General features: G+C 67.3%; 57 protein-coding genes (2 of these 57 running past the window's edge). 39 read left to right on the top strand and 18 right to left on the bottom strand.

The annotated features are described in order from the left end of the window. The 9 genes from dnaA to KK131_RS08765 all read left to right on the top strand — a co-directional run. Window positions 1-343: the end of a chromosomal replication initiator protein DnaA gene (gene dnaA / locus KK131_RS08805; protein WP_214556279.1), read on the top strand. The gene continues 992 nt to the left of window position 1, outside the view; only the last 343 of its 1,335 coding nucleotides appear in the window; the start codon falls outside the window, past its left edge; its stop codon occupies window positions 341-343. A gap of 243 nt (window positions 344-586) precedes the next feature. After that, window positions 587-1,687 (top strand): DNA polymerase III subunit beta, encoded by a 1,101-nt coding sequence (gene dnaN, locus KK131_RS08800; protein ID WP_214556278.1) that lies wholly within the window; start codon window positions 587-589, stop codon window positions 1,685-1,687. 96 nt (window positions 1,688-1,783) lie between these two features. Then, a complete protein-coding gene (gene recF / locus KK131_RS08795; RefSeq protein ID WP_214556277.1) occupies window positions 1,784-2,863 on the top strand; it encodes a DNA replication/repair protein RecF in 1,080 nt (359 codons plus the stop codon). A gap of 95 nt (window positions 2,864-2,958) precedes the next feature. Continuing rightward, the gene (gene gyrB, locus KK131_RS08790) at window positions 2,959-5,394 is read left to right on the top strand and encodes a DNA topoisomerase (ATP-hydrolyzing) subunit B (protein WP_214556276.1); all 2,436 of its coding nucleotides are present in this window, start codon (window positions 2,959-2,961) and stop codon (window positions 5,392-5,394) included. Between the two features lie 279 nt (window positions 5,395-5,673). After that, window positions 5,674-6,963: a tetratricopeptide repeat protein gene (locus tag KK131_RS08785; protein ID WP_214556275.1), complete on the top strand. Its 1,290-nt coding sequence runs from the start codon at window positions 5,674-5,676 to the stop codon at window positions 6,961-6,963. A gap of 219 nt (window positions 6,964-7,182) precedes the next feature. Next, a complete protein-coding gene (locus KK131_RS08780; protein ID WP_214556274.1) occupies window positions 7,183-7,842 on the top strand; it encodes an energy transducer TonB in 660 nt (219 codons plus the stop codon). Window positions 7,843-7,898: 56 nt separating this feature from the next. Beyond that, a complete protein-coding gene (locus KK131_RS08775) occupies window positions 7,899-8,672 on the top strand; it encodes a MotA/TolQ/ExbB proton channel family protein (RefSeq protein ID WP_214556273.1) in 774 nt (257 codons plus the stop codon). An 11-nt stretch (window positions 8,673-8,683) separates the two neighbouring features. Further along, window positions 8,684-9,106: a biopolymer transporter ExbD gene (locus tag KK131_RS08770; RefSeq protein ID WP_214556272.1), complete on the top strand. Its 423-nt coding sequence runs from the start codon at window positions 8,684-8,686 to the stop codon at window positions 9,104-9,106. Between the two features lie 6 nt (window positions 9,107-9,112). Further along, complete coding sequence (locus KK131_RS08765; protein ID WP_214556271.1) at window positions 9,113-9,517, top strand: biopolymer transporter ExbD; 405 nt, start codon at window positions 9,113-9,115, stop codon at window positions 9,515-9,517. A gap of 90 nt (window positions 9,518-9,607) precedes the next feature. On the opposite strand, the gene KK131_RS08760 is transcribed toward KK131_RS08765, so the two are convergent. Both KK131_RS08760 and KK131_RS08755 read right to left on the bottom strand, forming a co-directional pair. Further along, window positions 9,608-10,351, bottom strand: a complete 744-nt coding sequence (locus KK131_RS08760) for a pyridoxine 5'-phosphate synthase (protein WP_214556270.1) — start codon at window positions 10,349-10,351, stop codon at window positions 9,608-9,610. 91 nt (window positions 10,352-10,442) lie between these two features. Then, window positions 10,443-11,087 carry a 4'-phosphopantetheinyl transferase superfamily protein gene (locus tag KK131_RS08755; RefSeq protein WP_214556269.1) on the bottom strand — a complete coding sequence of 215 codons (645 nt, stop codon included), beginning with the start codon at window positions 11,085-11,087 and terminating at the stop codon, window positions 10,443-10,445. Window positions 11,088-11,180: 93 nt separating this feature from the next. Between KK131_RS08755 and KK131_RS08750 the strand changes: the two genes are divergently transcribed. Continuing rightward, the gene (locus KK131_RS08750; protein ID WP_214556268.1) at window positions 11,181-14,642 is read left to right on the top strand and encodes a PAS domain-containing hybrid sensor histidine kinase/response regulator; all 3,462 of its coding nucleotides are present in this window, start codon (window positions 11,181-11,183) and stop codon (window positions 14,640-14,642) included. An 8-nt stretch (window positions 14,643-14,650) separates the two neighbouring features. Here KK131_RS08750 and KK131_RS08745 read toward each other — a convergent pair whose 3' ends face one another. Both KK131_RS08745 and acs read right to left on the bottom strand, forming a co-directional pair. After that, entirely contained in the window at window positions 14,651-15,322 is a 672-nt protein-coding gene (locus KK131_RS08745) for a response regulator transcription factor (RefSeq protein WP_214556267.1), read from the bottom strand. A gap of 86 nt (window positions 15,323-15,408) precedes the next feature. Beyond that, entirely contained in the window at window positions 15,409-17,349 is a 1,941-nt protein-coding gene (gene acs, locus KK131_RS08740; RefSeq protein ID WP_214556266.1) for an acetate--CoA ligase, read from the bottom strand. A 220-nt stretch (window positions 17,350-17,569) separates the two neighbouring features. Here acs and KK131_RS08735 point away from each other — a divergent pair, with 220 nt between their 5' ends. Together KK131_RS08735 and KK131_RS08730 are read left to right on the top strand one after the other, a co-directional pair. Beyond that, on the top strand, window positions 17,570-18,949 hold the full coding sequence (locus KK131_RS08735; protein WP_214556265.1) for a hypothetical protein: 1,380 nt from the start codon (window positions 17,570-17,572) through the stop codon (window positions 18,947-18,949). Between the two features lie 159 nt (window positions 18,950-19,108). Next, entirely contained in the window at window positions 19,109-20,779 is a 1,671-nt protein-coding gene (locus KK131_RS08730) for an MFS transporter (RefSeq protein WP_214556264.1), read from the top strand. A 79-nt stretch (window positions 20,780-20,858) separates the two neighbouring features. Here KK131_RS08730 and KK131_RS08725 read toward each other — a convergent pair whose 3' ends face one another. Both KK131_RS08725 and KK131_RS08720 read right to left on the bottom strand, forming a co-directional pair. After that, a complete protein-coding gene (locus tag KK131_RS08725; protein WP_250889374.1) occupies window positions 20,859-21,122 on the bottom strand; it encodes a GlsB/YeaQ/YmgE family stress response membrane protein in 264 nt (87 codons plus the stop codon). A 147-nt stretch (window positions 21,123-21,269) separates the two neighbouring features. Beyond that, window positions 21,270-21,509 carry a hypothetical protein gene (locus tag KK131_RS08720; protein WP_214556263.1) on the bottom strand — a complete coding sequence of 80 codons (240 nt, stop codon included), beginning with the start codon at window positions 21,507-21,509 and terminating at the stop codon, window positions 21,270-21,272. 145 nt (window positions 21,510-21,654) lie between these two features. Between KK131_RS08720 and KK131_RS08715 the strand changes: the two genes are divergently transcribed. Next, on the top strand, window positions 21,655-22,773 hold the full coding sequence (locus KK131_RS08715) for a PA0069 family radical SAM protein (protein ID WP_214556262.1): 1,119 nt from the start codon (window positions 21,655-21,657) through the stop codon (window positions 22,771-22,773). 22 nt (window positions 22,774-22,795) lie between these two features. On the opposite strand, the gene KK131_RS08710 is transcribed toward KK131_RS08715, so the two are convergent. From KK131_RS08710 to KK131_RS08700, 3 genes are all read right to left on the bottom strand, one after another. Then, window positions 22,796-24,853 (bottom strand): S9 family peptidase, encoded by a 2,058-nt coding sequence (locus KK131_RS08710; protein WP_214556261.1) that lies wholly within the window; start codon window positions 24,851-24,853, stop codon window positions 22,796-22,798. 75 nt (window positions 24,854-24,928) lie between these two features. After that, window positions 24,929-25,840 (bottom strand): patatin-like phospholipase family protein, encoded by a 912-nt coding sequence (locus KK131_RS08705; RefSeq protein WP_214556260.1) that lies wholly within the window; start codon window positions 25,838-25,840, stop codon window positions 24,929-24,931. 280 nt (window positions 25,841-26,120) lie between these two features. Beyond that, complete coding sequence (locus tag KK131_RS08700; RefSeq protein WP_214556259.1) at window positions 26,121-27,152, bottom strand: class 1 fructose-bisphosphatase; 1,032 nt, start codon at window positions 27,150-27,152, stop codon at window positions 26,121-26,123. Window positions 27,153-27,306: 154 nt separating this feature from the next. Between KK131_RS08700 and KK131_RS08695 the strand changes: the two genes are divergently transcribed. The 9 genes from KK131_RS08695 (at window position 27,307) to KK131_RS08655 (ending at window position 33,907) form a co-directional block, all read left to right on the top strand. Continuing rightward, a complete protein-coding gene (locus KK131_RS08695) occupies window positions 27,307-27,915 on the top strand; it encodes a DJ-1/PfpI family protein (RefSeq protein ID WP_214556258.1) in 609 nt (202 codons plus the stop codon). 10 nt (window positions 27,916-27,925) lie between these two features. Continuing rightward, entirely contained in the window at window positions 27,926-28,111 is a 186-nt protein-coding gene (locus KK131_RS08690; protein WP_214556257.1) for a hypothetical protein, read from the top strand. A gap of 91 nt (window positions 28,112-28,202) precedes the next feature. Continuing rightward, entirely contained in the window at window positions 28,203-28,568 is a 366-nt protein-coding gene (locus KK131_RS08685; RefSeq protein ID WP_214556695.1) for a VOC family protein, read from the top strand. A gap of 28 nt (window positions 28,569-28,596) precedes the next feature. Beyond that, a complete protein-coding gene (locus KK131_RS08680; protein ID WP_214556256.1) occupies window positions 28,597-29,229 on the top strand; it encodes a glutathione S-transferase family protein in 633 nt (210 codons plus the stop codon). Window positions 29,230-29,289: 60 nt separating this feature from the next. Further along, window positions 29,290-29,994, top strand: a complete 705-nt coding sequence (locus KK131_RS08675; protein ID WP_214556255.1) for a YafY family protein — start codon at window positions 29,290-29,292, stop codon at window positions 29,992-29,994. A gap of 124 nt (window positions 29,995-30,118) precedes the next feature. Further along, window positions 30,119-31,921: a DUF885 family protein gene (locus KK131_RS08670; RefSeq protein WP_250887444.1), complete on the top strand. Its 1,803-nt coding sequence runs from the start codon at window positions 30,119-30,121 to the stop codon at window positions 31,919-31,921. A gap of 79 nt (window positions 31,922-32,000) precedes the next feature. Further along, entirely contained in the window at window positions 32,001-32,411 is a 411-nt protein-coding gene (locus KK131_RS08665) for an MbcA/ParS/Xre antitoxin family protein (protein ID WP_214556253.1), read from the top strand. Window positions 32,412-32,506: 95 nt separating this feature from the next. Next, a complete protein-coding gene (locus KK131_RS08660) occupies window positions 32,507-33,196 on the top strand; it encodes an RES family NAD+ phosphorylase (RefSeq protein ID WP_214556252.1) in 690 nt (229 codons plus the stop codon). A gap of 30 nt (window positions 33,197-33,226) precedes the next feature. Next, window positions 33,227-33,907: an SGNH/GDSL hydrolase family protein gene (locus tag KK131_RS08655; protein ID WP_214556251.1), complete on the top strand. Its 681-nt coding sequence runs from the start codon at window positions 33,227-33,229 to the stop codon at window positions 33,905-33,907. 9 nt (window positions 33,908-33,916) lie between these two features. Here the strand turns inward: KK131_RS08655 and phhA are convergent, their stop codons facing one another. After that, the gene (phhA, locus tag KK131_RS08650; RefSeq protein ID WP_214556250.1) at window positions 33,917-34,804 is read right to left on the bottom strand and encodes a phenylalanine 4-monooxygenase; all 888 of its coding nucleotides are present in this window, start codon (window positions 34,802-34,804) and stop codon (window positions 33,917-33,919) included. A 139-nt stretch (window positions 34,805-34,943) separates the two neighbouring features. On the opposite strand from phhA, the gene KK131_RS08645 reads away from it, so the two are divergent. The 4 genes from KK131_RS08645 (at window position 34,944) to KK131_RS08630 (ending at window position 40,828) form a co-directional block, all read left to right on the top strand. Then, the gene (locus KK131_RS08645; RefSeq protein WP_214556249.1) at window positions 34,944-35,420 is read left to right on the top strand and encodes an Lrp/AsnC family transcriptional regulator; all 477 of its coding nucleotides are present in this window, start codon (window positions 34,944-34,946) and stop codon (window positions 35,418-35,420) included. A 40-nt stretch (window positions 35,421-35,460) separates the two neighbouring features. Beyond that, window positions 35,461-36,261, top strand: coding sequence for a lysophospholipid acyltransferase family protein (locus KK131_RS08640; protein ID WP_214556248.1), 801 nt, complete (start codon window positions 35,461-35,463; stop codon window positions 36,259-36,261). Next, entirely contained in the window at window positions 36,258-37,277 is a 1,020-nt protein-coding gene (locus tag KK131_RS08635; protein ID WP_214556247.1) for an alpha/beta fold hydrolase, read from the top strand. Before KK131_RS08640 ends, KK131_RS08635 begins: the two co-directional genes overlap by 4 nt. 248 nt (window positions 37,278-37,525) lie before the next feature. Then, window positions 37,526-40,828: a GH92 family glycosyl hydrolase gene (locus KK131_RS08630; protein WP_214556694.1), complete on the top strand. Its 3,303-nt coding sequence runs from the start codon at window positions 37,526-37,528 to the stop codon at window positions 40,826-40,828. A gap of 20 nt (window positions 40,829-40,848) precedes the next feature. Here the strand turns inward: KK131_RS08630 and KK131_RS08625 are convergent, their stop codons facing one another. Continuing rightward, entirely contained in the window at window positions 40,849-41,460 is a 612-nt protein-coding gene (locus KK131_RS08625) for a 2OG-Fe(II) oxygenase (RefSeq protein ID WP_214556246.1), read from the bottom strand. Between the two features lie 23 nt (window positions 41,461-41,483). Beyond that, on the bottom strand, window positions 41,484-41,702 hold the full coding sequence (locus KK131_RS08620; RefSeq protein WP_214556245.1) for a DUF3820 family protein: 219 nt from the start codon (window positions 41,700-41,702) through the stop codon (window positions 41,484-41,486). 129 nt (window positions 41,703-41,831) lie between these two features. Here KK131_RS08620 and KK131_RS08615 point away from each other — a divergent pair, with 129 nt between their 5' ends. Next, window positions 41,832-42,503, top strand: a complete 672-nt coding sequence (locus tag KK131_RS08615) for a hypothetical protein (protein WP_214556244.1) — start codon at window positions 41,832-41,834, stop codon at window positions 42,501-42,503. 50 nt (window positions 42,504-42,553) lie between these two features. Here the strand turns inward: KK131_RS08615 and KK131_RS08610 are convergent, their stop codons facing one another. Together KK131_RS08610 and KK131_RS08605 are read right to left on the bottom strand one after the other, a co-directional pair. Beyond that, window positions 42,554-43,651 carry a hypothetical protein gene (locus KK131_RS08610; RefSeq protein ID WP_214556243.1) on the bottom strand — a complete coding sequence of 366 codons (1,098 nt, stop codon included), beginning with the start codon at window positions 43,649-43,651 and terminating at the stop codon, window positions 42,554-42,556. A gap of 80 nt (window positions 43,652-43,731) precedes the next feature. Continuing rightward, entirely contained in the window at window positions 43,732-45,207 is a 1,476-nt protein-coding gene (locus KK131_RS08605) for an AAA family ATPase (RefSeq protein ID WP_214556242.1), read from the bottom strand. Between the two features lie 99 nt (window positions 45,208-45,306). On the opposite strand from KK131_RS08605, the gene KK131_RS08600 reads away from it, so the two are divergent. The 10 genes from KK131_RS08600 (at window position 45,307) to KK131_RS08555 (ending at window position 51,135) form a co-directional block, all read left to right on the top strand. After that, window positions 45,307-46,395: a PQQ-dependent sugar dehydrogenase gene (locus KK131_RS08600; RefSeq protein ID WP_214556241.1), complete on the top strand. Its 1,089-nt coding sequence runs from the start codon at window positions 45,307-45,309 to the stop codon at window positions 46,393-46,395. Window positions 46,396-46,535: 140 nt separating this feature from the next. Further along, window positions 46,536-46,829 (top strand): GIY-YIG nuclease family protein, encoded by a 294-nt coding sequence (locus KK131_RS08595; protein ID WP_214556240.1) that lies wholly within the window; start codon window positions 46,536-46,538, stop codon window positions 46,827-46,829. 118 nt (window positions 46,830-46,947) lie between these two features. Then, complete coding sequence (locus KK131_RS08590) at window positions 46,948-47,571, top strand: YbhB/YbcL family Raf kinase inhibitor-like protein (protein ID WP_214556239.1); 624 nt, start codon at window positions 46,948-46,950, stop codon at window positions 47,569-47,571. Window positions 47,572-47,707: 136 nt separating this feature from the next. Then, on the top strand, window positions 47,708-47,863 hold the full coding sequence (locus KK131_RS08585) for a DUF1328 domain-containing protein (protein ID WP_007809737.1): 156 nt from the start codon (window positions 47,708-47,710) through the stop codon (window positions 47,861-47,863). 54 nt (window positions 47,864-47,917) lie between these two features. Next, window positions 47,918-48,280 carry a DUF883 family protein gene (locus KK131_RS08580; RefSeq protein WP_214556238.1) on the top strand — a complete coding sequence of 121 codons (363 nt, stop codon included), beginning with the start codon at window positions 47,918-47,920 and terminating at the stop codon, window positions 48,278-48,280. Window positions 48,281-48,303: 23 nt separating this feature from the next. Further along, entirely contained in the window at window positions 48,304-48,777 is a 474-nt protein-coding gene (locus KK131_RS08575) for an ABC transporter ATP-binding protein (RefSeq protein ID WP_214556237.1), read from the top strand. After that, complete coding sequence (locus tag KK131_RS08570) at window positions 48,774-49,094, top strand: hypothetical protein (RefSeq protein WP_214556236.1); 321 nt, start codon at window positions 48,774-48,776, stop codon at window positions 49,092-49,094. Before KK131_RS08575 ends, KK131_RS08570 begins: the two co-directional genes overlap by 4 nt. Continuing rightward, the gene (locus KK131_RS08565; RefSeq protein WP_214556235.1) at window positions 49,091-50,278 is read left to right on the top strand and encodes an AI-2E family transporter; all 1,188 of its coding nucleotides are present in this window, start codon (window positions 49,091-49,093) and stop codon (window positions 50,276-50,278) included. The genes KK131_RS08570 and KK131_RS08565 overlap by 4 nt, the downstream gene beginning before the upstream one ends. A gap of 177 nt (window positions 50,279-50,455) precedes the next feature. Next, complete coding sequence (locus KK131_RS08560) at window positions 50,456-50,773, top strand: hypothetical protein (protein ID WP_214556234.1); 318 nt, start codon at window positions 50,456-50,458, stop codon at window positions 50,771-50,773. Beyond that, window positions 50,770-51,135 (top strand): cupin domain-containing protein, encoded by a 366-nt coding sequence (locus KK131_RS08555; protein ID WP_214556233.1) that lies wholly within the window; start codon window positions 50,770-50,772, stop codon window positions 51,133-51,135. Before KK131_RS08560 ends, KK131_RS08555 begins: the two co-directional genes overlap by 4 nt. 21 nt (window positions 51,136-51,156) lie before the next feature. Here the strand turns inward: KK131_RS08555 and KK131_RS08550 are convergent, their stop codons facing one another. Together KK131_RS08550 and KK131_RS08545 are read right to left on the bottom strand one after the other, a co-directional pair. Further along, window positions 51,157-52,188 carry a PD40 domain-containing protein gene (locus tag KK131_RS08550; RefSeq protein ID WP_214556232.1) on the bottom strand — a complete coding sequence of 344 codons (1,032 nt, stop codon included), beginning with the start codon at window positions 52,186-52,188 and terminating at the stop codon, window positions 51,157-51,159. A 50-nt stretch (window positions 52,189-52,238) separates the two neighbouring features. Further along, window positions 52,239-53,198 carry a PD40 domain-containing protein gene (locus KK131_RS08545; RefSeq protein ID WP_214556231.1) on the bottom strand — a complete coding sequence of 320 codons (960 nt, stop codon included), beginning with the start codon at window positions 53,196-53,198 and terminating at the stop codon, window positions 52,239-52,241. Window positions 53,199-53,475: 277 nt separating this feature from the next. Here KK131_RS08545 and KK131_RS08540 point away from each other — a divergent pair, with 277 nt between their 5' ends. Beyond that, window positions 53,476-54,144, top strand: a complete 669-nt coding sequence (locus KK131_RS08540) for a nucleotidyltransferase domain-containing protein (RefSeq protein WP_250887015.1) — start codon at window positions 53,476-53,478, stop codon at window positions 54,142-54,144. After that, window positions 54,128-54,568, top strand: a complete 441-nt coding sequence (locus tag KK131_RS08535; protein WP_214556230.1) for a hypothetical protein — start codon at window positions 54,128-54,130, stop codon at window positions 54,566-54,568. Before KK131_RS08540 ends, KK131_RS08535 begins: the two co-directional genes overlap by 17 nt. 58 nt (window positions 54,569-54,626) lie before the next feature. Here KK131_RS08535 and KK131_RS08530 read toward each other — a convergent pair whose 3' ends face one another. Continuing rightward, window positions 54,627-55,229 (bottom strand): hypothetical protein, encoded by a 603-nt coding sequence (locus KK131_RS08530; protein WP_214556229.1) that lies wholly within the window; start codon window positions 55,227-55,229, stop codon window positions 54,627-54,629. Further along, window positions 55,210-55,655, bottom strand: the 3' portion of a protein-coding gene (locus tag KK131_RS08525) for an AHH domain-containing protein (protein WP_214556228.1). 148 nt of this gene lie beyond the right edge of the window; only the last 446 of its 594 coding nucleotides appear in the window; its start codon lies off the right edge, out of view — the gene reads right to left on this strand; it ends in the stop codon at window positions 55,210-55,212. The genes KK131_RS08530 and KK131_RS08525 overlap by 20 nt, the downstream gene beginning before the upstream one ends.

The following is a 55,655-nucleotide window of genomic DNA, read 5'->3' as shown; positions in this document are numbered from 1 at the left end:
CACCACCGACTTCGCCGAGGAGACCCTACGCGACCTGCTGGCTACGCATGCGCAGGCGATCACCATCCCGAACATCCAGAAGATCACGGCCGAGTACTTCAACGTGCGGCTGCAGGACCTGCTGTCCAAGCGGCGTGTGCGTTCACTGGCGCGTCCGCGGCAGATCGCGATGACCTTGTCCAAGGAACTGACCGAGCACAGCCTGCCGGAGATCGGCGAGGCCTTTGGCGGGCGCGACCACACCACGGTCATGCACGCCTGCAAGACGATCCGGAAATTCATCGAGACCGACACGCGCATGCGCCAGGATTGGGAGCAATTGATTCGTACGCTGACCGGTTGAGCGGCAACGCGCAAAGATTATGGATAAGCGGGGGCCCAAGCTGTGGATAATGGGTGGATGGATTCGCCCCTGAAGTTATCCACAAACCGTCCACCGCCAGGCAGCCAGTTCAAGCACAGCCATAAAATCTCTCAAAATATTGATTTTGAAGAAAAAATCAGGGTATAAAAGTTACCCACCGGCTCAACAACAACCACTAACTTCTTTTAAAGACAGAACAGCAGGTATAGGGGAAGCACAGCCATGCAATTCAGCATCCAACGAGAAGCTCTGCTCAAACCGCTGCAGCAGGTGGTTGGTGTGGTTGAACGCCGCCAGACGCTGCCCGTGCTGGCCAACCTGCTGGTCAAGGTCGGCAACGGCAGGCTGTCACTGACTGGCACCGACCTCGAAGTGGAAATGGTCGCCACCACCGAGGCGGAAAAACTGGTCGACGGCGAAGTCACCATTCCCGCCCGCAAGCTGTTCGACATCGTGCGGGCCCTGCCCGACGGCGCGCGGATCGACCTCAAGCTCAACGGCGACCGCGTGGCGCTGAACGCCGGGCGCAGCCGCTTCACGCTGACGACCCTGCCGGCCAGCGAATTTCCCACCGTCGACGAGATCGAACTGGTGGAAAAGGTAAGCCTGCCGGAAGAGGCGCTGCGCGACCTGATGGAACGCACCGCGTTCGCGATGGCGAACCAGGACGTGCGCTACTACCTCAACGGCATGCTGCTGGACCTGCAGGAGCACACGCTGCGCTGCGTGGCCACCGACGGTCACCGCCTGGCGATGAAGGAGACCGAACTGCAGAGCTCGGTCAGCACGCGCCGGCAGATCATCATCCCGCGCAAGGGCGTCAACGAGCTGATCGGCCTGCTGGAAACCGGCGACGGGCAGGTCGAGCTGGAATTCGGTCGCAACCATCTGCGCGTGCACCGTGGCGACGTGGTGTTCACCTCCAAGCTGATCGACGGCCGTTTCCCGGACTACGAGGCGGTGATCCCGCTGGGTGCCGACAAGACCGCCACGCTGGACCGCGAAGTGCTGCGTGGCGCCCTGCAGCGCGCGGCGATCCTGTCGAACGAGAAATACCGCGGCGTGCGGCTGGAACTGTCGCCGGGCAAGCTGCGCATCGTGGCGCATAACCCGGAGCAGGAGGAGGCGGTCGAGGAAGTCGAGGCCGATACCCACGTGTCCGACCTGGCGGTTGGTTTCAACGTGGGTTACCTGCTCGATGCGCTGGCCGCGCTACGCGGTGACCAGGCCCGGCTTAGCCTGCGCGATGCCCAGTCCAGCTGCCTGGTGCAGGAACACGACAACGAGCACGCCCGCCACGTGATCATGCCGTTGCGGCTCTGACGGCCAGCGCATGGTCTTCGCCATGTGCGGCAAGAACAGGCGACGCCGGGGTTCCCACCAGGGATCCCGGCGTTCCTGTTTGTGGGCGCATCGCACATGAGGCTGGAACAGCTGCGCATGCGCGGACTGCGCTGCCTTACCGATGTCGGTATCGCGCTGGATCCGGCGATCAACGTTTTCGTGGGTGCCAACGGGGCCGGCAAGACCAGCGTGCTGGAAGCGGTGTTCCTGCTGTCTCATGCCCGCTCGTTCCGCAGCGGCGCGAAAGAGGCGCTGTTGCAGCGGGGTTCCTCCCAGCTGTCGATCTTTGCCGAACTGCGCCACACCGACCAGCGCGTCTGCCGACTTGGTCTGGGCCGGGACGGCGTGCGCTGGGAAGCGAGAGTCGACGGCGAGAACGTGGCGATCGGGCAGCTGGTGCGCGAATGCGCGGTGGTCTGCTTCGAGCCCGGTTCGCACGCGTTGATCGCCGGAGCGGCCGAAGAGCGACGCCGCTACCTGGACTGGGGTGTGTTCCACGTGGAACACGAATTCCTGCAGGCCTGGCGCCGCTATCAGCGCGCGCTGAAGCAGCGCAACAGCTTGCTGCGCAGCGCATCGCCCTCGACCGACGAGCTGTTTGCGCCGTGGGAAGCGGAGCTGGCGCAGTCCGCCCACCAGATCGACCTGCAGCGTCGCGCCTATCTGGACCTGCTTCGCCCGAAACTGCTGAGCAGCATCGCCGGCTTGCTGCCGGAGCTGGGCGCGCTCGACCTGCGCTACCGTCGCGGCTGGTCGGACGAGCTGGATCTGGCGCAACAGCTGCGCGAGCACCGGGGCAGGGATCTGGCCCGCGGGCATACCACGCTGGGTGCGCATCGCGCCGACTGGTCGGTCGGGTTCGAACATGCCCCGTTGCGCGAGCATCTTTCGCGCGGTCAGGAAAAGCTCACCGCGCTGGCCTGCATGCTGGCCCAGGCCGAGCTGTATGCCGAGCATCGCGGCGAATGGCCCATCGTGTGCCTGGATGATCTCGCCTCGGAACTAGACCAAGCCCATCAGGCCGCCGTGGTGGCCCAGCTGACCGCGGCCCATGCCCAGGTCCTGCTGACCGGCACCGAACTGCCGGCCGCGCTGCAGGCTCTTCCCGCGCGCGTGTTCCACGTGGAACAAGGCGAGCTGGCGCGCCTGCTATAATTGAAAGGTTGCATCTCCCAAGGATTGCATAACCCTGTCCGGCCTTTCACGGCGCCGTGTCGGGCGGGTCGCTGGCGCCAGGAAACGGTCAACGCATGAACGAATCCATGAACGAATCGCACTACGACTCAAGCAACATCAAGGTCCTGAAAGGCCTGGAGGCGGTGCGCAAGCGCCCGGGCATGTACATCGGCGATACCGATGACGGCACCGGCCTGCACCACATGGTGTTCGAGGTCGTCGACAACGCGATCGACGAGGCGCTGGCCGGTTATTGCGACAAGGTAGTGGTCACCATCCATGAGGATGGCTCGGCCAGCGTCGGCGACAACGGCCGCGGCATCCCGGTCGACATGCACCCGGAAGAGGGCCGTTCCACCGCCGAGGTGGTGATGACGGTGCTGCATGCGGGCGGCAAGTTCGACGCAAATTCGTACAAGGTGTCCGGCGGTCTGCACGGCGTGGGCGTATCGGTGGTCAACGCCTTGAGCGACCACCTGTGGCTGACGATCCATCGCGACGGATTCGAGCATCTGCAGGAATACGCGCTGGGCGAACCGCTGTTCCCGTTGAAGGTGGTCGGCCCGTCGAACAAGCGCGGTACGCTGGTACGCTTCCTGCCCAGCCCCGCGACGTTCACCAGCAACATCGACTTCCACTACGAGATCCTGGCCAAGCGCCTGCGCGAGCTGGCCTTCCTCAATTCCGGCGTCACCATCGAGCTGAAGGACGAGCGCGGCGAAGGGCGCCAGGACACGTTTGCCTATGAGGGCGGCATACGCTCGTTCGTGCAGCACCTGGCCCAGCTGAAGACCGCGTTGCACCCGAACGTGATCAGCCTGACCGCGGAGCAGGACGGCATCGTGGTGGAGGTGGCGATGCAGTGGACAGACTCCTACCAGGAGACGATGTTCTGCTTCACCAACAACATCCCGCAGCGCGACGGCGGTACCCACCTCACCGGCTTCCGCGCCGCGCTGACCCGTTCGCTGCAGAACTACATCGAGAAGTCCGGCCTGGCCAAGAACGCCAAGGTGGGAGCCTTGTCCGGCGACGACATGCGCGAAGGCATGATCGCGGTGCTGTCGGTGAAGGTGCCTGACCCGAAATTCTCCTCGCAGACCAAGGACAAGCTGGTCTCGTCCGAGGTCAAGACCGTGGTCGAACAGGTCGTCAACGAGAAGCTCGGCGAGTTCCTGCTGGAGCACCCGAACGAGGCCAAGGCGATCGCCTCCAAGGTGGTCGACGCCGCCCGCGCTCGTGAAGCCGCGCGCAAGGCGCGCGAGATGACCCGGCGCAAGGGCGCGCTGGACATCGCCGGCCTGCCCGGCAAGCTGGCCGACTGCCAGGAAAAGGACCCGGCGCTGTGCGAACTGTTCCTGGTCGAGGGCGATTCCGCCGGCGGCTCGGCCAAGCAGGGTCGCAACCGCAAGACCCAGGCCGTGCTGCCGCTGAAGGGCAAGATCCTCAACGTCGAGAAGGCGCGATTCGACCGCATGCTGGCCTCGGCCGAGGTCGGCACGCTGATCACCGCGCTCGGCACCGGCATCGGCAAGGACGAGTACAACCCGGACAAGCTGCGCTACCACCGCATCATCCTGATGACCGATGCGGACGTCGACGGCTCGCATATCCGCACCCTGCTGCTGACCTTCTTCTACCGGCAGATGCCCGAGCTGATCGAGCGCGGCCACATCTACATCGGCCTGCCGCCGCTGTACAAGGTGAAGCAGGGCAAGCAGGAGCTGTACATCAAGGACGACACCGCGCTGAACGACTACCTGATCTCCAGCGCGGTCGACAACGCCGCGCTGACCTACAACCCGGACGCGCCGCCGATCACCGGCGAGGCGCTGGAAAAGCTGCTGCGCGGCTACCAGCACGCGCTGGACCAGATCGCCAAGCTGGCCCACCGTTTCGATGCCGCCGTATTGAACGCCTTGCTCGAACATTCGCCTATGGCGCCAGCACTGTGGTCCGATCCGGTCGCGATGCAGGCCTGGCTGGACGGCGCCACGCAGCGCCTGGCCGCCAGCGGCCTGGGCAAGCCGCACTACCGCATGTCGCTGCGCCCGGCCTACGACGAGCAGCCGGCCGCGATCGAGGTGGTGAAGGAACAGCATGGGCTCAGCCACACCTGGTTGCTGCCGCAGCCGTTCTTCGGCAGCAACGAGTTCCGCCCGCTGCTGGCGATCAGCCAGCAGATCGCCGGCATGATCCAGCCCGACGCGGTGGTGCGCCGGGGCAATGCCTCGCGCGGCGTGCTCAGCTTCCTGGAGGCGCGCAACTGGCTGCTGGACGAGGCCAAGAAGGGCCGCAGCATCCAGCGCTTCAAGGGCCTGGGCGAAATGAATCCGGAGCAGTTATGGGACACCACGGTGAACCCGGAGACCCGGCGCATGCTGCAGGTCGGCATCGAGGATGCGATCGCGGCCGACCAGATGTTCTCGATGCTGATGGGCGAGGCGGTCGAACCGCGCCGCGACTTCATCGAGGCGAACGCGCTGAAGGTCGCCAACCTGGATATCTGACCGTCCCCGCCGGCACCATCGCATCCAACGATGGCGCCGGCGCTGCGCTTTAGGCACACCCGCCATCAGGCGGGCGAGTTCACCGGAGCAGGGGCGAGCGCACGGGAGAGCGGCCGATGGAATGCAAATAATCGCCCCACGGGCCAGGGATGGTCGCCAAGTAATTGATTTTTAACAGGCTTTGATGCGGCGCTGCAACTTGTTATCCCTTGCCGGGTCGAGTTACGCTTCGCAATCCCCCGCGTCATTACGACACGCCCAGAACAGATGAGGATCACCATGAAGCATGTCCGAGGGTTAACCGTGCTGGCGAGCATCGCCCTGCTGCTCGGCGTGGCCAGCAGCCCGGCGATGGCGCGCAAGAGCGACGACGCCAAACCCAAGAAGGAAGTGCTGTATCCGAACGCGACCCGCGCCGAGCCGAAGCTCGACCTGACCAGCGAGAAGGATCAGAAGAACCTCAACGAAGGCCTGGATGCGGTCAACGCAGGCGACAAGGCCAAGGCCCAGCAGATGCTGCAGCCGATCATCGACGGCAGCAAGAGCAAGTACGCGCAGGCGCTGGCGCTGCAGGGCATGGCCAGCCTCCACTACAACGACGGCGACTACAAGGGCGCGATCAGCTCGCTGCAGCGCTCGCTGGCGCTCGGCGTGATGCCGAACGACACCTATTTCCAGTTGATGTACATGCTGGCGCAGTTCCAGATGGCCGACGAGCAGTACCAGCCCGCGCTGGACACGATCGCCAAGTGGCGCGCCGAGGGCAAGAAGGAAACCGCCGATTCGTACGCGCTCGAGGGCAACGCCGAGTACCGGCTGGGTAAGTACCCGGAGGCGATCGCTTCGATCAACAAGGCCAAGTCGCTGACCGACAAGCCGCAGCCGACCTGGGACCAGATCCTGATGGCCAGCTACTCCGAATCCGGCCAGGACGAGAAGGCCGCCGAGCTGGCCAAGAGCCAGCTCAGTTCCAATCCGAGCGATCCGAACGCGCTCAACAACGCGGTCGCGGTGCTGATGCAGGCGCACAAGTACCCGGAAGCGATCCAGATGATGGAAAAGGCGCGTGCCGAGGGCAAGCTCAGCAAGGACACGCAGTACGTGAACCTCGCCAAGCTGTACCTGGTCACCGGCCAGGAAAGCGCCGACCCGGCGCCGAACGCGACCAAGGCCCAGCAGGTGCTTGAGGAAGGCATGAGCAAGGGCGTGGTCAAGCCCGATGCGGAAACCTACGTGCTGCTGGGCCAGTCCGCCGAGATCGCGAACAATATCGACAAGGCGATCGCCTACTACAACAAGGCGCAGCCGATCGCCACCGATGGCGAGGCCGCACTGCGCGCCGGACGCCTGCTGCTGAGCGAGAACAAGTACAGCCAGGCCAAGGGCCTGATCCAGCAGGCCATCGACAAGGGCGTAAAGCACAAGGGCACGGCGTACATGCTGCTGGCCGAGTCCGAGCGTGGCTTGAAGAACAAGCCCGCTGCGATCGCCGCGATGAAGAAGGCCGCACAGGATCCGGAGACGGCGGCAAAGGCAAAGGATTGGCTGAAAAAGACCGGTGCTGGCTGACCGGCTGAAGCATCTGGCAAACCGCGGGGTGGATGGACGTCCATATCGTCTGCCCCGCGGTGCTATACAAATGCCATGTGCTGTTGTACCGTTGAAACCTTTCCCTAGCGTCTCCCCAGTGGCTAAGTTCCCTCCGGGTCCGTCCAGGCATCAGACGGTTTCGGGCCAAGCCCTGCGGCAACGTTCTCCTTCGGTTTGATCAGCTTCAGATAGTGACAGATGGCCTCAAGTAACGAAGAAATCGGGCGCGAGCCGTTTAGTTGGAAACGCACCTGGGCATTGGCAGTTGCCATCGGGCTGCATGCGTTTGCATTCCTGTTGATCGTGGCGCCCATGGCGCCGCCGAATCAGAACCACAAGGAAAAGGAACGCATCGTCCAGGTGAACTTCATCGAGCCGCCGCCGCCGCCGCCGCCACCGCCGCCGCCGCCGCCGGAGCCGCCGAAGCAGCCGCCGCCGAAGATCATCCAGCAGATCAAGCCGCCGCCGACCCCGCCGCCACCGACCCCGCCGCCACCGGTGGAAGAGGTTTCGGCGAATGCGACCCCGGCACCGCCGCCGGCACCGCCAGCTCCACCGGCGCCGCCGTCGGATATCACGGCCAGCTCGGATCTCAGCTATAACAGCCGTCTCCAGCCGAAGTATCCGCCGCAGGCGATCCGTCAGCGGCATGAAGGTACGGTGGTGCTGATGATCCTGGTGGGCGTGGATGGTTCGCCGAAGGACATCAAGGTGGACCGGTCCAGCGGTTATCACGAACTCGATCGTGCTGCCATGGATGCCGCACGTCGTTGGCGCTTCAATCCAACGATTCGAAATGGACAAAAAGTTGAAGGGTACGCACGCGTTCCGGTCAACTTCAATCTCAACCAGCTGTAACCAGGTTCGCCTGGTTTACAGTTACAGTTCACGCTTGACTTCCCTAGGGTAGCGTTATGTTCCTACAGACTCCTGCAACGACCGATGCCGCACAGGCCTTGGGTGGCAATACCAACGCCGAAGCCATGAAGCAGATGGGCTTCGACAACCTGATCCAGAACTTCGACTGGCTCGGCTGGGTCGTCTTCGTGACCCTGGTCGTGATGTCGTTCCTGTCGTGGTACTTCATCATTGCCAACGGCATCCGCAATGCGACGGTGAAGGCCCGCGCCGACAAGGTCATCAACGGTTTCTGGGGCAACGGCTCCACCCAGGATGCAATCCGTGAACTGGAAGCCCAGCCGCGCAGCGAGCCGTTCTCCAAGATCGCGCTCGACGCCGCCTCAGCAGTGGCCCATCACCAGCAGGCCACCTCGGCGGCAGGCACCACGGGTCGTCTGGCCGAATCGCTGAGCCGTTCGGAGTTCATCGACCGTGCCCTGCGTCAGGCCGTGGCTCGCGAGAGCATGCGCCTGGAAGGCGGCATGACCCTGCTCGCCACGGTCGGTTCCGCCGCACCGTTCGTCGGTCTGCTCGGTACGGTGTGGGGCATCTACCACGCCCTGATCCGCATCGCCGCTTCCGGCAACGCGTCGATGAACGCGGTGGCCGGCCCGGTGGGCGAGGCGCTGATCATGACCGCGTTCGGTCTGTTCGCCGCGATCCCGGCGCTGTTCGCCTACAACTTCTTCAGCCGCTCGAATCGTGTGGTCTACGCCCGCTTCGACGAGTTCGCGCACGACCTGCACGACTTCTTTGCGACTGGTTCGCGCGTCGAAAGCCAGAAGTGAGGGATTGACCCATGTCGATGAGCGTAGGAGACAATTCCGGCGGCCCGATGTCGGAGATCAACGTCACGCCGCTGGTCGACGTGATGCTGGTCTTGTTGATCATCTTCATGATCACCGCGCCGCTGATGTCCCACTCCATCACGATCGATCTGCCGATTGCGAATCCCAAGACCAAGGATGCGGAGTTGCCGGTGGCGCCTCTGGATCTGGCGGTCAAGCAGGACGGCAGCATGTACTTCAATGACCACCTGGTCACGGAAGCCGAGTTGCGGGCACAGTTTGTGGTGAATGCCCAGAAGTCGCCCCAGCCGGAGCTGCAGATCCGTGCGGACAAGAACACCGAGTTCAAGGTCGTGAAGAAGGTCATCGGCGACGCCAAGGATTCGGGCATGGTGCATGTCGGCTTCATGACCACTGACGCGCCGAAGGGGTGATCTGAGATGGCATTCACAACCAAAACCAGTGGTCCGATGTCGGAGATCAACGTCACGCCGCTGGTCGACGTGATGCTGGTGCTGCTGATCATCTTCATGATCACGGCGCCGGTGCTGGCGCACAAGATCCAGGTCGACCTGCCGCAGCCGAATCCGAACCCCACGCCGCCGACCACGCCGCTGGATCCGATTCACCTGAAGATCGACCAGGCCGGTGCGCTGTACTGGAACGACACGCCGGTCGACGAACTGGGCCTGAAGGCGCAGCTCGCGGTGATCGCCCAGCAGAGCAATCAGCCGGAAATCCAGATCGCCGCGGATGACGCAGTGGCCTATCAGTACGTGGCACGGGTGCTGGCCGACGCGAAGAGCTACAACCTGGTCAAGATCGGCTTCACCGAGAACTTCTGACCCGGCGCTGCCGCGGCAGCACGCAACATCAAGACCCCCGCCTGGTGCGGGGGTTTTGTTTGTGCGGTCGCGGGCGTGACGATGCAACGGTCAGCGCAGGATCTGCAGGTAGTTGCGCACCGTGGTGGCCAGCCCCTCGTACAGCGCCTCGCCGATCAATGCATGGCCGATGGATACCTCGGCCAGCCCGGGAATCGCCGCCTTGAACGTACCCAGGTTCGCCTGGCTGAGGTCGTGCCCCGCGTTCACCGCCAAGCCGGCCTGCTGCGCGCGCCGCGCGGTGTCGGCGCATGTCGCCAGGGCTGCCGCGGGCTGGCCGTCGGCGAACGCCTCGGCGTAGGGACCGGTGTAGATCTCGATGCGCTGCACGCCGATCACCGCGGCCAAGTCGAAATCCTGGCTGCCGGCGTCGACGAACAGGCTGACCCGGCAGCCGAGGTCGCACAGCTCGCCGACCAGCGGACGCAGCTGCGCGATGTCGCGGCGCAGGTCGAAGCCGTGGTCGGAGGTGATCTGGCCGTCGCTGTCCGGCACCAGGGTCACCTGGGTCGGGCGCACTTCCCGCGCCAGCGCGAGCAGGCCCGGATAGTCGCCGCGGGCGCCGGCGAACGGGTTGCCTTCGATGTTGTACTCGACCCGCCCGCGCAGCATCGCGGCCAGCGCCCGCACGTCGTGCGGCCGCACGTGGCGCATGTCCGGGCGCGGGTGCACGGTGATGCCGCCGCAGCCGGCCTCGATGCAGGTCTGCGCGGCGCGGCAGATATCCGGTTCCCGGCCGCCGCGCGAATTGCGCAGCACGGCGATCTTGTTGAGGTTGACGCTGAGCAGGGTCATGGCAGACGAGCGATCCTGGGCGGTTGAAAGCGGTCGGCATCACGGCCCGGTTGGCGCGGGGCCGGTCGATGGACCGGAAACAGTGCGCCGATCAGGCGCCGCTGGCAAGCGTGCCGAGGCGGATCCGGCGTTCGCCGCCGCGCCACGCCAGCGTCGCGACCAGGCTGCTGTCGATGTCCAGCCGCTGCAACTGCCAGGCGCCGACGTCGTCGCCCTCCAGCCGCTGCAGTTGCAGCCGGTCGACGGCGCTGGCGATGCTGAGCCGGTTCAGGCCGAACGCGATGCCGCGGCCCAGCGCCTTCAACACGGCTTCCTTGGCGGTCCACAATTCGAGGAAGGCGGCGCTGCGCTCCGCCGCCGGCAACGCGGCCAGGGCTGCGGCCTCGTCGACGCTGAAATAGCGTTCGGCGATCTCCAGTGCGCGTGCGCGCGGACGCAGGCGCTCGAGATCGATCCCCGGCGCGATGTGCCGGCCGATGGCGATCAGCGCCTGCCCGTCGCTGTGCGACCAGTTGAAACCGAGTGATGGATCGAGCCCGGCGGCGAGCGCCGGGCGGCCGTGTTCGCCATCGGCCAGCGCCACCTGCTCCGCGGCGATGCCGAGATAGGCGGCCAGCACCCCGCGCAGCGGCGCGCGCTTGTGCGACGGCCGGTAGTCCAGCCGCCACACGTGAATCTCGTCATCGCGCAGGTGCTCTGCTACGTTGGCAAGCGTCGGTGCGTGCGCGGCGGTCATCCGTGCATGGTGCCGTCGGCACCGCCATGGCACAAGCGCGCGAATGGCGCGGGCGCAGCGGTCGTCGATCCGTCTGGCTGGGGAGAACGAGGCTTGATCCAGGGCTGGCTGTTGTTGCTGGTATCGCTGCTGTACGTCGGGCTGCTGTTCGTGGTGGCCTACGCGGGCGACCGTCGGCCGCTGTATCCGCGCCAGCCGCGCCTGCGTCCGATCGTCTACAGCCTGGCGCTGGCGGTGTACTGCTCGTCGTGGACGTTCTACGGCGCGGTCGGCACGGCGGCGCGCGACGGCCTGGCCTACCTGCCGATCTACCTCGGCCCGGTCCTGCTGTTCGTGTTCGGTTTTGGCTTGCTGCGCCGGTTGGTGCAGGTGGTGAGGCAGCGCAACATCACTTCGATCGCGGACTTCATCGGCGCGCGCTTCGGCAAGTCGCACGGCCTGGCGGCGCTGGTGGCGGTGATCGCGGTGATCGCGGTGGTGCCGTACATCGCGCTGCAGTTCAAGGCGGTGGCGATGTCGTTCGGCGTGCTCGGCGGCGTCAGGCACGGCATGGTAACGGCCGGCGGCATCGACAGCGCGATGTGGTGCGCGGCGCTGCTGGCGGTGTTCGCGATCCTGTTCGGCACGCGCAGCATCGACGCCACCGAGCATCACCACGGCATGATGCTGGCGATCGCGCTGGAGTCGCTGATCAAGCTGCTGGCTTTCGTGGCGCTGGCCGGCTACGCGCTGTGGCAGGGGCCGGGGCTGGTCAGCACGGTGCAGCTGCCGGTCACGCAGTTGAGCCATGGCCTGTCGCCCGGTTTCCTGGCGCAGACCATGCTGGCGTTCTGCGCCATGTTCTGCCTGCCGCGGCAGTTCCAGATAGGCATGGTCGAGTGCGAGGACGCCGGCGATCTCACCCGCGCGCGCTGGATGGTGCCGCTGTACCTGGTCATCGTCAGCGTGGCGGTGCTGCCGATCGTGGCGGCCGGCGCGCACATGCCGCTGGTGCGCGATGGCACCGCCGACGCGTGGGTGCTGACCCTGCCGATGGCGTACGGCGATCGCGGCATGGCGCTGCTGGCCTTCATTGGCGGCTTCTCGGCGGCGACCGGCATGGTGATCGTGGCCTCGGTGGCGCTGTCGACGATGATAAGCAACGACCTGGTGATGCCGGCGCTGCTGCGCATCCGCCGGCTGCGACTGGAGCAGCGCAGCGACCTGTCGCACTTGGTGCTGGGCGTGCGCCGGGTGGCGATCATCCTGCTGGCGGTGATGGCCTACGCCTACTACCGGGTCGCCGCGAACGCGGAGAACCTGGCCGCCACGGGCCTGCTCGCATTCGCCGCGGTGGCGCAGTTCGCGCCGGCGCTGATCGCCGCGTTGTACTGGCGCGGCGCCAGCCGTCGCGGCGTGATGGTGGGTCTGGTCGGCGGCTTCGCGGTGTGGCTGTACACCCTGCTGCTGCCGGCGCTGATCCGTTCCGACGAGTGGCTGCAGGCCGGGCCGTTCGGCTGGGACTGGCTGCGGCCGCAGGCGCTGTTCCATCTCAGCGGCTGGGAGCCGGTGATGCACGGCACGTTCTGGTCGCTGCTGGTCAACGTGGGCTGCCTGGTGTTCGTCTCGCTGCGCCTGCGGCCCAGCCTGGAGGAACGCCTGCACGCGGCGATGTTCATGGACGCCGATCCGGCCAGCGGCAGCGGCAGTGGCGACTGGCGTGGCCGCGTGGCGGTGGCCGACCTGCGCACCATTGCCGAGCGCATCGTAGGCGAGCGCAGCAGCGTGCGCGCCTTCGAGGAATACGGCCAGCGCCGCGGCAAGCCGCTGCTGCCCGGCGAGGCGGCCGACCGCGCCTTGATCCAGTACACCGAACGGCTGCTGGCCTCGGCGGTGGGCGCGGCCAACGCGCGGCGCATCCTGATCAGCGCGCTGTCCGGCAGCGGCCTGGACGTGGCCGAGTCGATGGCGCTGCTGGACGAGGCTTCGCAGGAACTGCGCTTCAATCGCGAGCTGCTGTCCACCACGCTGGAAAACGTCTCGCAGGGGATCAGCGTGGTCGACGCGCAGATGCGCCTGGTGGCGTGGAACCGGCGCTACCTGGAGCTGTTCGACTATCCCGACGGCATGGTGCACGTGGGCGTGCCGGTGGCCGAGCTGATCCGCTGGAACGCCGAGCTGGGCGAGTGCGGCCCCGGCGAGGTGGACGGCCATGTGGCCAAGCGCATCGACTACATGCGCGCCGGCTCGTCGCACCTGTTCCAGCGCATCCGCCCGGACGGCACAGTGATCGAGATGCGCGGCCGCGCGCTGCCCGGCGGCGGCTACGTCACCACCTATACCGACGTCACCGCGTACAAGCACGCCGAGCAGGCGCTGATCGAGGTGAACGAGACGCTGGAGCAGCGCGTCGAGCAGCGCACCGCCCAGCTGTCCGAGGCGCTGGTGGCCACCGCGCAGGCGCGTCGTGCGGCGGAGACCGCGAACATCTCCAAGACCCGCTTCCTCGCCGCGGCCAGCCACGACCTGCTGCAGCCGCTGAATGCGGCGCGCCTGTTCACCTCGGCGCTGCGCCAGCATCCCGGCCTGGATGAGGAGGCAAGCGGGCTGGCCGAACGCATCGACGCCTCGTTCCGTGCCGCCGAGGACCTGCTCGATGCGTTGCTCGACGTCTCGCGGCTGGATGCCGGCAGCTACCACCCGGAAGTCGGCGGCTTTGCGCTGGCCGAACTGTTCGATTCGCTGAGGGCGCAGTTCGCGGTGGTCGCCGAGCAGCGCGGGTTGCGCCTGCGCGTGGTGCCGACCGCTCTGGCGGTGCGCAGCGACCCGCAGCTGCTGCGCCGGATACTGCAGAACTTCCTCTCCAACGCCTTGCGCTACACCAGCAAGGGCAGCGTGCTGCTGGGCGCACGGCGGATGGGTGCCGACGAGGTGCGCATCGAGGTGTGGGATTCCGGCCCCGGCATCGCGGCGGAGCAACGCGCGCGGATCTTCGGCGAATTCCAGCGGCTGGAACAGCCGTCGCCGTGGGGCGAGAAAGGGCTGGGCCTGGGCCTGTCGATCTGCGACCGCCTGGCCAGCATCCTCGGTCACCGGCTCGACCTGCATTCGCGGGTCGAGCACGGCAGCTGCTTCGCGGTGACGGTGCCGCGCAGTGAGAGCGTGCCGGTTCGGCGCCAGCGAGTAGAGCGCGCCGGCCCGGACAAGCAGCTGCCGTTGACCGTGCTGTGCCTGGACAACGACGCCGCCATCCTCGACGGCATGCGTGCCCTGCTCAGCCGCTGGGGCGTCGATTGCCGCATCGCGCTGGATGTGGAACAGGCCCGCGAGGAGCTGGCGCGGGGCTCGATCGACCTGGTCCTGGCCGACTACCACCTGGCCGATGGCGTCGACGGCCTGCAGGCGCTGCAGCAACTGTGCGGCGTGCTGGGCGAATTGCCGCCGGTGGCGATGATCACCGCCGACGGCAGCAGCGAGCTGAAGCAGAGGGCGCGGGCGCTCGGTTACCCGGTGCTGCACAAGCCGGTGAGGCCGGCCGCGTTGCGTGCGCTGTTGACCGCCCTGCTGCGCCGCTAGTCGGGGCGTCAGCCTTCGCCGCCGGGAAGCGCCGGCAGGCTTTCCTGGTCGACCGCCAGCTGGCTGGCGAGCAGCGCGACCTGGGTGCGGTTGTTGACGCCGAGCTTGCGCATGATCGCGGTCATGTGCGCCTTCACGGTGGCCTCGGAGACGCCGAGTTCCCACGCGATCTGCTTGTTCAGCAGGCCTTCGGCGATCATCGTCATGACGCGGAACTGCTGCGGCGTCAGCGCGGCGATCTGCGCGGCGGCGGCGGCTTCGTCGGGCCGCAGTTCGCCGGGGGCGCCGAGCAGGGCCGGCGGCAGCCAGACGTCGCCGTCGAGCACGGCGCGGATCGCCGCGACGATGCTTTCGCCCGAACTGGATTTCGGAATGTACGCCGAGGCGCCATGCGCCAGCGCGCGGCGCGCCACCTGCGCCTCTTCGTGACCGGACACCACGATGGTCGGCAGCCCGGGGTATTGCCCGCGGATATGCGCCAGCGCGGAGTAGCCGCGCGCGCCCGGCATGTGCAGGTCGAGCAGCAGCAGCTCGGCGTCGGGGAATTGTTCGATCAGGCCGAGCAGGGTATGCACGCTGTCCGCGCTGTGCACGCGCGCCTGCGGCAACGCGGTCAGCACCGCCCGCTGCAGGGCGTCGCGGAACAGCGGATGGTCGTCGGCGATCAGGATGTCGGGCATGGGGGCAAAGCCGGGATTAGGGATTCGGGATTGGGGATTCGGAGGAGCGGCTCTTGCGAATCACCAATCCCGATTCTCGAATCCCGCTACTTGATCAACCGCTCATCGACCAGGTTCTTCACCACGCTGGGATCGGCCAGAGTGGTGATGTCGCCGAGCTGGTCGGGCAGATTTTCGCCGATCTTGCGCAGGATCCGGCGCATGATCTTGCCGGAGCGGGTTTTCGGCAGGCCGGGCGCCCACTGCAGGTAATCCGGCGTGGCGATCGGGCCGATCTCCTTGCGCACCCAGGCGACGAGTTCCTTGCGCAGTTCGTCGCTGCCGGTTTCGCCGGCGATCAGGGTGACATAGGCGTAGATGCCCTGGCCCTTGATCTCGTGCGGGCAGCCGACCACGGCGGCTTCGGCCACCTTCGGGTGCGCCACCAGCGCACTCTCCACCTCGGCGGTGCCGAGGCGATGGCCGCTGACGTTGATCACGTCGTCGACGCGGCCGGTGATCCAGTAGTAGCCGTCCTCGTCGCGGCGCGCGCCGTCGCCGCTGAAATAGTTGCCGGGGTAGGCGCTGAAGTAGGTCTCGATGAAGCGCTGGTGGTCGCCGTAGATGGTGCGCACCTGGCCCGGCCAGGAGTCGGTGATCAGCAGGTTGCCCTCGGCCACGCCTTCCTGCACGGTGCCTTCGGCGTCGACGATCGCCGGCTTGATGCCGAAGAACGGCAGCGTGGCCGAGCCGGGTTTGGTGCCGATCGCGCCGGGCAGCGGCGAGATCATGATGCCGCCGGTTTCGGTCTGCCACCAGGTATCGACGATCGGGCAGCGGTTTTCGCCGACCACGCGGTAGTACCACTCCCACGCTTCCGGGTTGATCGGTTCGCCGACCGAGCCGAGCAGGCGCAGGCTGGCGCGCGAGGTCTTCTTCACCGGCTCCTCGCCTTCGCGCATCAGCGCGCGGATCGCGGTGGGCGCGGTGTAGAACAGGCTGACCTTGTGCTTGTCGATCACCTGCCAGAAACGGCTGAAGTCCGGGTAGTTCGGCACGCCCTCGAACATCACCGTGGTCGCGCCGTTGCAAAGCGGGCCGTACACCACGTAGCTGTGGCCGGTGACCCAGCCGACGTCGGCGGTGCACCAGTAGACGTCATCTTCGCGCAGGTCGAACACCAGCTCGTGGGTGTAGCTGATGAACACCAGGTAGCCGCCGGTGCTGTGCAGCACGCCCTTCGGCTTGCCGGTGGAGCCGGAGGTGTACAGCACGAACAGCGGATGCTCGGCCCCGACCGGCGTCGGCGGGCAATCGGCGCTCTGGCCTTCCATCAACGTGTGGTAGTAGCGGTCGCGCGGCGACTGCATGTTGACCGCACCGCCGGTGTGGCGCACCACGATCACGGTCTCCACACTGTTGGTGCCGGGCCGTTCCAGCGCCGCGTCCACATTGACCTTGAGCGGGATGCGCTTGCCGGCGCGCAGGCCCTCGTCGGCGGTGATCACCACCTTGGCCTGCGAGTCGGCGATGCGCCCGGCCAGCGAGTCGGGCGAGAAGCCGCCGAACACCACCGAGTGGATCGCGCCGAGGCGGGCGCAGGCCAGCATCGCCACCGCCGCCTCGGGGATCATCGGCAGGTAGATCGCCACGCGGTCGCCCTTGACCACGCCCAGGTGCTTCAGTGTGTTGGCGAACTTGCATACTTCGGTGTGCAGCTCGCGGTAGGTGATCTTGCGCGACTCCTTCGGGTCGTCGCCCTCGAAGATGATCGCCACCTTGTCGCCGCGCTTTTCCAGCTGGCGGTCGAGGCAGTTCGCCGACACGTTGAGCTCGCCGTCCTCGTACCAGCGGATGTGCAAGTCCTTCGGATCGAACGAGACGTCCTTGATCTTCGTCGGCGGCTTGATCCAGTCCAGGCGCTGGCCGATGCGGCCCCAGAAGCCTTCCGGGTCTTTGACCGACTCGGCGTAAAGGCGTGTGTAGTCGTCGTGGCGCAGGCGCGCCGCGGCGGCAAACGAGGGGTTGACCGGATAGAGCTTGGACATGGCTGGGCTCCTGCTGGCTCGGCGTGAAAGGTGGCGACAGGGATACCGCGGCAGGCATCAGCGCCCGGCGGTGTGCGGGCTTCGAGTGTAGCCCGATCGATACGGCGGCGGCGGCGCAGGGCCGGCTCGACTTTGGTCGAAGTTCGACCAATGGCGAATAGTCGCCCGCGCTGCAGCATGGCCATGCTCGGCCCGTCATCGACCTCGGGGAGACGCACGCATGACCACGCGACACACTCATCGTTATTCCGCGCTTGCCCTGAGCATGGCTTGCGCCCTGATGCTCCCGCTGGCTGGCCACGCGCAGAGCGACACGCGCGAGCAGCAACTCGAGCAGCGCGTGGCGCAACTCGAGCAGCAGTTGAACGAATTGAAGGCGATGATCCAGGCGCAGAAAGCCGCGCCCGCAGCGCCGGCGGCACCCGCGCAGAATGTGGCGGCGGCTCCGGCCGCCGCGACGCCGGTGTTCAGCAGCGCCCCCGGCGTGTCGGTGGCGCTGCACGGCTTCGTCAGCGCCAGCGCGTTCAGCCAGAACAAGAGCTTCACCTACGGCAACGGCCAGAACGCACTGTTCCCGATCCCCGGCTCGAAAGGTTCGCTCTCCGGCGTCGACGTGCGCAACACGCGCTTCTGGCTCGACTTCAAGGGCGCCAGGTTCGCCGGCAACTGGAGCGGCGGCGGGCGCATCGAGATGGACTTCTTCGGCGGCTTCAACGGCACCGGTGCCTACAGTCAGCAGCAGCCCACGCCGCGCCTGCGCCAGGCCTACATGGACCTGACCAACCCGGAGAGCGGCACCACGGTGCGCATCGGCCAGCAGTGGGACCTGATGTTCCCGATCGACAACTCGCCCACTTCGCTGGCGCACATCGCGTTCCCGCTGGGCTTCGGCTCCGGCTACGGCGGCTGGCGCTTCCCCGGCGTGGTGGTGATGCAGGACCTCAACCACGGCAGCACCGGCGCGCAATGGCGGCTCGACGTGGGCGTGTTCGAAGGCACCTGGAGCGGGCCCGGCAACAACGTCAACTACCTCACCGCCGGCAGCGCCGGTTTCCGTCCGCAGGTGGAGGCGCGATTGCACGTGCAGGACAAGAACTGGTTGGCGTACTTCTCGGCGCATTACAGCAAGGTCGACCTGCGCGGGGTGGACGGCACCGCACCCACGCCGATCCGCTCCGACGTCAAGAGCGTGGGCTACGAGATCGGCGGCCAGTGGAAGCCCGGTCCGTGGACGCTCAAGGGACTGGCCTACGCCGGCAACGGCCTCGGCGAGATCTTCGGTGCGATGTCGCAGTTCGGCGACATCAAGGAGCGTGGCGGCTTTGTGCAGGCGGGCTACAGCTTCACGCCGAACTGGAGCCTGTACGCGTTCTACGCGTACAGCAAACCCGATAGCGGCGACGTGATCACCTGGATGGGCAATGGATCGACCGGCCTGCTCAGGAACCGCCAGACGGCATTGAGCCTGCAGTACACCGCCGGTTCCTATGACCTCAGTGCCGAATGGATGCACGACAAGCTCGACTCCACCAGCAACGGCGTGGACCGCAAGACCACCAGCGGCAACCAGGTCAGCCTCAACGCGCTTTATCGCTTCTGAACTTCACGGCGGCGTACCGCGTGTACGCCGCCCGTTGATTGCCCTCCCGTCGCGTCGGGAGGATGACGGGGTGCGGTCCGTTCGAGGAACGGCCGCGCCTCCCAACTTCTCCCCGGGTTCCCGGGAGAGGCATTTCACTATCTCGGGAGGGGAAACATCATGGCCACAAATGCGATTGACGCCATCGGCGGCAGTGCTGGCGCCGCGCTCGATGTCAGCCACAAGCGGGTGATCCTGGCGTCCAGCCTGGGCACCGTGTTCGAGTGGTACGACTTCTACCTGTACGGCTCGCTCGCCGTGATCATCGGCCACCAGTTTTTCTCGGGGTTGAACGAGGCGAGCCAGCTGGTGTTCGCCCTGCTCGCGTTCGCCGCCGGCTTCGCGGTGCGCCCGTTCGGCGCGCTGGTGTTCGGCCGGGTCGGCGACCTGGTCGGGCGCAAGTACACGTTCCTGATCACCATCGTGATCATGGGCCTGTCGACCTTCTTCGTGGGCCTGCTGCCCAGCTACGGCTCGATCGGCATGGCGGCGCCGGTGATCCTGATCCTGTTGCGCATGCTGCAGGGCCTGGCGCTGGGCGGCGAGTACGGCGGCGCGGCCACCTATGTGGCCGAACACGCACCGAAGGGCAAGCGCGGCCTGTACACCAGCTTCATCCAGATCACCGCCACCTTCGGCCTGTTCCTGTCGCTGCTGGTGATCCTTGGCTGCAAGTGGCTGCTCGGCGACAAGTTCGACGACTGGGGCTGGCGCATTCCGTTCCTGCTGTCGTCGCTGCTGCTGGCGATATCGGTGTACATCCGCCTGCAACTGGCCGAGTCGCCGGTGTTCAAGCAGATGAAGGAGGAAGGCAAGCAGTCGAAGGCGCCGCTGACCGAGTCGTTCGCGCGCTGGGGCAACCTCAAGCTGGTGATCCTGGCCCTGTTCGGCGCCACCGCCGGCCAAGCCGTGGTGTGGTACTGCGGCCAGTTCTACGCGATGTACTTCCTCGGCAGCACGCTGAGGATCGACGCCACCACCACCCAGCTGCTGATTGCCGCGGCACTGTTGATCGGCACGCCGTTCTTCGTGGTGTTCGGCTGGCTGTCCGACAAGATCGGCCGCAAGCCGGTCGTGCTGGCCGGCTGCCTGCTCGCTGCGCTGACCTACTTCCCGATCTTCAAGGGACTCACCCACTACGGCAACCCGGGCGCGGAGACGGCGCGTGCCACGGCGCCGGTCACCGTGCTTGCCGACCCGGCCACCTGCCACCTGCAGATCAACCTCACCGGCACGCAGGTCTTCACCAGTTCCTGCGACGTGGCCAAGAGCTACCTGGCCAAGCGCGGCGTGCCGTACGACAACGTGGCGGCACCGGCCGGTTCGCTGGCGAAGGTGACCGTGGGCGGAGCCAGCCACGAGGCGTTCGAGGGCAGCAGCCTGAGCAAGGCGGATTTCGCCGAGCAGAACAAGGCATTCACCGCCAGCCTCGGCGCCTCGCTCGACCAGGCCGGCTACCCGGCCAAGGCCGACCCGGCGCGCACCAACTACCCGATGCTGGTCGTGTTGCTGACCTTGCTGGTGCTGTACGTGACCATGGTCTACGGCCCGATCGCGGCGTGGCTGGTGGAGATGTTCCCGACCAAGATCCGCTACACCTCGATGAGCCTGCCGTACCACATCGGCAACGGCTGGTTCGGCGGCTTCCTGCCCTCGGTGTCGTTCGGCATCGTGGCGCTCACCGGCAACATCTACTCCGGCCTGTGGTACCCGGTGGTGATTGCGATGATGACCTTCGTGATCGGCCTGCTGTTCGTGCGCGAAACCAAGGACGTCGACTTGCGCGACTGAGCGCGGCCGCCAAGGTGCGGAAAAACGCAGCGGCGCGTGCCGCTGCGTTTTTCTTTGCCGCGGTGAACCGGGCGGATCGTCAGGCGCGCTTGATCAGGCCGATGATCACCAGCAGCACGATCGCGCCGATCATCGCGTAGACGATGCTGGTGACGATCGGGCTGCCGAGACTGAAGCCGATGCCCAGCATCGGCAGCAGCCAGCCGGCGAGGAATGCGCCGATGATGCCGACCACGATATTGCCGAGCAGGCCGAAACCGAAACCGCGCACGATCAGGCCGGCCAGCCAGCCCGCGATCGCACCGATCAGCAGAAAGATGATCAGGCCGGTAGCAGTCATCATGTACTCCTGGTTTGGGTGGAAGATTCCGGGCGACGCGATATCCGTCATCGCGCGGGTGGAGCGTCGCCGTTGCGGTGTGCAGCGGTCGTGACGGGGCGACGCGCGCGTGATGCCGTCGTCACGCGGCGTGAAATATCCGATAACGCGTTACCGATCCGGGCGTTCGTGCTTCAGCGGCACCTTGCCTTCGCGCAGCCGCTTCAGGTCGTACTCGGACAGGCTGTCGTCACGCGCACTGCCGGCGATGCGCGCCTGCGCGAAGGCCAGCGTGGTGGCGAGGATTCCGATCAGCCCGACCAGCATCCAGAAACCCCAGGCGCCGGCGCTGTGGCGGGTAAAGCACAGCACGAACGCGAACACGGTGAGGACGAGCAGCAGCCAGCGCATGGGTAGCCCCGACAGGTGGAAACACGCCGCTCGCGGCGGCCGGACGGGCGCATCATAGCGCCGCCACCGTGTGTCCGGCGCGCGCCGGATCACGCCGCGAAAAGATGTCGCGACGGCTGAGACGTCGCCGCGCGACACTGTGCCGATGGACGATCCCTCGCCACCACCGACCCCGCCTGAACGGCTCCCGGCGACGCGCCTGCTCAAGGGTCGTGGCGCCGCCTCCAATCCGGAAGGGCGCTTCGAAAGCATCCGCCACCAGGCCGAGGACGACGGCTGGCAGAGCGCGCTGCTGGACGAGGATGCGCCGCGCCCGCGCACCGAGGTCACCGAGGAACGCGCGCGCAGCGTGATCAGCCGCAACGACTCGCCCGACATCGCGTTCAGCCAGGCGATCAATCCCTATCGTGGCTGCGAACACGGATGCATTTATTGCTTCGCGCGCCCCTCGCACAGCTACCTCAACCTCTCGCCCGGACTGGATTTCGAGACGAAGCTGCGCGCGAAAGGCAACTTCGCCGAGGTGCTGCGCGCGGAACTGGCGAAGCCCGGTTACACGATCAGCCCGATCAACATCGGCAGCAACACCGATCCCTACCAGCCGGTCGAGAAACGCTGGCGGTTGACCCGCGCCGCGCTGGAGCTGCTGGCCGAATGCCACCACCCGTGCACCATCGTGACCAAGAACGCCCTGGTCGAACGCGATCTCGACATCCTGGTGCCGATGGCGCGCGAACGGTTGGTGCAGGTGTTCGTTTCGGTCAACTCGCTGGACAACCATCTCGCCGCGAAACTCGAACCGCGCGCCAGCGCACCGCACCGGCGGATCAAGGCGATCCGCACGCTGGCCGAGGCCGGCGTGCCGGTCGGCGTGCTGGTGGCGCCGATCATCCCGGCACTGAACGACCGCGACATGGAAGCAGTGATGGCGCACGCGGCCGAGGCCGGCGCGCGCTGCGCCGGCTATACCACGCTGCGTCTGCCGTACGAGCTGAAAGCCCTGTTCCGCGAATGGCTGGCCCTGCACGCGCCGCAGCGCGCCGAGCACGTGATGAGCCTGGTGCAGCAGATGAACGGCGGCCGCGACTACGACAGCAACTTCGCCACCCGCATGCGCGGCCAGGGCGTGTTCGCCGACCTGCTGCGCCGCCGCTTCGACGTCGCCTGCCGCAAGCACGGCTTCGGCCGTGCCCGCGAACTCACCCTCGACACCTCGCGCTTCGTGCCGCCGCGCAAGATATCGCCGCAGGGCGAGTTGTTCTAGCTCGCCGCACGTGCGCCGAGGTTCAGGGCGAGGCCGGCAGATACTTGCCGAACCACGCCAGCGCCCGCTGCAGCACGTCGCGCTGGTGGACGGGATCGACGAAATGGTGGCCTTCGTTCGGGTACACCACCAGCGAGGCCGGCACGCCCTGCGCGCGCAGCGCGTGCCACATCTCGAACGACTGCGGTGCCGGGCATTCGGCGTCGCGGTCGCCGACCACGATCAGCATCGGCGTCTTCACCTGCTTGATGAAGTTGATCGCCGAACTCTTTGCGTACACCGCCGGGTCGTCGTAGACGGTGGCGCCGAAGAATGGCGGCATCCACTGGTCGATCAGGTTCTGGCCGTAATAGCTCTGCCAGTTGGAGATGCCGGCGCCGGCCACCACGGCGCGGAAGCGCTGGGTCTGGGTGGGCGCGAACATGCTCATGAAACCGCCATAGCTCCAGCCGGTAAGGCCGAGCCGTTGGTCGTCCACCGGCAGCTTTTTCTCCACCGCATCGACGCCGGCGAGGATGTCGCGCAAGTCGCCATGGCCGAAGTCCTTGCGGTTCGCCTGCACGTATTTTTCGCCCTGGCCGAAGCTGCCGCGCGGGTTCGGCTGGAACACGAAATAGCCCAGCGCGGACAACGGTGCCGCGCCGTAGCCCACGCCCGGCCAGCGCGGGATCACCGCACTCGACGGACCGCCGTGCACCACCACGACCATCGGGTAGGTCTTCTTCGGATCGTAGTTGGCCGGGTACAGCAGCCAGCCCTGCACGTGGAAGCCTTCGTTGTCCCACTCCACCGACTCGGCCTTGCCCCACGACGGTTTGAGCCCGGCGTTGAACGAGGTCACCGCCGGCGGCGCGGTACCGCCCAGTGCGCCAGCGTGCACTTCGGTGGCGCGGGCGTACGAGCTTTGCAGGAAGGCGACATGCCTGAGGTCGCCCGACAGCGACATCGCCATCGACGCGCTGCCGTCGCTGATGCTGGCCGGGACGGTGAAGTGCACGCGCTGCTGCTGCGCGCGCGTGGCGGAAACCGCGTAATCCGCCAGCTGGCTCTGGCCGTTGCTGACCTGGCTGACCAGCATCGACCGCGGCCCGGTCCAGCGCAGCCACGACGGCGTGACGCGGATGCCCGGAGTGAGATTGAGCGGCGCGCCGCCACCGGCCGCTACCGCGTAGACGTCGCCGCCGGTGGCGCCCTGGTCACTCATCAAGCCGCCGATGAAGGCGATCCGTGACGCGTCCGGCGACCAGCGCGGCAGGGCGATTTGCAGGCCGTGCAGGGAGCCGCTGTCGGTGCCGGCGGGATCGACCAGCACGCTGGCGCTGGCGTCGGCTTGCGCCGGCTGCACGTAGAGCTTCGCGATCCACCAGTTGTTGTCGCCTGGCGGCAGCGCGGCGGTGTAGGCGATGCGCGAACCGTCCGGCGACCAGTCGAATTCGTACGCGTACATGCTGGCCGGGGTCAGCTCGCGCAGCGCGCCACTGGCCACGTCGAGGCTGGCCACGCGCTGCACTTCCACGCCGCTCACGCCGATTTCGCCGGCGGCCGGCTTGGCCGCGGCCACCGCGCTGGCGTGGCGGGTGGCGCCGGCCACGTAGAGGAAGCCGAGCGACTTGCCGTCGGCGGTCCATTGCAGCGAACGCACGTAGCCTTGCAGTTCGGCCAGCCGCGCCGGCGCGCCGTTGCCGCGCGTGTCGGCCAGGTAGATGGCGTTCTGCATCACCTTGGTGCTGGTGAGGTCGACGTTGCAGTTGGAAATGAAGGCGAGGCGGCGCGAATCGGGCGCCCAGGCGACGCCGGACTCGGCACACTCGCCCGGCTTGGCCGCGGCGCTGACGCGGTGCGCATGGCGGCCGTCGGCGTCGGCCACCTCGATCGCCGGCTTGCCGTCGCGCTGGATCACCCACGCCAGCTGCTTGCCGTCCGGCGAGATCGCCACCGCCTGGATCGACTGTGCCTTGCCCAGCTGGGCCAGCACCTGTTCGATGCGCGGGTCGACCGCGGGCGCGGCGGCGAAGGCGTGCGGTGCCAGCGCGAGGGCCAGCAGCAACAAGGGAGCGGGCAGGTGCGGGCGTTTCAGCATGGGAGGATTCCGGCACGGGGAATCCTCAACGCTACAACCCGCGGGTCACATGCGCCAAGTGCAGGACGGCATGGCTCAGGGCGCGGCCGTGGCCGCGGCGGCCCGGCGCGCCGCAACCATCGCGGCGAGCTTGGCGCGGATCGCAGGCATCGCCGCCAGCGCGGCCTTCTCGCCTTCGAGGATGGCCTGGTTCTTCTGCTCGAAAGCAGTCGGACCGATGCCGCGCAGGTCGGGCCGGATCACCACGTCGGCGCGCGCGCTTTCCTGCGCGGCCAGTTGCCGGCCCATGATGTCGATGGACTGGCCGACGATGTTCATCATGCCTTGCGGGTTGCTGCCGTCGGGCGCGGCGGAGATGTCCACCGCGATCACGAAGTCGGCGCCGAGCTGGCGCGCCGCGTCGACGGGGATCGGGCTGACCACGCCGCCGTCGACGTAGTGCTTGCCGTGGATCTCGACCGGCTCGAACACGCCGGGGATGCTCGAGGACGCGCGCACCGCGCGGCCGGTGTTGCCGCGGACGAATACCGTGCGCGTGCCGCTTTCCAGCTCGGTCGCCACCGCGGCGAACGGCATCTTCAGCTGTTCGATCGGCTGCTTGTGCAGCAGCTGGTTCACGTAGTCCTGCAGCGCCTGGCCCTGCACCAGGCCGCCGGAAAACAGCCGCACGTCGCGGATCTTCGCCTCATCGAGACCGAACGCGGTCTGCTGCAGCGCGAACGCATCCATGCCGCTGGCGTAGAGTGCGCCGACCACGCTACCGGCGCTGGTGCCGGCGACCACGGCCGGGTGGATGCCGCTGGCCTCCAGCATCTTGATCACGCCGATATGCGCGAAGCCCTTCGCCGCACCGCCGCCGAGCGCGAGGCCGATCTTCAGCTGCACCGGTGCCGGCGCGACCGTCGGCGGCGGCACGGGCTTGCTGGCATGGAAGCAGGCGCTCAGGGCGAGCGTGGCGAGCAGCGGCAGCAGGCGGCGGAAGGGCATATGGCGTTGTGCCGAGGGAAGGATGATGGGCAGTCTATGGTCGAAACGTGCGATTGAAGCGAATCTTTCAGGCGTTTTGACGTGCGCTACCCGGATCTGATTCGCGACGCTAACGAAGCGCGCCGACCGTTTGCCATGAGCGTAGCGCAGCGGAGTCGAAGGGCGCCCTTCGACTCCGGCCTTGCAGGCCTACGCTCAGGGTGAACGGCTGTGGCCGGGAATCTCGAAACCCGACGACGGGCAAAAGGGCCGGGGCCGGTTGGTGCGATTCGCGTTTACGTCAGCCAACCGCGCCGTCGGCTTCCCGGTGGTAGTGCGTGGCCAGTTCGACTTCCTGCTTCGAGCCGAGAAACACCGGCACGCGCTGATGCAGGCCGGTCGGCTGCAGCTCCATGATGCGCTCACGTCCCGTGGTCGCGGCACCGCCGGCCTGTTCGATGATGAAGGCCATCGGGTTGGCTTCGTACATCAGCCGCAGTTTGCCGCCCTGCTTGAGGATCTTCGCGTCCAGCGGGTAGTAGAACACGCCGCCGCGAGTCACGATGCGGTGCACGTCGGCCACCATCGAGGCGACCCAGCGCATGTTGAAGTCCTTGCCGCGCGGGCCGTCCTTGCCGGCCAGCAGTTCGCCGACGTAGCGCTGCATCGGTGCCTGCCAGTGGCGCTGGTTCGACATGTTGATGGCGAACTCGGCGGTCTGTTCCGGAATCCGGATGGCGCGGCGGCTGAGGATGAAGCTGCCGACCTCGCGATCCAGGGTGAACTCGTGGGTGCCGTGGCCGAAGGTCAGCACCAGCACGGTGGCCGGGCCGTACACTACGTAGCCGGCGGCGAGCTGGGTGGTGCCCGGCTGCAGGAAGTGCCCGGCCTTCGGCTCGGTCACGCCGTCAGGGCAGCGCAGCACCGAGAAGATGGTGCCGACGGAAACGTTCACATCGATGTTCGAGGAACCGTCCAGCGGATCGAACAGCAGCAGGTGCTGGCCTTTCGGGTAGCCGTCCGGAATCTGCTGCGGGTCTTCCATTTCCTCCGAGGCGCACGCGGCGAGGTGGCCGCCCCAGGCGTTCGCTTCGAGCAGGATCTCGTTGGAGATCACGTCCAGCTTCTTCTGCGCTTCGCCCTGGATGTTCATGCTCAGCGCGTCGCCGCTGCCGGCCATGCCCAGCACGCCGCCCAGCGCACCCTTGTTGGTGGCCACCGCGATGCGCTTGCAGGCGCGCGCGACCACTTCGATCAGCAGCGAAAGTTCGGCGTTGATGTGGCCGGCGCGGCGTTCCTCGATGAGGAACTGGATCAGCGAGATGGGCTTCATGTCGGGTCCGTGGCAGAAGGAACGCGTATTGTCCCGGCTCCGGCTGAACGGTGCCAGCCTGGCGCCATCCGCGGCCCGCATCCGGCCCGGCTGCTGACAGCACGTTGGCAGCAGGGGGCAGGCAAGCTGTACCTCCATAGCGGAGGGATACGACATGCGCGATACGGTTTATTTCCTGGTATTCGACGGCTTCGCCGACTGGCAGGCCGCGCTGGCACTGTGCGAGATACGCCGTCCCGGCGACTGGCAGGTGCAGACGGTGGGTTTCTCGATGGCGCCGGTGACCTCGATGGGCGGCCTCTGCGTGCAGCCCGACGTGTCGCTGGCCCGGCTCGACTTCAAGCGGGCGGCGCTGCTGATCGTGCCCGGGGGCCACTTGTGGCAACGCGGCGAAGGCGAGCCGGCGGTGGCGGCGATCCGCCATCTGCACGCGGCCGGCGCGCCGGTGGCCGGCATCGACAGCGGCGTGCTGGCGCTGGCCCGCGCCGGCCTGCTCGACCGTTGCCGCCACACCGGCAACTGGAACGGCCAGATCGCCGCGCAGGTGCCCGCCTATGCCGGCGCCGAGCAGTACGACAGCGACGTGCTGGCGGTCAGCGACGGCGGCGTGATCAGCGCCAGCCACCTCGGCAGCGTGGAATTCGCCCGCGAGGTGATCCGCACCCTCGACCTGTACAGCCCCAGCGATCGCGAACACTGGTACCGCCTGTTCAAGCACGCCCAGCTGCCGCCCTGGTGCGTCGGTGAGGCCGTGGCCGCGTGAGGAACCCATCATGAAACCGATGCTGCAACGTGTGCTGATGGCCTACCGCCCGCTTTATCTGAACGGCCTGCTGCTGGATGGGCAGTACAAGCTGCCCAAGGCGGACTCGACGGATGCCGCCAGCACCCCGCGTGCGCGCCGGCGCACCCTGCTGGCTGCGCTCACCCACATCGCCTTCCATCCCCGCGGCCGGTGAGGCCCGGGATCTGTCACGACAACCGGATGTCGGCGTCGGCACGAAACGCGGCATCGCTGATTTCGACCACACCACCGATGGAGCTTTCATGATCATCGACCACATCAGCCTGCCGGTCAGCGACCTCGCCCACAGCCAGGCTTTCTTCGGCCAGGCGCTGGCTCCGCTGGGCATCGGCGTGGTGAAGACCTATCCCGGTGCGATCGGCATGGGCCGCGACGAGCCGGAGTTCTGGCTGGTCGATGGCCCGGCCGCGCCGACTCCGCTGCACGTGGCCTTCGTCGCCGACAACCGCGCGCAGGTGGATGCGTTCCACACCGCCGCGCTGCTCGCCGGCGCCAGCGACAACGGTGCGCCGGGCCTGCGCACGCACTATCACGCGAACTATTACGCCGCCTTCGTGATCGGCCCGGGCGGGCACAACATCGAGGCGGTCTGCCAGCTTGCGCAGGACTGAATCGCCGCATCAGCCAGGAGTATCCAGCATGGACACGATCCCCCGCGTCACCTTCTTCCATTCGCCGCAGAGCCGTTCCGCCGGCACCCGCGCGCTGCTCGAGGAGCTCGGCGCCGACTACGACCTGCACGTGCTCAACCTGAAGGCCGGCGAGCAGCGCGGGCCGGCGTATCTCGCGGTCAATCCGATGGGCAAGGTGCCGGCGATCCATCACGGCGGTGCGCTGGTCACCGAACAGCCGGCGGTGTTCATCTACCTGGCCGATCTCTATCCCGCGGCAAAACTGGCGCCGCCGCTCGGCGACCCGCTGCGCGGGCCATACCTGCGCTGGCTGGTGTTCTACGGTTCGTGCTTCGAGCCGGCGGTGACCGACAAGTCGATGCAGCGCGAGCCGGCGCCGCCATCGGTGTGCGGCTATGGCGACTACGACACCATGCTGAAGACGCTCACCGACCAGCTCGAAAAAGGCCCCTGGCTGCTCGGCGACAGGTTCAGCGCGGCCGACGTGCTGTGGGGTACCGCGCTGAACTGGACCACCATGTTCAAGCTGGTGCCGGAACTGCCGGTGATCCGTGCCTATATCGACCGCGTTCTGGCGCGCCCGGCGATGCAGCGTGCCGCGGCAAAGGATGCCGAGTTGCTGGCCACGCAGTCGGCCTGATGCCATGAGCCGTGACCTCCGGCGCTGTTCGCCATCGTCCGCCTCGGCGATGATGCGCGGATGCGCCGAGCCGATCGCCTGTTCCTCATCATCCACGCCCTGCGCGGCCGGCGTACCGCGCTGCAGGCGCGCGCGCTGGCGCAGACGCTGGGCGTCTCGCTGCGCACCGTGTATCGCGACGTCGCCGACCTGCAGTTGTCCGGCGTGCCGATCGAGGGCGAGGCCGGCGTCGGCTACGTGCTGCGCAAGGGTTCGGACATCCCGCCGCTGATGTTCACCGCGAACGAGCTCGAGGCTCTGGTGGTCGGCTCGCGCTTCGTGCGCGCGTTCGCCGGCACCCAGCTGGCCGAAAGCGCGCAGTCCGCCTTGCTGAAGATCGAGGCGGTGCTGCCGCCGGAGTTGCGCGAGCGCGCCACGCGCACGCGGATCTTCGCGCCGGTGTGGCGCGACCAGCACCGCGAGGATTTCGCCGCGTTGATCGACCGGCTGCATGCGGCGATCCTGGACAACCGGGTGCTGCGGCTGGAGTACCGCGACGAAGGCGGCAACGCCAGCACGCGCGAGGTCGAGCCATTGTGCCTGTCGTTCTGGGGCGGCAAATGGACGCTGGGTGCGTGGTGCCGGCTGCGCCAGGACTTCCGCAATTTCCGCCCGGACCGGATCGCCGCCTGCGTGCCGAGCGACGAAGTCTTCATCGAGACCGACGAACGCAACCTGGCCGCCTATCTGAGCGCGGTCGGCGTGGGCAAACTCGATCTCGGCTGAGCGGTGCGGTCGAGCTCCACGTTGCCATGCCGCGGAATGAGGGCGAGGATAGGCGTTCGCCTCACTTCGCGTGATGGATGCCGACATCGCTCCGCTACAAGGAATCCGTGTGAACAAGCTCCTGATGATGGCGCGGCTGGCCGCGCTCGCGCTGGCCTGCAGCGCAGTGCCGCTGCACGCCGCAACCACGCCCCCGGCCAGCGCCGCCGCCAGCGCCGATGCGCGCTTCAAGGACATCTACAGTAGCGAGTGGGCCTGGCGCACCGGCCAGGCCGGGATCAGCACCTCCGGCGAGCCGCAGCCGAACAACGGCCGGCTCGACCAGGTCGACGCCGCCAGCCAGCAGCGCCGGCTGGATTACTGGCAGGGTGTGCTGAAGCGGCTCGATGGCGTCGACGTGGCGCAACTGTCGCCGGCCAACCGGGTCAACTACGCGATCTATCGCGCGCAGATCGGCAACTTCGTCGCCGACCAGAAGTTCATGAATTGGCAGATGCCGTTCAACAGCGACTCGGCGTTCTGGTCCGACATCGGCTATCAGCTGGGCGGCGATCGCCTGCGTACGCCCGCCGACTACGACCGCTACCTCGACCGGCTCGGCCAGGTCCCGGCCTACTTCGACCAGCAGATCGCGAACATGCGTGCCGGCCTCAAGCGCGGCTTCAGCGTGCCGCGTGCGGTGCTGGACGGGCGCGACGTGTCGATCGCCGCGGTGGCCGACCTGAAGGACCCGACCCAGAGCAGCTTCTACGAACCCTTCCGGAAACTGCCGGCGTCGATCCCGGCCGACCGGGCGCAGGCGCTGCAGGGCCAGGCGCTGCGGCACATCCGCGACGAGGTGATCCCCGCCTACGCGAAGCTGCTGGCGTTCTTCCGCGACGAATACGTGCCGCAGGCGCGCACCACGCTGGCGGCCGAGGCGCTGCCGGACGGCAAGGCGTTCTATCGCCAGCAGATCCGCGAATACACCACGCTCGACCTCACGCCCGACCAGATCCACCAGATCGGCCTCGACCAGGTGGCGAAGATCCACGCGCAGATGCTGGAGGTGATGCAGGACACCGGCTTCAAGGGCAGCTTCGCCGACTTCCTGCGGTTCCTGCGCACGGATCCGCAGTTCTACGCAAAGACGCCGGACGAACTGCTGATGCGCAGCGCCTGGGTGGCCAAGCAGGTGGACGGCCAGATGGCCAGATACTTCGGCCACCTGCCGCGCGCGCACTTCACCATCAAGCCGGTACCGGCCGACATCGCGCCGTACTACACCTCCGGCCGCGGCGGCGCGGACGTCTACCTGGTCAACACCTACGACTTGAAGTCGCGACCGCTGTACAACGTGCCGGCGCTGACCTTGCACGAGTCCTATCCGGGCCATGCGCTGCAACTGGAGCTGGCCGGCGAGCAGCGCGGCCAGCCCGCGTTCCGCCGCAACAGCTACATCTCCGCCTACGGCGAGGGCTGGGGCCTGTACTCGGAATACCTCGGCGACGAGATGGGCATCTACCAGACGCCGTACGAACGCTTCGGCTACCTCACCTACCAGATGTGGCGCGCCTGCCGGCTGGTGGTCGACACCGGCATCCACCACCTGGGCTGGACGCGCCAGCAGGGCATCGACTACCTCACCGTCAACACCGCGCTGTCCGCGCGCGAGATCGTCAACGAGGTGGACCGCTACATCAGCTGGCCGGGCCAGGCACTGTCGTACGAGCTGGGTTATCTGAAGATCCGCGAACTGCGCATGAAGGCGGAGCAGGCGCTGGGCGCGAAGTTCGACATCCGCCACTTCCATGACACCGTGCTGCAGCTGGGCTCGGTGCCGCTGCCGGTGCTGGAGCAGCGCATCGACCGCTTCATCGCCGACGGCGGCGCGGAGCCGGACTACGGTTGCGACTGCGCGAAGGCGAGGGGCGTTTCAGGGCATTGAGCCCGGAGTGCTGGCTCGCTGGCTTTTACTACACCTGTGGAGTAATATTTAATGTAACTTCACAGGGAGAGCTAGTGCCATGACTGCTCATTCGACCCGCATCGCCGAAGCCGCAGCTCGTTACACGCCGCCGGATACGCTCGCCGATCCGGCGTTGCGCGCGTTCTTCAAGCTCGCCGAGCACTGGAAGCTGCGCATCGCCGACCAGCGCAGGCTGCTCGGCGATCCGCCGGAGTCGACCTTCTACAAGTGGAAGCGCCAGCAGGGCGGTGCCCTGGGGCGCGACACGCTGGAGCGGATCAGCTACCTGCTGGGCATCTGGAAGTCGCTGCAGATCCTGTTCCCCGACCCGGCCCAGGCCGATGCCTGGCTGCACAAGCCGAACGCGGCAACGCTGTTCGGCGGCCATTCCGCGCTGGAACGCATGCTGTCCGGCAACGTCGCCGACCTGTACGTGGTGCGCCAGTATCTGGATGCGCAGCGCGGTTGACGCGTGCCGTGAGCGCGGTCGCGACGAGCGAGACGGAAATTCCACACGCTCTGCTCTCCCCCTGCAATGCGGGAGGGGCACATCATGGAGCCGCGATGCCAACCGAACTTCCACCCGTCAAACGCATCCGCTGGAATCAGGCCTACCGCATCGTGCCCAGCCGTTTCCCGCCGGTCGGGGTGTACGACCGCATCGCCGATCCGGCCGACCTCGACGCGCTGTTCGCGATCGAGGCGCTGACCAATCCGCGCCTGCGCGAGGAGGCCGGCGCGCTGAAGCAGGTGCCGCTGGAGCATCGCATCAGCGGGCCGGGCTCCACCCCGGTGATGGCCGCGTTCACCCATCTCAACCCGGAGGGCAGCCGCTTCTCCGACGGCACGTGGGGCGTGTTCTACGCCGCACACAGCGTCGCCACCGCGGTCGAGGAAACCGTGTATCACCGCGAGCGCTTCCTTGCCGCCACCGCCGAGCCAGTATGCGACATCGAGATGCGCTGTTACCGCACCAGCGTCGACAGCAAGCTGCACGATATCCGTGGCGGCTGGGCTGCGGCGCACGATCCCGCCAGCTACGCCGCCAGCGTGACGCTGGCGCGCGAGCTGCGCGACGCGGGCTCCAACGGCATCGTCTACGACAGCGCCCGCCATCGCGGCGGCGAATGCCTGGCCGCGTTCCAGCCCGATGCGGTGGCGCCGTGCACGCAGGCGCAACACCTGGTGTATCGCTGGGACGGCGCGCGCATCGCGCAGGTGCTGGCGGTTTCGGAACTGGCGCGGCCGCGCTAGCCTGCGGACAGACAAGCTGGAGATGAGCCGATGAAGACCCTGCGCAACCTGCTGCTGTTCCTGCTGCTGTGGCCGTTGCTGGCGACGGCGCGCGACAACCGCGAGAACGACCACGCGCAGTGGAACGCGGAGATCGCCGCGTTCCAGGCCGGCGACCGGACACATCCGCCAGCGGCCGGTGCCGTGCTGTTCATCGGCAGTTCGTCGATCCGCATGTGGACCTCGCTGGCGACGGATTTTCCCGGCGTGCGCACGATCAACCGCGGCTTCGGCGGCTCGGAGATCGACGACGCAACTTTCTTCGCCGATCGCATCGTGGCGCCGTACCGCCCGCGCGCGATCGTGATCTACGCCGGCGACAACGACCTGCAGGACGGCGACAGCCCGTCGCACGTGCGCGACGACTTCGCCGCCTTCGTGCGCAAGGCGCGTTCGTTCGATCCCGGCGTGCCGATCGCCTTCATCGCGATCAAGCCGAGCGTGGCGCGCAAGGCGCTGTTGCCGAAGATCCGCGAGGCGAATGCGCTGGTGCGAACGTACGCGGCGACCCAACCAGGGGTTGCTTATCTGGACGTCTTTACGCCCATGCTGGGCAAGGACGGCCAGCCGCAGCCGCGGTGGTTCATCGCCGACGGCCTGCACATGAACCGCCGGGGCTATGCATTGTGGATCGGGGTGGTGAAACCCTGGCTGGACGCGACGCTGCGCTGATCCGGCAGCTCAGGTATCCGCGTTGGTGGCCCAGCCCACACGATCGCCGCGGGTGAACACGCGGTCGCTGTCCAGCACGTCGCCGGCCGCATGGGCGGGCTGTTGCTTGAGCTTCGCGTAGATCGGCGTGAAGTCCGGCCGGGTCGCCTCGAACAGCTGCTCGAAGCTGTCGATCACGAAGTAGGTCTGCTGGTAGGTGTCGATGCGGTAGCGCGTGCTCATCACGCGCTCCAGGCCGAAGCCGATGCGGTTCGGTGACGGCGAATCCAGGCAGTAGATCGACTCGCCCTTGGAGCTGACGATGCCGGCGCCGTAGATGCGCATGCCCTCGCTGGTGTTGATCAGGCCGAACTCCACCGTGTACCAGTACAGCCGGGTCAGGTTCATCAGCGCGTCGGGGCCGATCGCGAACGCCTTCATGCCGCCGCGGCCATAGGCCTGCATGTAGTCGGCGAAGACGGGGTTGAGCAGCAGCGGCACGTGGCCGAACAGGTCGTGGAACAGGTCCGGTTCGCTGAGATAGTCGAGTTGGTCGGGCTTGCGGATCCACCAGCTGACCGGGAAGCGGCGATTGGCCAGGTGGTCGAAGAACACCTCGTCCGGCAGCAGGCCTTCCACCGCCACCAGTTCCCAGCCGGTGGCGGCGCCGAGCACCTTGTTCAGCTCGGCGAACTTCGGGATGCCGCCGTCGCCCAGGCCGAAGCGCTCCACGCCGGCCATGAATTCCCTGCAGGCGCGTCCGGGCAGCAACTCGCGCTGGCGCTTGTACAAGGTATCCCACACCTCGTGGTCGGTCTGGCTGTAGCTGGCCCACGGCTGCTCGACCACGCCGGTGGCGTATACCGGCACGTAGCCGCGGTCGGTCTGCTGGTGTTCGACTTTGCGGGGCGTGTCCATGGGCTCAACTCCGGTGCGGCCTGGGGCAAGCCACAGCATACGGCGGTTTCGCCACACTAAGGTTGTTTTGTTGCCTTGATCGGCGTGATGAATGCACTATTCTTGCGCTCGAATGAATATGGTGCGAGGTTTATTGCGCATGACGACACTCGACCGCACCGACCTGCGCATGCTTGCCGTGCTGCAGAGCGAGGGCCGCATCACCAACGCCGAACTGGCCGAGCGGGTCAGCCTGTCGCCGTCGGCCTGCCTGCGCCGGCTGCAGCGGCTGGAGACCGATCGGGTCATCACCGGCTACGCCGCACAGATCGACCCGCAGGCGGTCGGACTGGGCCTGCAGGCGTTCGTGCGGGTGCAGCTGACCAAGCACGAGAGCGCGGCGATCGAGGGCTTCGTGGAGCACGTCAATGGCTGGGACGAGGTGGTCGCCTGCCATGCGCTGACCGGCGACATGGATTACCTGCTGCATGTCTACGTAGCCGACCTCAAGGACTTCTCGCGCTTCCTGCTCGACCATCTGCTGAACGCGGCCGGGGTCGCCGACGTCAATTCCAGTTTCGTGCTGCGCACGGTGAAGCGTTCGCCGTCGTTGCCGCTGGCCCAGCTCGAACGTTGAGCCGCGCGCCTACATCAACTGACGCTAGACTAACCGACTGATGAGCATCGATACCGCCACCGAGCCCGACCGCGACCTGCTGCGCCCGCTGCGTTACCTGTGGCGGGTGCCGCTGCTGCTGCTGCACATCGTGCTGGGCATCTTGTTGTGTTCGCTGATCCTCAGCTGGAACCAGCACGCAGTGATGAAAAACGGCCGCGAGCCGTTCGCGCACCGCATGATCCGCTGGTGGTCGGTCAATCTGCTGCGCGTCTTCGGCCTGCGTTCGGTGCGTATCGGCGAGGCGCAGCGCGACCCGGTGCTGTTCGTCGCCAACCACACCTCGTGGATCGATATCGTGATGCTGCACAGCCAGCGCGCGGCCTGCTTCGTGGCCAAGGCGGAGATCGCCGGCTGGCCGCTGGTCGGCTGGCTGGCCAGGAACGGCGGCACCATCTTTCATCGCCGCGGCAGCAACCATTCGCTGTCCACGGTGATGCAGGCGATGGTCGAGCGCATGCGCAGCGGTCGTTCGGTGGCGGTGTTCCCGGAAGGCGGCACCGGCTACAACGGCGTGCTGAAGATTTTCCACGCGCGCATCTTCCAGGCCGCGCTGGATGCCGAAGTGCCGGTGCAGCCAGTGGCGTTGCGCTTCGCCCGCGACGGGCGCCGGGTGATCGATGCCGGCTTTCGCGAGGACGAGAGTTTCCTGCACAACATCGTGCGCATGCTGGGCGAGGCGCCGATGGATGCCGAGGTGCACTTCCTGGCGTCGGTACCGGCCGCTCCGGAGGCGCGTCGGCGCATGGCCGAGCTGTCGCGCGAACGCATCGCCGCCGCACTGGAAGATCGCCCCGGATGAACCTGCTGCACGGAAAGGATTTCCGACCGCCCTGGCCGCTGCGCAGTGGCCATATCCAGACCATGCTGTCCTCCAGCGGGGTGCGCCGCATCCTGCTGCCACGCGCGGCGAAGACCGTGCTGCAGGGCGCCGAGGCGGTGGTGGTCGACGGCGGCGGCGGCGTGCGCCTCACCGGCGCGTATACCGCGCAGCAAACCCGGGCGCAGTCGCGCGGCCTGGCCGTGCTGTTCCATGGCTGGGAAGGCAGCGTCGATTCCACCTACGTGCTGCAGACCGGCAGCCGCCTGCTCGCCGATGGCTGGGACATCTTCCGGCTCAACTTCCGCGACCACGGCGACAGCCACGGGCTCAACGAGGCGCTGTTCCATTCCTGCCGCCTCGACGAGGTGGTGCATGCGCTGGGCGATATCGCCGAACGCTGGCCGGCGCGGCCGATGGCGCTGGCCGGCTTTTCGCTGGGCGGCAACTTCGCCCTGCGCGCGGCGATGCAGACCTCGCTGGTCGGCGTCCCGCTGAGCTACGTGCTGGCGGTGTGCCCGATCATCGACCCCGGCGAGGGCCTGTTCTCGCTGGAGGAATCCGCGCCGTGGTTCTACCAGGCGTACTTCATGCGCAAGTGGCGTCACTCGCTGCTGGCCAAGCAGAAGGCGTTCCCGCAGCACCAGTACTTCGAGATGTCCGAGCTGAAGCAGCACCTGCGCGGGCTGACCGAGTCGCTGGTGCTCAGGCACACCGACTTCCAGTCCCTGCAGCAGTATCTGGACGGCTATTCGGTGGCCGGCGACATCATGCAGGCGATGCAGATCCCGGCCACCATCCTCACCGCCAAGGACGATCCGGTGATCCCGGTGGCCGGCTTCGAGAAGCTGCAGCTGCCGGCCAATGTCGAACTGGACATCGCGCCGTTCGGCGGCCACTGCGGTTTCATCCGCGACTGGGGCATGACCAGCTATACCGACGACTACATCGCCACGCGCTTCAATGCGGTGGCGGACGCCGGATCCGCCGCCAGCTGACCGGACCGCCGGTCCGGCCGTGCCGGGAATGCTGCGGCGCGGTTTGACAGAACAAATTTAGATCGATACAAATTGCATCATGCCGGCGTTCCCATGCTCTGGCCACCACGTGCCGGCCGGCGCGACCGCACGAAGTACCGCTGCCCCCACCGACACTGAGGCTGGCCGTGACCGCATTGCCATCGACGACATTCGCCCGCGCCCGCCGCCATCTTCGCCGCGGGCTGTGGCTGGCCTGCGCGGCGCCGATGCTGGCGATCGCGGCCACGCCCGGAGCAATCTTCCTGCGCTCGTTCGAGCCGGCGGAACCGGTACCCATGGCGTCGCCGGCCACGTCGTCGTTCTCCGCCGACGTGGCCGGTGGCCCCGCTGCGGCGGCGGCGCTCACCGCCAAGCCCGGGGTCGGTTTCAGCGGGCTGCATTCGCTGCACTACCGCGGCAGCGCGAGCGGGCAACAGCAGGCGGAGCTGTACGCGGTGGACCTGCCGGTACAGCCGGATACGCAGCTGTCGTACCTGATCTTCCCGGTGTCGAACGCGGGCGACCTGCGCAATCCTTCCACCTATGTGGCGGTGGATCTGCTGTTCGACGACGGCAGCCGGCTGTCCACCCGCGGCGCGCGCGACCAGCATCGAATCGGCGCCTCGGCGCGCGCGCAGGGCGACGGCCGCACCCTGTATCCGGACCAGTGGAACTATCTGTCGGTCGACGTGGGCGCGGTCGCCGCCGGGCGCACGATCAAGCGCATCGTGCTGAGCCACGACGGTCCGGCCGCCAGCTTCGAGGGCTACCTGGACGACCTGCGCCTCGGCGCCGCGCCCGCCGATACGCGCCGGCGCCCCAGCGACTTCGTCGACACCCGCCGCGGCACCAACTCGAACGCCCGCTTCTCGCGCGGCAACAACTTTCCCGCGGTGGCGGTGCCGCACGGCTTCAATTTCTGGACGCCGGTGACCGATGCCGGCTCCGACTGGATGTACCAGTACCAGCAGCGCAACGGCCCCGACAACCGCCCGCGGCTGGAGGCGTTCGCGCTGTCGCACGAACCCAGCCCGTGGATGGGCGACCGGCAGACCTTCCAGCTGATGCCGGCCGCGGTCGCCCGCGGTGCGCCGAGCGCGAATCGGGCGGCACGTGCGCTGAGCTTCAGCCATGCGAACGAGACTGCGCACGCGCACACCTATCGCGTCGCGTTCGACAACGGCATCGTCACCGAGGTCGCGCCGACCGACCACGCCGCGATGTTCCGCTTCACCTTCGCGGGCGACCGCGCGCAGCTGGTGTTCGACAACCGCGACGACCACGGCGGCATCGTGCTCGATCCCTCCGGGCGCAGCTTCAGCGGCTGGTCCGACGTGAAAAGCCGGCTGTCCGCCGGCGCCACCCGGCTGTTCTTCTACGGCGAGGTCGACCAGCCGGTCAGTGAAAGCGGCCGGCTCACCGGCGAAGGCCGCGACCAGGTCGCCGCCTGGTTCGGCTTCGACACCACGAAGGCGAAAGTGCTTAACCTGCGCATCGCCACCTCGCTGATCGGCGTGGCGCAAGCGCGGCACAACCTGGCGCTGGAGATAGCGCCGCACGAGACCTTCGACGACGTGCGCGGCCGCGCGCAGCGGCAGTGGGATGCGCAGCTCGGCATCGTCAAGGTGCGCGGCGCCAGCCGCGACGAGCTGACCACGCTGTACTCCAACCTGTACCGGCTGTTCCTGTATCCGAACTCCGCCTACGAGAACACCGGCACGGCGGCGCAGCCGCACTGCCGCTACGCCAGCCCGTTCTCCGCGCCGGTCGGCCCGGACACGCCCACCCGGACCGGCGCGCGCGTCGTCGACGGCAAGCCGTACGTCAACAACGGCTTCTGGGACACCTACCGCACCGCATGGCCGGCCTACGTGCTGTTCACGCCGACGCAAGCCGGCGAGATGATCGACGGCTTCGTGCAGCAGTACCGCGACGGCGGCTGGATCGCGCGCTGGTCGTCGCCCGGCTACGCCGACCTGATGGTCGGCACCAGCGCCGACGTGGCGTTCGCCGATGCATGGCTGAAGGGCGTGCGCAACTTCGACGTGCATGCGTTCTACCAGTCCGCCTTGAAGGACGCGACCGTGGCCAGCCCACTCGCCGGCACCGGCCGCAAGGGGCTCGAGCGGGCGGCCTTCAACGGCTACACCGACAGCGGCGTCGACGAGGGACTGTCGTGGTCGATGGACGGCTATATCAACGATTTCGCGATCGGCAATCTCGCCGCCGCGCTGGCGGCGAAGCCGGCGGCGGGCGATCCGTATGCCGCGCACTACGTCGACGATGCAGCGTACTTCCGCCAGCGCGCGCTCGGCTACGCGAACCTGTTCGATCCCGCCGTCGGCTTCTTCGTGGGTCGCGACGCAGCAGGCAAGTGGCGCTACGACGCGAAGCACTTCGACCCGCTGCGCTGGGGCGGCGACTACACCGAGACCAACGCCTGGAACATGGCCTTCCACGCACCGCAGGACGGCGCCGGCCTGGCCGCGCTGTACGGCGGTCGTGCCGGCCTGGCCGCGAAGCTCGACGCGTTCTTCGCCACGCCCGGCGAATTCCACGTCGGCAGCTACGGTGAGCCGATCCACGAGATGCTCGAAGCGCGCGACGTGCGCATGGGTCAGTACGGCCACAGCAACCAGCCGTCGCATCACATCATCTACATGTACGGCCATGCGGGCCAGCCGTGGAAGACGCAGGACAAGGTGCGCGACGTGCTGAGCCGCCTCTACGTGGGCAGCGAGATCGGCCAGGGCTACCCGGGCGACGAGGACAACGGCGAGATGTCCGCCTGGTACCTGTTCAGCGCCGCCGGCTTCTATCCGCTGCGCATGGGCACGCCGGAATACGTGATCGGCGCGCCGTACTTCCCGCACATGGACATCGCGCTGGAGAACGGCAAGCACCTGGTGATCGACGCGCCTGCGGTGAGCGACGTCAACCGCTACGTGCAGGGCCTGCGCGTCAATGGCCGGCCGTGGCAGCGGCTGACCCTGCCGCATGCGTTGCTGGCGCAGGGCGCCACGCTGGAATTCACGATGGGGCCGCGTCCGTCGCGCTGGGCCAGCGGCGAGGACGCGCTGCCGCCGTCGCTCACCGCCAAGGGCCTGCCGCAACCGTTGCACGATCTCGTCGAAAAGCGATTGGACCGGGTCCGCAGCACCCCCGTCATCCCGGGCCTGCCGCTGCTGTTCGACAACGACTCCGGCAGCGAAGTGGCATGGCCGGTTGCCACGGCCACGATCGACTGGTACCTGGGGCTGCCACGCCGGGTGACGATGCTCACGCTGACCGCGGGCAGCACGGCCGCGGCGCCATCGGGATGGCAGTTGCAGGGGTCCGCCGACGGGCGGCACTGGTCCACCCTCGATACGCGCCGCGACGAACGCTTCGCCTGGCCGCGGCAGACCCGCGCCTTCGCCGTGCGGAAACCGGGCGAGTACGCGTACTACCGCCTGCAGGTCGACGCGGCGACGACGAACGCCGGGCGCGCCCTGGCCGAGATCGAGTTGCTCGGTGCGGATTCCCGCTAGGCAAGATTTCGGGCAGGCGTTTAGACGGCCGTCCCAAGCGAGCGCTGCCGCATCCAGCAGGCGATGCTCAGGCGCTCGCGCGTGGCCGGCAGCACCTCGTGCTCGAACTGCGCGGAGAGGAACAGCAGCAAGGTGCCGGCGTGCGGAAAGATGTCGCGGTGCGTGCCGTCTTCCAGATAGAGCCGCAACGCGCCGCCGTCGGTTTCCTGCCAGTTCTCGTTGAGATAGAACACCGCCGAGACCACCCGCGCGTCGGTGCCGCGCAGGCGGTCGAGATGCCGCGCGTAACCGGCGCCGGGCCGGTACACCGCGTAGTGCGACTCGCACTCGACCAGGCCCAGCATCAACTCGCGGTTGAGCGCGATGCGCAGTGCGTCGAGGCGCGCGATGAACGCCCGCTGCGGCGGACTCGCTGCCGCCGGGTCGAACCACTGCGTGCGGTCGCCGCGCAACTCCGTGGCCGTGTGCGCCGCGCCGACCCGCGCCGGCGCGAGTTGTCGCGCCGCATGCAACGCAGCACATTCGCCGGCCAGTGCACGGGTCTGCGCCGGTGCCAGCAGGCCGGTCAGCGCGCACCAGCCGTCGCCGGCCAGGGCAGCGGCGGCAGTGCGGAAAAGGCTGGCGTCGTCCATTCGCGCAGTGTAACCAGCGGGGCTCAGGAAGGGCGCCGGCGCAGCGGTTCCAGCAGCCGGGACAAGCCGTTGTGATCGATTTCCAGCATCAGCGCCAGCAACCGGCCCAGCTCGCCCGCGGGAAAACCCTTGCGTGCGAACCAGGCCAGGTACGCGCCGGGCAGGTCGGCGATCAGCCGCCCCTCGTACTTGCCGTAGGGCATGCGCACCGTCACCAGCTTTTGCAGATCCTGTGCTTCCATCGACGCCTGTTTCTCGAACGGCTGCGCGCACGCAGCTACCGCGCAACGATACTCGCCGATGTGCAGCGAAGGAACTTTGCAAGCGTCCGGGCGGTCCACCCGATGCCTGCGCCAAGGGAAGGCTCGACCGTGAGAGAAGAGCCGGGGAAGTCCAGCAGCTTGCGCGAGTCGGGTTACCGGGTCGCGGTCCTGGTCGTGGTGATCGGCTGCCACCTTGGTTTACTGATGCTGTTGCTGCGGCCAGTCATCTTCTATCGGGGCACGACTCCGGTCGTGGCAGACAACCCGCTGGCGCTCAAGCTGCGTTTTTTTCAGGCACCACAGCTGCCGGCGCACCGTCCGATCGCGCCGGCCGTGCGCAGCCATGCAACGCCACCGGCAAGGTCGTCGAAACCGCTGGCAGTTCGACAAACTGCACACGTTGCCGCCATGCGGCCCCACGAAACGCGTTCAACCGGTGCAGGAAACCCGGATACGAGCGAGGACGATTCCACCAGCGACGGAGGCTTTCAGGAGCAGCTGCGCGATGCCCAACGCTCCCACTCCGTTCACGGAGTGCCCGGATCCGATACGCCCTTTGTGCCTGGCATCCGTTTGGTCGATCCCATGAGCCAGGGCATAGGCGCGGTGATACGCACGACCCAGCGGGCGCTTGGTGTCAAAGATAGCCACTGTATCGATGTCGATGTGTGGCGCCATCTCACTCCGCAGGAGTTGAGTGCACGACACATCTCGCCGGGCGACGTGGATAAGGTCGACGAAAAATACGACTGCAATAGGCCACCGGGGCTGCGTTTCTAGTCTCCCGGCCGGATCTCGAAATGTCGCTCTTGGCGGAGCCTGCGAGGGGGTCAACGCCCTCCGGTGCCCGCCTGGCGCACGAGCGTCTCGAACGCCGCAGCGATCTGCGCGTCGGTGAAGTTGCAGTGGCCGTCACCGATCGGCGCGAGGACAGTCAGCAGCTTGCCGTTACCCGCCGCATGCACCTGGTCGGGATAGACGGGATGGAATCGCGACGGGATGGTTTGATCGAAGGCGTTCCACTGCATCACCAGCGGCACGTCGATACGGCCGGTCAAGGTGACGTTGCGCTGGGCATAGGCCATGGCGGCGGGCGAGCCGGCATAGCGATGCACCTGGCGGTTGAAGGCAGCATCGTCGCCGAAGCCGTGATAGACGGTCTTGCGGTTGTCCACCGGCATGCCGCCGGCACGCTGCTCGATTTCACGCAACACCATGTAGTAGAGCGCCAGCGATGGCAACGTTTCGGGTGTTTCCTGCAGACGCTTTTCCAGCAGACTGGCCTGCTTCGGGTGAGCCTGCAGCGCCTTGGCGAAGACAGCTGGAGGGATGAACGGTGGCGAATCAGGAGCGGCCAGGTTCGGCAGGACGCCGGGAATCAGTGCATCGAAGGCCACCAGCGGCGTGACTACGGCGTGCGACAGGAGTTCGGGTGTCGAAACGGTCACGCCGCACATGACCAGCGCACCGGTGTAGACGTGCCGGTAGCGCTCGATGCTTGCCACGGTCTCCAGCCCGCCCAGCGAGAAGCCGTAGATGTAGGTGTGGGCAGGGCGGGCGAAGGTGCGAATGAAATGATGGCGAAGACGTTCGTTGTCGACGACGGCATCGCCCACGGCCCAGCCTTGCGAGGCGTATTCGCTCTGTGCGACGGCATAACCCTGCTTGAGAAAGAGGAGCGTGGCTTCAACTGCCTTCATCGGCGTCGTCCGTGGCGCGCCCACCGGCTGGTAACCGTGCATCAGCATGACCAGATCGCCGCTCCAGTCGGCCGGGATATCGATGCGATAGGGAGCGCCCTGTAGCGTGCCGGCGTGAGTACCCGGCTTCAGATCAGTGGCGTGCGCAGGCAGAGAGCCGAAGCCGATACCAGCAGCCAGCACGAGCCAAACGCCGATCACTCGAACCTTCCGCAGCGGTCTTTGCATGATGCCGTTCCTCTGGTGGTGAAGGCGGGAAGTTGGAACGTGGACAGATCGATACTGCCTCATCCTTTCACCGGTCTGAATCAGTCCGCCGCCACGCAGCGTCCCTGCGCCCACGCGCGCAGCGCTTCCACCTGCTCGCGCATCAGCACCGACAGCGGGCGGGTCTGCTTCAACGCGTTGAGCAAAGTCGCCTGGTCCGGCGGGGTGCCGTTGCCGGCGGCGTCGTACAGCGCGCTGACGATGGTCTGTTCGATTTCGGCGCCGGAGAAGCCGCCGCTGGCGGCGGCGAGGGCGGGCAGGTCGAAGCCGGCGGGGTCGAGCTTGCGGCGGGTGAGGTGCATCGCGAAGATTTCGCTGCGCACGTTTTCCTTCGGCAGGTCGACGAAGAAGATCTCGTCGAAGCGGCCCTTGCGCAGCAGCTCGGCGGGCAGCTCCTGCACCGCATTGGCGGTGGCGACGACGAAGACCTTGGCCTTGCGTTCGGCCATCCAGGTCAGCAGGTAGCCGAGTACGCGGCGCGACACGCCGCCGTCGTCGCCGCCGCCGGCCAGGCCCTTCTCGATCTCGTCGATCCACAGCACGCACGGCGCCAGCAGCTCGGTGCTGGCCAGCGCCTCGCGCAGGTTCTTCTCGGTCTCGCCCTGGTACTTGTCGTACAGCGTGCCGAAGTCCAGCCGCACCAGCGGCACGCCGAAGCCGCCGGCGATCGCCTTCGCCGCAAGGCTCTTGCCGCAGCCCTGCACGCCGAGCAGCAGCACGCCCTTGGGCGGGTCGAGCGCGGGGTCGGGCGTGGCGGCGAGAAACACCGTGCGCCGGCGCTGCACCCATTCGCGCACGCGGCCGACCCCGGCGATGTCGGCGAAGCTGGCGGTGGCGTATTCGTAGTGCAGCAGGCCGGAACGGTTGAGCAGGTCGAACTTCGACTGCATCAGCTCGGGCAGGTCCTGCGGACCGAGCGCGCCGTCGTTGTAGATCAGCTTGCGCACGATGCGCCGCGCGTCCGGTGCGGACAGGCCGAGCAGGTTGCGCACGATGGTGCGCGCGGCGTCGTTGTCGACCGTGACGTTGCGGCCCTGCTCGCGCTGCCAGGCCACCGCCTCGCCGCGCAGGATGCCGGCCAGTTCCTTGAGGTCGGGCAGCGACAGCGGCACGCGCAGGGCCAGCGCTTCGAGTTCTTCCGGCAGCTCGACCCTGGCGCCGACCAGCACGATGGTGTGCGCGGCCGAACGCTGGCGCTGCACGATCTCGCGCAGCTGGCGCAGGCTCATCGCGTAGCGCAGCAGGCTGTGGAAGTCGAACATCAGGTAGATGCCGCGCTCGTCCTGCGCGCGGATCGCGTCCAGCGTGGCGGTGGCGTCCGGCGCCACCCCGGCGTCGGCTTGCGCGAAGTCGAGCCGGCCCAGGCCGTCGGTGAGCGTCCAGCGCCACAGCGGATGCAGCGCCTGCGCGATCACGTGGCGGAAGCACTCGATCACGCGCTGCTCGTCCACCGTCTCGATCACCAGCAGCGGCGTGGCCGCGCGCACCAGCGTGGTGAGATCCTCCAGTTCGCTCATGTGTCCCCCTCGGAAGGGTGCAGTTTACAGAGCGCCGCCACTTCTGGCTGCGCGCGCGCCGGTATACCCTGCAACTTCCCCACGCCAAGGAGCATTGCCATGCGCCTGCTGCTGTCGTTGTTGCTGGTAGTCCTGTCCCTGCCGGTGCAGGCGGCGTTGCCGCTGGACCGGCTGACCCTGCCGAAGGGTTTCCACATCGCGGTGTATTCCGACCAGGTGCCGAACGCGCGGGAGATCGCGCTGGGCGCGAAGGGCACGGTGTTCGTCGGCTCCAACAGCGCCGGCAAGGTCTACGCGCTGACCGACGCGAACGGCGACGGCGTCGCCGAGAAGGTGCGGGTGATCGCCAGCGGCCTGCAGCTGCCGGTGGGCGTGGCGTTCAAGGGCGGCGACCTGTACGTCTCCGCGGTGAGCCGGATCCTGGTGCTGCGCGACATCGAGAACCACCTGGACGACCCGCCGAAGCCCGCGGTAGTCACCGACAAGCTGCCCACCGAGACGCACCACGGCTGGAAGTTCATCGCGTTCGGCCCGGACGGCAAGCTGTACGTGCCGATCGGCGCGCCGTGCAACATCTGCGATCCGGCGCCGGCGCACGGCAAGCTGATTCGCATGAACGCCGACGGCAGCGGCTGGGAAGACGTGGCCCGCGGCATCCGCAACACGGTCGGTTTCGACTGGCAGCCGGGGTCGAAGCGCCTGTGGTTCACCGACAACGGCCGCGACCTGCTCGGCGACGACGTTCCCAGCGACGAACTGAACGAGATCACCCGCCCCGGCGAGCACTTCGGCTATCCGTACTGCCACCAGGGCGACATCCTCGATCCCGAGTTCGGCAAGGGCCACAGCTGCAAGGACTACGTGCCGCCGGTGTTGAAGCTCGGCGCACACGTGGCCTCGCTCGGCATGCGTTTCTACGAAGGCAAACAGTTTCCGGCCGGCTACAAGGGCGCGATCGTCGTGGCCGAGCACGGCTCGTGGAACCGCACGAAGAAGTCCGGCTACCGGGTGATGACGGCGCGCCTGAACGGCAGCAAGGTGGTTTCGTACGAGCCGCTGATCACCGGCTTCGAGCAAGACGAAAGCGCCTGGGGCCGCCCGGCCGACGTGCAACCCTTGCCCGACGGCAGCCTGCTGGTCAGCGACGACCTGGCCGGTGCGGTGTATCGGGTGACGTACAAGCCGTGAGTCCCGCGTCGTTCCTGCGCGAAGTGCGATTCCTGCCTTCGCAGGAATGACAAAGGGAAAAAGGTCACACGCTCACTCATCACCCACACCATCGTCATTCCTGCGAAGGCAGGAATCGCACTTCCATGCGAGGCATAGCCATGGACCGGCGACAACCCTGCGTCTACATGCTGGCCAGCAAGAAGAATGGCGTTCTTTATATCGGCGTCACCAGCGATCTGGTCAAACGTATCTGGCAACACAGGAACGATGTGGTGATGGGTTATACCCACCGCTACGGTGTGCATACGCTGGTGTGGTACGAACTTCATCCCACCATGGAGTCGGCGATCCTGCGCGAGAAGACGCTCAAGGCCTGGAAGCGCGACTGGAAGATGCGGTTGATCAACGAAGGCAATGCCGAGTGGCGGGACTTGTATCCGACTATTCTGTAGCTGTTGAAGTGCGATTCCTGCCTGCGCAGGAATGACGAGATAAGAGCCCCGCCGCCGTCATTCCTGCGCAGGCAGGAATCGCACTCCACGTTCCATGCAACCCGAGCGGAGACACCCCATGCAACTACGCAGCGACAATTTCGAGAACGGCCAGCCGATCCCGGCTGAATTCGCCTTCGGCAAGCGCGCCGAGCCGTTCGCGCTGTCGGACAACCTGAGCCCGCACCTGGCCTGGAAGAACGCGCCGTCCGCCACCCGCTCGTTCGTGCTCACCTGCATCGACACCGACGTGCCCAGCCGCGGCGACGACGTGAACCAGGAAGGCCGCAGCGTGCCTGCGGACCTGCCGCGGGTGGAATTCACGCACTGGCTGATGGCGAACATCCCCGCCGAATGCGGCGAGCTCGCCGCCGGCGCCTGCAGCGACGAGGTCACCCCGCGCGGCAAGCGCGAGCCGTTCGGTCCGCCGGGCAGCGTGCAGGGCGTGAACGACTTCACCGGCTGGTTCAGCGGCGATGCCGACATGGGCGGCGAGTACCTCGGCTACGACGGCCCGTGCCCGCCGTGGAACGACGCGCTGCTGCATCACTATCACTTCAAGGTTCACGCGCTCGACGTGGCCGCGCTGCCGCTGACCAAGGGCTTTTCGCTGGCCGAACTGCGCGCGGCGATGGTCGGCCACGTGCTGGCCGAGGCGGAGCTGGTCGGCACCTACAGCCTGAACCCGGCGGTCGCCGGCTGAACACATGCCGGCGCATACGTCGGCATCGCGTGCAGGGCGGTGCCGGCTCTCTTCACACCCGCATGGCACGGGCTATGGGTGAATGACGGCAGGCGGTTTCCCCACGACCGCCATTCACTACAAAGAGGATGCCCCCATGCTTCACTACGCCCTGGTTTTCCTGGTCATCGCGATCATCGCCGCCGTGCTGGGTTTTGGCGGCATCGCGGGCGCCGCTGCCGGCATCGCGAAGATCCTGTTTGTCATTTTCCTGATTCTGGCGATCATCGCGTTCTTCCGCCGCGCCAGTTGACGGCCGGCCGTCGCATCGCGTCTGTGCCACCATCAGTCTTCTCCGGAGCATGCAATGAACAAGCAAGTCCAGACCCCCGAACAGGCCGTCGGCGATCGCATCGACGAACGCGCCGAACGGATCAAGCAGGCCACTTCCGAGGCGGTGGCCGCCACCAAGGAAAAGGTGGATCGCGCCGCGGACCATGTCGAGGAAGGCCTGCACCATGCCACCGACAAGGCTGCCGGCGTGGCCCACAAGGCCAGCGACAAGGCCGCACGGGCCAGCGAGCGTGGCCGCGAGGTCTATGACGAGACGATGGACCGCGCCGACGCGTGGCTGGAACAGGTACGCGACTACGTGCGCGAGAAGCCGGTGCAGTCGGTCGCCATCGCGCTCGGCGCCGGCTGGCTGATCGGCCGTATCCTGCGACGTTGAGCGACGCGACACAGGGGCCGGGAATGCACGACGAGGGTGAGTCACCCCGCACAGCGGCGGCGCCGGATCCGGCGCCGCCGTCGTCTGGCTTGCTGGCCGAGGTTGGACAGCTCGCGCGTGCGGTCAAGCGGCTGTTCGGCGCGCAGATGCAGCTGCTGGCGGCGGAGCTGGGACTGGCGCGCAGCGCGATCTCGTGGCTGCTGCTGGCGGCGCTGGCCGCCACCGTGGCCGGAGTCGCCCTCGGCCTGACCCTGCTTGGCCTGGTCGGCGTGCTGCTGGCGGCGTGGTTCGGTTCGTGGATCTGGGCATTGCTGGCGTTGGCGTTGCTGCAGCTGCTGTTCCTGCTGGGCGCGATCGCGCTGTTCCGCCGCTGCATGCACTGGATGAGCCTGCCCGCCACACGCGGCGAATGGAGTGCGATGATGCGCGAGACCCTGCACAAGGCCGAAGCCGGCGGCACGGCCGGGCAGGACACTCGGCAGGAGGAGCGGCCATGAGCATGTTCGATCGCGTGGCGAAGGTGCGGGCCGCCCAGTTGCGCATGCGCACGGCGCGGCATGCGTTGACCACGCCGGCGGCGGCCCTGCTGGTGCGCGGCCGCGCGCATCCGCTGACGACGGTGGGCGTTGCCGCCGGTGCCGGCTTCGTGCTGGGCAGCCTCGGCGTGCATCCGCTGCGGGTGCCGGGGCTGGGTCCGCTGCTCGGTGGCGGCGTGGCCGAGGTGGTGGCCCATGGCGTGCGATTGATCGCGGAGCTGGGCGCGATGCCGCGCGCCGCTGCTGCAGCGGATGCCGAGGGCGGCGAGCCGGCATGAGCGAGCCCGAACAGTTGTTCCCGCCCGCGCCGGACGAAGGCGCGGCCGAGGCTGGTTCCATCGCCGTCCCGGCGGAGCCGGCGGCGGCAGAGACGGCGGTTCGCCATGGGCTGCGCCAGTTGAATGCCGCGCGCGGCATGCGCCGGCACCTGCATGCGGTTCGCATGGTGCTGAACGCGCTGCTGCTGCTGGCGCTGCTGTACACCATCACCCTGACCAAGGCCTTGCTGATTCCGCTGGTGCTGGCCGCATTCATCGGGTTGGCGTTGAACCCGATCGTCGCCTTCGGCACGCGCATCCGCCTGCCGCGCTGGCTCACCGCCAGCGCGCTGATGCTCGGCCTGATCGTCGGCATCGGCAGCGGCGTGGGCCTGCTGGCGCAGCCGGCGATCGGCTGGTTCCATGGCGCGCCCACGGCGATCCGCAGCTTCGTGCCGAAACTGCGCAGCTTCACCAAGCCGCTGGAGGCGGCCAACCGCGCCACCCAGACCCTGGTCAGCAGCGGTTCCAGCACCCGCGCGGCCGTGCCGCAGTCCGCGCCGGTCTCGATCAGCGCCTGGGACGTGGTCTCGACTGCGCCGAAGGTGCTGGCGGCCGTGCTCAGCGTGCTGCTGCTGGTGTTCTTCTTCCTGATCTACGGCGACTCGATGCTGCGCCGGCTGGTGGAGATCACCCCCGGCTTCGCCTACAAGCGCCACGCGGTGACCATCGTGCGCGGCATCCAGACCGAGGTGTCGCGCTACCTGCTGACCGCGCTGCTGATCAACGCCAGCCTCGGCGCGGTCACCGCCGGCATGCTGTGGTTGTACAAGGTGCCCGACCCGCTGCTGTGGGGCGCGGTGGCGATGTTCGCCAACTTCATTCCCTACGTCGGCGCGATCGTCACCACCACCGTGCTGGCGATCGTATGCATGCTCTACGCGAACGATGCCAGTCTCGAAGTGTTCCTGCCGGTGCTGACCTTCGCCGGCATCACCGCGGTGGAAGGCAACCTGATCACGCCGTTCATCCAGGGCGCCAGCATGCGGCTGTCGCCCATCGCGATCCTGCTGTGGCTGCTGGTGTGGGGCTGGCTGTGGGGCATCCCCGGCGCCCTGCTGGCGGTGCCGATGCTGACCTGCACCAAGCTGATCACCGAACGCGTGCGCGGCTGGGAATGGTTCGCGCACATCGTGCAGCGCTAGATGCGCCCGCCGCAGGGCGGACACGAGCCACCGCTCCGCATGCTCCAGCCCGCCATCTGGCTGCCGCCCTGATCACGGAGCCCCGGGCGGCATGTCACGATTGCGGCTCCTGGCGCGTCCTGGTGTTTGGCGGGCGGACACAACGACCGCGGAGCCGGCGAACCCGAGGAGAATGCGATGAACAAAAGTGCGAGTCTCGTGATGCTCAAGGCCAAACCCGGCCAGCGCGACGAGGTCAGGCGCGTATGGGAAAAATACGCCCGCGACTACATCGCCGGCAGCGCGCTCAACTTCTACTATTGCTACGACGACAGCGACCCCGACAGGATCATCGTGTTCGGACTCGGCGATCAGGCCGGCATCCGGGAGTTCGCGCAGCAACCCTGGTTCCACGACTATCAGCGGGACACGCATGCGCTGCTTGCCGAGCCGGGCGAGATCCGCAGCACGACGCCGCAGTATGTGAAAGACAACGTGCAGTCAGGTGCGCGATGACGGACCGTGCGATCAACTTGCGCGACAAGCTCACCCGGTTCTCGGAACACTGGTCACCCCGCGTCATTGCCGAGATGAATGACTACCAGTTCAAGCTCGTCAAGCTGCAGGGCGAGTTCGTCTGGCATTCGCATGCGGACACGGATGAAGTCTTCATCGTCCTCGAGGGCGCCATGACGCTCGAGTTCAGGGACAAGGCCATCCCGCTCGCTGCCGGGGAAATGTACGTCGTACCCAAAGGCGTGGAGCATCGCCCCGTGGCCGAGCAGGAATGCTGCGTCATGCTTGTCGAGCCACGCGGCGTGGTCAACACCGGCGATGCCGGCGGTGCCTATACCGCGCAGAACGACGTGTGGGTGTAGCGCACCTTCAGCAGCGGGAATTCATGCAGGTTTCTTCGCGGAAGTGCGGCGGGCCGGGGCGGCGTCCGCCGCCGGCGTGATGCCGTGCGCACGCAGCAGGGCGGAGATGTCGAAGCGCCAGAGGTTGCGCGAGCCGTTCAATGGCGACTGCAGGCGCCGTTGCAGCGAGGCCGCATCGTCGCGGGGCTTGGGGAAATGCACGTCGTCGCGGCGCGCGCTCGATACGTACAGCTCGCCGAACGCCGGCCCCAGCGACGGCGCATTCTCCAGCGTGCGGCTGTTGACGTCGCCGTCCAGGTGTTCGGGCTTGCCCCAGCCGCCGTCCGGCTGGCGGAACACGATGTAGATGTCGGCGCTGCCCAGCGCGTCGCCCTCGTTGCCGGCGTAGAGCAGGAAGCGGCCTTGCGGATCGATCGCCGGATCCATGCGATTGTTCGCCAAGTCACCCAGCGGCAGCCGCTCGGGCGCGGCGTGGCCGTGGTCGCGTGCCACGTAGATCTGGTACGCCTTGCCGGAATCCGCGCGATGCGCCGAAAAATAGAGGTCGCCGTTCGCCGCCACCGACGGGTTGTAGATCATCGCCCCGTCGTTGAGCGCACCGTCGACGTGGATCGGCGCACCCCATGCGCCGTTCGGTTGCCGCGCGACATACCACGGGTTCGTGCCGGGGAAACGCCGCCCGTTCATCTCGGCCATCACCGGCGCCGCACCCGGGCGCGGCGGCCGGTTGGAGACGAAGTACAGGCGCTCGCCGTCGGGCGACAGCGTCGGTTCGGAGTCGTGCCACTGGCCGGAGAACGCGGCCACCTGCGGCGTCGACCAGCGGCCGCCTTCGCGCCGCGAAACCATGATGGTGTCGTCGGCTTCGGCGAAATCCGAGCGCATGAAGTACAGCGTTTGGCCGTCCGGCGTCAGCGCGGCCGAGGTTTCCTGCCATCCGGTGGAAATCACGCCGGGCCCGAGCAGCTCGCCGGTGGTGGCGGCCCGCGCGGCGGGCAGCGCGGTGAGCGTGGCGGCGAGGCAGGCGGCGAGGATGAGGTAGCGTGGGGACATGCTTGCTCCAGGTGGCATGGGTCGCGTCGGCGACAGCGGACGGAACGGGTTCACGGCGCGCGGTGCACCGCCAGCCACGGCGCCAGCGACACCCGCCAGATATGGTTGTTGCCGTTGTCCCACGCGCGCATGCGCGCCAGGTCGGCACGCGCCTGCGCGGGCGAGCGCGGGTAGCTCGTCTTCGCCGTGTGGTTGCTGGTGAAGTACAGGGTGCGGGCGTCCGGGCCCAGGTGCGAACCCCACGGCTCGTAGCGGTTCACCGCATCGCCGAGGTCGACCGGCGCGCTCCAGCCGTCGCCCTCGCGGAAGGCGATGTACAGCCGATCGGGCTTGTCCTTGCCGGCGTAGTTGGCGTCGAACACGATGAACGACTGGTCCGGCGCGATTGCCGGATCCAGTTCGTGCGCGGCCGGATCGCCCAGCGCGAGCCGCTGCGGCGGCTGGTAGCGGCCGTCGCGCCAGGCGGTGCGGTAGAGGTGGAACTCGTGCGTAGCGTCGTCGCGCCGCTGGTAGTACACGTCGCCGTTGGCTGCCACGCTGGGCGCGTAGACGCTGGTGCCCACGTTCACCGCATCGGGCAATCGCTGCGGTTCGCCCCAGCCGTCGCCGCGGCGGTCGACCCGCCACAGCTGGCCGCCGTGCAGCGCCGGCCCTCCGGCCACCGCGGCGCGGTTGGACGTGTACAGCAGGAACGAGCCGTCCGGCGCCATCGCCGGATCGTGGTCCTGCCATTGCCCGGAGAACGGCGCGATCTGCGGCGTCGACCAGCCGTTGCCGACGCGATGCGATTCCATGATGAAACCGTTCCAGCCCGCCTGCTGGTCGAAGTAGACGGTGGCGCCGTCGGGCGCGAAGGTCAGGCAATCCACGCCGGCCGGGCCGGAGATCGCGCCGGGCGCGAAGATCTCCGGTGTGGCGGGTGTCGTGTCGGCGGTGTGGGCGCCGGCGAGGCCGGACAGGGCCAGCGCGAAGAGGCTGCAGGCGAGCAGGGGAAGTGGATGGCGCGCCATGCATGTGCCTCGACAGGATGTTATGCGATCGAGTCTGCGCGGTGGGGGCGACGCGTTGCTGGCACTTTGTGACGAGCGGAGACTCGCTGTGACCAGCGGTTGTCTGCGCAGGCCAACTGGTTTGTTCTCGTCGGGGAATCCGGGCCGCCCTGACGCGTCGCGCGATGCTCTTGCTTGACCGGATATCCGGCACCCTGCGTTGCCTCGACTCGGGCATCCATGCCCTCGCCATGTCATCGCCGCGGCCCGCCCCACCGGCGCCAAACGACCCTTGCATATGCCCATTTCGGGCATTAGCATGCCCAATATGGGTAGAAGGACAAGCAGCAGAATCAGCGAAGCAGCGGCGCTCTACGCCAGCACCGGCTTGTCCGATGCATTGTTCACTGCCACCCAGCAGCGCGTCCTCGGCTGCCTGTTCGGCCAGCCTGACCGCAGCTTCACCATCAGCGAACTGATCCAGACCACCGGTGCCGGCAGCGGCGCGGTGCAGCGCGAGGTCGCCCGGCTGGCCGGTAGCGGCCTGATCGCGGTGGAACCCGTCGGCAATCAGAAGCGCTATCGCGCCGATCCGGCCTCGCCCATCCATGCCGAGCTTGTATCCATCGTGCGCAAGACCTTTGGTCTTGTTGCTCCCTTGCGCGAAATGTTGGCACCTCTGGCTCCGCACATTCCGGCCGCGTTCGTGTACGGCTCGGTAGCCAAAGGCACCGACACCGCTGCCAGCGACATCGACCTGATGCTGGTGTCGGATGCGCTGACCTATGCGGACGTCATGGCCGCCCTGCATCCGCTGATCGAGCGCCTGGGCCGGGAGATCCACCCCACGCTCTATACCCGCGACGAACTGCACAAGCGCATCGCCGCGGGCAACAGCTTCGTGACCCGCGTGCTGGCACAGCCGCGGCTCTGGGTGATCGGGGGCGAGCATGACCTCGTCGCTTGAGAACCTCGTCGGCACCGGCAAACCGTTGGCGGTGGAGCCAACAGATGCAGCGGAGTTCGAGGGCTTGCTTCGCTCCGGCAGGGCGCGACTGGTCGATGCACGCAATGCATCGCTCGCGCTGGAAAGCCGCTTCGACCTGGCCTACAACGCTGCGCACGCATTGTGTCTGGCCGCGTTGCGCAGCCAGGGCTATCGCGCCCGTCACCGCTACATCGTGTTCCAGGCACTGCCGCATACACTCGGCCTGGGGCCGGAAGTATGGCGCGTGCTGGACAAGTGCCATCACATGCGCAACGTCGCCGAATACGAAGGGGCGCTCGATGTGGACGAACGCATCGTGTCCGACCTGGTCGCGGCGTGTGAAAAGGTCATGACAGCCATCGACAAGTTGAAGCATTCAATCAAACGGGACGGAGGCAATTAGTCCAATTCAACTACCTCCGTCCCCCGTTGCTACCTTTGCCAGCGTCCTCTTTGCTGGCTCAGCAACGCGGACGGGGCTTCTTCGGCTGTGGCCCGGGTTCGACCAGGGCGATGCCCACGATGGCGGCTTCAGTGATGATGGTTTCCAGTGCCGCCTTGCCCGCTTCGTTGACGTAGAGAGCAGCCGCTGCTGTCAGCGGGTCCTTGAACACGGCTGCGTCGGCCGGCACCCTGTCCTCGAAGAATTCTTCCTTCACGATCGAACCGCTAGGACGTTTGGCCGAGCGAGCCTCGTCGATGCAAGGAATGACGTTGGTCACGTTGTAGAACCAGCGCGGCTCGCCCGAGCAGTCCATCTCGAGAAACTGGCCGAAGCGCGAAAGGAAAGGCTCGAGCGCAATCTTCGCCCTCTCGTTCATGACCAGTGCGCCAGGAGTCAGCGCACTGACGTCTGCCAGTGGCTTAGGTTTCTTCTTTCCGGGTTCGACGAAGACCTCGACCCTGGGCTTTTTTGACCAGGAGAGGCTGGCGCCAGAGGTATCGAACATCCCCGACTCGACGTCCTTGTCGCTGGCAAAGACCAAGGGCGCATAGTCATTGACGGAGCCGCTTTTGAGTTCCCATACCTTCACTTCCGTCACCTCAGTAGTCGAAGTCGTCATTGAGGATGTCGTACCGGATGTCCTGCAGCGCCTTGCGGCCATTTGCCTGGTTCGAGGGCTTCGCGAGCGTCAGCCTCGATGTCACTGCGAGGTGGTAGGCCGTCGTGTGAATGACTTCATGCGCCGTCGCCGCAGCGAGACCGGGAACCACGGACGACCACTTCTTCGGAAGGTAGACACCGTTGTCCGCATCGTTGATGCCTATACCCCAGCGAAAGAGTAGCGCCCGCGAACGGCTCGCGCGTTTGTCAGCCGCGGCGACGATGTGATGCGCATCGGCTTCGGCATGCTTGGCGTTGCCGGTAGCCTTCGAGATGTTGCGAGCCAGCGTTCGCGAATGCCTCACCTTGCGGTTCGCGTCGGCACGAAGTTTCTTCGCCTTTGCCGGCAATGTAATGCCGTTGTCGTAGCGGACCCGCGCCAGCC

The sequence above is a fragment of the Rhodanobacter sp. LX-99 genome (genome assembly GCF_018599185.1).
Classification (GTDB): domain Bacteria; phylum Pseudomonadota; class Gammaproteobacteria; order Xanthomonadales; family Rhodanobacteraceae; genus Rhodanobacter.
This window is presented reverse-complemented; position numbering and strand designations above follow the sequence as displayed.

Coding starts and splice junctions, on each gene's coding strand:
- dnaN (WP_214556278.1), top strand. CDS start 587: ATGCAATTCAGCATCCAACGAGAAGCTCTGCTCAAACCGCTGCAGCAG.
- recF (WP_214556277.1), top strand. CDS start 1,784: ATGAGGCTGGAACAGCTGCGCATGCGCGGACTGCGCTGCCTTACCGAT.
- gyrB (WP_214556276.1), top strand. CDS start 2,959: ATGAACGAATCCATGAACGAATCGCACTACGACTCAAGCAACATCAAG.
- KK131_RS08785 (WP_214556275.1), top strand. CDS start 5,674: ATGAAGCATGTCCGAGGGTTAACCGTGCTGGCGAGCATCGCCCTGCTG.
- KK131_RS08780 (WP_214556274.1), top strand. CDS start 7,183: ATGGCCTCAAGTAACGAAGAAATCGGGCGCGAGCCGTTTAGTTGGAAA.
- KK131_RS08775 (WP_214556273.1), top strand. CDS start 7,899: ATGTTCCTACAGACTCCTGCAACGACCGATGCCGCACAGGCCTTGGGT.
- KK131_RS08770 (WP_214556272.1), top strand. CDS start 8,684: ATGTCGATGAGCGTAGGAGACAATTCCGGCGGCCCGATGTCGGAGATC.
- KK131_RS08765 (WP_214556271.1), top strand. CDS start 9,113: ATGGCATTCACAACCAAAACCAGTGGTCCGATGTCGGAGATCAACGTC.
- KK131_RS08760 (WP_214556270.1), bottom strand. CDS start 10,351: ATGACCCTGCTCAGCGTCAACCTCAACAAGATCGCCGTGCTGCGCAAT.
- KK131_RS08755 (WP_214556269.1), bottom strand. CDS start 11,087: ATGACCGCCGCGCACGCACCGACGCTTGCCAACGTAGCAGAGCACCTG.
- KK131_RS08745 (WP_214556267.1), bottom strand. CDS start 15,322: ATGCCCGACATCCTGATCGCCGACGACCATCCGCTGTTCCGCGACGCC.
- acs (WP_214556266.1), bottom strand. CDS start 17,349: ATGTCCAAGCTCTATCCGGTCAACCCCTCGTTTGCCGCCGCGGCGCGC.
- KK131_RS08735 (WP_214556265.1), top strand. CDS start 17,570: ATGACCACGCGACACACTCATCGTTATTCCGCGCTTGCCCTGAGCATG.
- KK131_RS08730 (WP_214556264.1), top strand. CDS start 19,109: ATGGCCACAAATGCGATTGACGCCATCGGCGGCAGTGCTGGCGCCGCG.
- KK131_RS08725 (WP_250889374.1), bottom strand. CDS start 21,122: ATGATGACTGCTACCGGCCTGATCATCTTTCTGCTGATCGGTGCGATC.
- KK131_RS08720 (WP_214556263.1), bottom strand. CDS start 21,509: ATGCGCTGGCTGCTGCTCGTCCTCACCGTGTTCGCGTTCGTGCTGTGC.
- KK131_RS08715 (WP_214556262.1), top strand. CDS start 21,655: ATGGACGATCCCTCGCCACCACCGACCCCGCCTGAACGGCTCCCGGCG.
- KK131_RS08710 (WP_214556261.1), bottom strand. CDS start 24,853: ATGCTGAAACGCCCGCACCTGCCCGCTCCCTTGTTGCTGCTGGCCCTC.
- KK131_RS08705 (WP_214556260.1), bottom strand. CDS start 25,840: ATGCCCTTCCGCCGCCTGCTGCCGCTGCTCGCCACGCTCGCCCTGAGC.
- KK131_RS08700 (WP_214556259.1), bottom strand. CDS start 27,152: ATGAAGCCCATCTCGCTGATCCAGTTCCTCATCGAGGAACGCCGCGCC.
- KK131_RS08695 (WP_214556258.1), top strand. CDS start 27,307: ATGCGCGATACGGTTTATTTCCTGGTATTCGACGGCTTCGCCGACTGG.
- KK131_RS08690 (WP_214556257.1), top strand. CDS start 27,926: ATGAAACCGATGCTGCAACGTGTGCTGATGGCCTACCGCCCGCTTTAT.
- KK131_RS08680 (WP_214556256.1), top strand. CDS start 28,597: ATGGACACGATCCCCCGCGTCACCTTCTTCCATTCGCCGCAGAGCCGT.
- KK131_RS08675 (WP_214556255.1), top strand. CDS start 29,290: ATGCGCCGAGCCGATCGCCTGTTCCTCATCATCCACGCCCTGCGCGGC.
- KK131_RS08670 (WP_250887444.1), top strand. CDS start 30,119: ATGATGGCGCGGCTGGCCGCGCTCGCGCTGGCCTGCAGCGCAGTGCCG.
- KK131_RS08665 (WP_214556253.1), top strand. CDS start 32,001: ATGACTGCTCATTCGACCCGCATCGCCGAAGCCGCAGCTCGTTACACG.
- KK131_RS08660 (WP_214556252.1), top strand. CDS start 32,507: ATGCCAACCGAACTTCCACCCGTCAAACGCATCCGCTGGAATCAGGCC.
- KK131_RS08655 (WP_214556251.1), top strand. CDS start 33,227: ATGAAGACCCTGCGCAACCTGCTGCTGTTCCTGCTGCTGTGGCCGTTG.
- phhA (WP_214556250.1), bottom strand. CDS start 34,804: ATGGACACGCCCCGCAAAGTCGAACACCAGCAGACCGACCGCGGCTAC.
- KK131_RS08645 (WP_214556249.1), top strand. CDS start 34,944: ATGACGACACTCGACCGCACCGACCTGCGCATGCTTGCCGTGCTGCAG.
- KK131_RS08640 (WP_214556248.1), top strand. CDS start 35,461: ATGAGCATCGATACCGCCACCGAGCCCGACCGCGACCTGCTGCGCCCG.
- KK131_RS08635 (WP_214556247.1), top strand. CDS start 36,258: ATGAACCTGCTGCACGGAAAGGATTTCCGACCGCCCTGGCCGCTGCGC.
- KK131_RS08630 (WP_214556694.1), top strand. CDS start 37,526: ATGCTGGCGATCGCGGCCACGCCCGGAGCAATCTTCCTGCGCTCGTTC.
- KK131_RS08625 (WP_214556246.1), bottom strand. CDS start 41,460: ATGGACGACGCCAGCCTTTTCCGCACTGCCGCCGCTGCCCTGGCCGGC.
- KK131_RS08620 (WP_214556245.1), bottom strand. CDS start 41,702: ATGGAAGCACAGGATCTGCAAAAGCTGGTGACGGTGCGCATGCCCTAC.
- KK131_RS08610 (WP_214556243.1), bottom strand. CDS start 43,651: ATGCAAAGACCGCTGCGGAAGGTTCGAGTGATCGGCGTTTGGCTCGTG.
- KK131_RS08605 (WP_214556242.1), bottom strand. CDS start 45,207: ATGAGCGAACTGGAGGATCTCACCACGCTGGTGCGCGCGGCCACGCCG.
- KK131_RS08600 (WP_214556241.1), top strand. CDS start 45,307: ATGCGCCTGCTGCTGTCGTTGTTGCTGGTAGTCCTGTCCCTGCCGGTG.
- KK131_RS08595 (WP_214556240.1), top strand. CDS start 46,536: ATGGACCGGCGACAACCCTGCGTCTACATGCTGGCCAGCAAGAAGAAT.
- KK131_RS08590 (WP_214556239.1), top strand. CDS start 46,948: ATGCAACTACGCAGCGACAATTTCGAGAACGGCCAGCCGATCCCGGCT.
- KK131_RS08585 (WP_007809737.1), top strand. CDS start 47,708: ATGCTTCACTACGCCCTGGTTTTCCTGGTCATCGCGATCATCGCCGCC.
- KK131_RS08580 (WP_214556238.1), top strand. CDS start 47,918: ATGAACAAGCAAGTCCAGACCCCCGAACAGGCCGTCGGCGATCGCATC.
- KK131_RS08575 (WP_214556237.1), top strand. CDS start 48,304: ATGCACGACGAGGGTGAGTCACCCCGCACAGCGGCGGCGCCGGATCCG.
- KK131_RS08570 (WP_214556236.1), top strand. CDS start 48,774: ATGAGCATGTTCGATCGCGTGGCGAAGGTGCGGGCCGCCCAGTTGCGC.
- KK131_RS08565 (WP_214556235.1), top strand. CDS start 49,091: ATGAGCGAGCCCGAACAGTTGTTCCCGCCCGCGCCGGACGAAGGCGCG.
- KK131_RS08560 (WP_214556234.1), top strand. CDS start 50,456: ATGAACAAAAGTGCGAGTCTCGTGATGCTCAAGGCCAAACCCGGCCAG.
- KK131_RS08555 (WP_214556233.1), top strand. CDS start 50,770: ATGACGGACCGTGCGATCAACTTGCGCGACAAGCTCACCCGGTTCTCG.
- KK131_RS08550 (WP_214556232.1), bottom strand. CDS start 52,188: ATGTCCCCACGCTACCTCATCCTCGCCGCCTGCCTCGCCGCCACGCTC.
- KK131_RS08545 (WP_214556231.1), bottom strand. CDS start 53,198: ATGGCGCGCCATCCACTTCCCCTGCTCGCCTGCAGCCTCTTCGCGCTG.
- KK131_RS08540 (WP_250887015.1), top strand. CDS start 53,476: ATGCCCATTTCGGGCATTAGCATGCCCAATATGGGTAGAAGGACAAGC.
- KK131_RS08535 (WP_214556230.1), top strand. CDS start 54,128: ATGACCTCGTCGCTTGAGAACCTCGTCGGCACCGGCAAACCGTTGGCG.
- KK131_RS08530 (WP_214556229.1), bottom strand. CDS start 55,229: ATGACGACTTCGACTACTGAGGTGACGGAAGTGAAGGTATGGGAACTC.